This is a genomic window from Noviherbaspirillum sp. ST9 (genome assembly GCF_048799745.1).
In the GTDB taxonomy this organism is placed as follows: Bacteria; Pseudomonadota; Gammaproteobacteria; order Burkholderiales; family Burkholderiaceae_D; genus Noviherbaspirillum.
The window spans coordinates 1-57671 of sequence record NZ_JBLWFR010000010.1; the positions used below are offsets into that span (position 1 = coordinate 1).

51 protein-coding genes and 1 tRNA gene are annotated in these 57671 nt (G+C 61.2%); 31 read left to right on the forward strand and 21 right to left on the reverse strand.

What is annotated here, in order from left to right; translation table 11 throughout:
• The 7 genes from ACNOHI_RS21305 to ACNOHI_RS21335 form a co-directional block, all read right to left on the reverse strand.
• A partial coding sequence (locus ACNOHI_RS21305; RefSeq protein WP_420476719.1) for a tripartite tricarboxylate transporter permease occupies positions 1-595 on the reverse strand: 595 nt, incomplete at its 3' end.
• A gap of 12 nt (positions 596-607) precedes the next feature.
• The gene (locus tag ACNOHI_RS21310; RefSeq protein WP_420476720.1) at positions 608-1069 is read right to left on the reverse strand and encodes a tripartite tricarboxylate transporter TctB family protein; all 462 of its coding nucleotides are present in this window, start codon (positions 1067-1069) and stop codon (positions 608-610) included.
• Between the two features lie 194 nt (positions 1070-1263).
• Entirely contained in the window at positions 1264-2238 is a 975-nt protein-coding gene (locus ACNOHI_RS21315) for a tripartite tricarboxylate transporter substrate binding protein BugD (protein ID WP_420476721.1), read from the reverse strand.
• A 338-nt stretch (positions 2239-2576) separates the two neighbouring features.
• On the reverse strand, positions 2577-3002 hold the full coding sequence (locus ACNOHI_RS21320; protein WP_420476722.1) for a universal stress protein: 426 nt from the start codon (positions 3000-3002) through the stop codon (positions 2577-2579).
• A 48-nt stretch (positions 3003-3050) separates the two neighbouring features.
• Positions 3051-3788, reverse strand: a complete 738-nt coding sequence (locus ACNOHI_RS21325) for a TerC family protein (protein ID WP_420476723.1) — start codon at positions 3786-3788, stop codon at positions 3051-3053.
• 296 nt (positions 3789-4084) lie between these two features.
• Positions 4085-5059: a tripartite tricarboxylate transporter substrate binding protein BugE gene (locus ACNOHI_RS21330; RefSeq protein ID WP_420476724.1), complete on the reverse strand. Its 975-nt coding sequence runs from the start codon at positions 5057-5059 to the stop codon at positions 4085-4087.
• A 198-nt stretch (positions 5060-5257) separates the two neighbouring features.
• Positions 5258-6271, reverse strand: a complete 1014-nt coding sequence (locus ACNOHI_RS21335; RefSeq protein WP_420476725.1) for a TRAP transporter substrate-binding protein — start codon at positions 6269-6271, stop codon at positions 5258-5260.
• 186 nt (positions 6272-6457) lie between these two features.
• On the opposite strand from ACNOHI_RS21335, the gene ACNOHI_RS21340 reads away from it, so the two are divergent.
• From ACNOHI_RS21340 to ACNOHI_RS21350, 3 genes are all read left to right on the forward strand, one after another.
• Entirely contained in the window at positions 6458-8503 is a 2046-nt protein-coding gene (locus tag ACNOHI_RS21340) for a sensor histidine kinase (RefSeq protein WP_420476726.1), read from the forward strand.
• A gap of 98 nt (positions 8504-8601) precedes the next feature.
• On the forward strand, positions 8602-9192 hold the full coding sequence (locus ACNOHI_RS21345; RefSeq protein ID WP_420476727.1) for a response regulator transcription factor: 591 nt from the start codon (positions 8602-8604) through the stop codon (positions 9190-9192).
• An 82-nt stretch (positions 9193-9274) separates the two neighbouring features.
• Positions 9275-10165, forward strand: coding sequence for an AEC family transporter (locus tag ACNOHI_RS21350; RefSeq protein ID WP_420476728.1), 891 nt, complete (start codon positions 9275-9277; stop codon positions 10163-10165).
• Here the strand turns inward: ACNOHI_RS21350 and queG are convergent, their stop codons facing one another.
• The gene (gene queG, locus ACNOHI_RS21355) at positions 10166-11251 is read right to left on the reverse strand and encodes a tRNA epoxyqueuosine(34) reductase QueG (RefSeq protein ID WP_420476729.1); all 1086 of its coding nucleotides are present in this window, start codon (positions 11249-11251) and stop codon (positions 10166-10168) included.
• 68 nt (positions 11252-11319) lie between these two features.
• On the opposite strand from queG, the gene tsaE reads away from it, so the two are divergent.
• The 4 genes from tsaE to ACNOHI_RS21375 all read left to right on the forward strand — a co-directional run bounded on the left by tsaE (position 11320) and on the right by ACNOHI_RS21375 (position 15803).
• Complete coding sequence (tsaE, locus tag ACNOHI_RS21360; protein WP_420476730.1) at positions 11320-11805, forward strand: tRNA (adenosine(37)-N6)-threonylcarbamoyltransferase complex ATPase subunit type 1 TsaE; 486 nt, start codon at positions 11320-11322, stop codon at positions 11803-11805.
• Positions 11769-13094 carry an N-acetylmuramoyl-L-alanine amidase gene (locus tag ACNOHI_RS21365; protein WP_420476731.1) on the forward strand — a complete coding sequence of 442 codons (1326 nt, stop codon included), beginning with the start codon at positions 11769-11771 and terminating at the stop codon, positions 13092-13094. The genes tsaE and ACNOHI_RS21365 overlap by 37 nt, the downstream gene beginning before the upstream one ends.
• Before the next feature lie 311 nt (positions 13095-13405).
• A complete protein-coding gene (locus ACNOHI_RS21370; protein ID WP_420476732.1) occupies positions 13406-15115 on the forward strand; it encodes a methyl-accepting chemotaxis protein in 1710 nt (569 codons plus the stop codon).
• A gap of 187 nt (positions 15116-15302) precedes the next feature.
• Positions 15303-15803, forward strand: coding sequence for a chemotaxis protein CheW (locus tag ACNOHI_RS21375; RefSeq protein ID WP_420476733.1), 501 nt, complete (start codon positions 15303-15305; stop codon positions 15801-15803).
• Positions 15804-15855: 52 nt separating this feature from the next.
• Here ACNOHI_RS21375 and ACNOHI_RS21380 read toward each other — a convergent pair whose 3' ends face one another.
• Entirely contained in the window at positions 15856-16506 is a 651-nt protein-coding gene (locus ACNOHI_RS21380; RefSeq protein ID WP_420476734.1) for a VTT domain-containing protein, read from the reverse strand.
• Positions 16507-16621: 115 nt separating this feature from the next.
• On the opposite strand from ACNOHI_RS21380, the gene mutL reads away from it, so the two are divergent.
• From mutL to ACNOHI_RS21465, 17 genes are all read left to right on the forward strand, one after another.
• Positions 16622-18436, forward strand: coding sequence for a DNA mismatch repair endonuclease MutL (gene mutL / locus ACNOHI_RS21385; RefSeq protein WP_420476735.1), 1815 nt, complete (start codon positions 16622-16624; stop codon positions 18434-18436).
• A 40-nt stretch (positions 18437-18476) separates the two neighbouring features.
• Positions 18477-19394: a tRNA (adenosine(37)-N6)-dimethylallyltransferase MiaA gene (gene miaA / locus ACNOHI_RS21390; protein ID WP_420476881.1), complete on the forward strand. Its 918-nt coding sequence runs from the start codon at positions 18477-18479 to the stop codon at positions 19392-19394.
• Positions 19395-19467: 73 nt separating this feature from the next.
• Positions 19468-19544 (forward strand) — tRNA-Met (locus tag ACNOHI_RS21395).
• 200 nt (positions 19545-19744) lie between these two features.
• Positions 19745-20125: a hypothetical protein gene (locus tag ACNOHI_RS21400; protein ID WP_420476736.1), complete on the forward strand. Its 381-nt coding sequence runs from the start codon at positions 19745-19747 to the stop codon at positions 20123-20125.
• Positions 20126-20127: 2 nt separating this feature from the next.
• Positions 20128-21468 (forward strand): tRNA (N6-isopentenyl adenosine(37)-C2)-methylthiotransferase MiaB, encoded by a 1341-nt coding sequence (gene miaB, locus ACNOHI_RS21405; protein ID WP_420476737.1) that lies wholly within the window; start codon positions 20128-20130, stop codon positions 21466-21468.
• 24 nt (positions 21469-21492) lie between these two features.
• A complete protein-coding gene (locus ACNOHI_RS21410; RefSeq protein WP_420476738.1) occupies positions 21493-22512 on the forward strand; it encodes a PhoH family protein in 1020 nt (339 codons plus the stop codon).
• A complete protein-coding gene (gene ybeY / locus ACNOHI_RS21415; RefSeq protein ID WP_420476739.1) occupies positions 22496-22954 on the forward strand; it encodes an rRNA maturation RNase YbeY in 459 nt (152 codons plus the stop codon). Before ACNOHI_RS21410 ends, ybeY begins: the two co-directional genes overlap by 17 nt.
• Positions 22955-23042: 88 nt before the next feature.
• Entirely contained in the window at positions 23043-23927 is an 885-nt protein-coding gene (locus ACNOHI_RS21420; RefSeq protein ID WP_420476740.1) for an HlyC/CorC family transporter, read from the forward strand.
• A 35-nt stretch (positions 23928-23962) separates the two neighbouring features.
• Complete coding sequence (lnt, locus tag ACNOHI_RS21425) at positions 23963-25519, forward strand: apolipoprotein N-acyltransferase (protein ID WP_420476741.1); 1557 nt, start codon at positions 23963-23965, stop codon at positions 25517-25519.
• Between the two features lie 71 nt (positions 25520-25590).
• The gene (gene glyQ / locus ACNOHI_RS21430) at positions 25591-26502 is read left to right on the forward strand and encodes a glycine--tRNA ligase subunit alpha (protein ID WP_420476742.1); all 912 of its coding nucleotides are present in this window, start codon (positions 25591-25593) and stop codon (positions 26500-26502) included.
• 84 nt (positions 26503-26586) lie between these two features.
• Positions 26587-28671 carry a glycine--tRNA ligase subunit beta gene (gene glyS / locus ACNOHI_RS21435; protein WP_420476743.1) on the forward strand — a complete coding sequence of 695 codons (2085 nt, stop codon included), beginning with the start codon at positions 26587-26589 and terminating at the stop codon, positions 28669-28671.
• Positions 28672-28689: 18 nt separating this feature from the next.
• Positions 28690-29250: a D-glycero-beta-D-manno-heptose 1,7-bisphosphate 7-phosphatase gene (gene gmhB, locus ACNOHI_RS21440; protein ID WP_420476744.1), complete on the forward strand. Its 561-nt coding sequence runs from the start codon at positions 28690-28692 to the stop codon at positions 29248-29250.
• 43 nt (positions 29251-29293) lie between these two features.
• The gene (locus ACNOHI_RS21445; protein ID WP_420476745.1) at positions 29294-30079 is read left to right on the forward strand and encodes a lysophospholipid acyltransferase family protein; all 786 of its coding nucleotides are present in this window, start codon (positions 29294-29296) and stop codon (positions 30077-30079) included.
• Positions 30051-30962 carry a M48 family metallopeptidase gene (locus tag ACNOHI_RS21450; RefSeq protein WP_420476746.1) on the forward strand — a complete coding sequence of 304 codons (912 nt, stop codon included), beginning with the start codon at positions 30051-30053 and terminating at the stop codon, positions 30960-30962. The genes ACNOHI_RS21445 and ACNOHI_RS21450 overlap by 29 nt, the downstream gene beginning before the upstream one ends.
• 12 nt (positions 30963-30974) lie before the next feature.
• Positions 30975-31364, forward strand: a complete 390-nt coding sequence (gene gloA, locus ACNOHI_RS21455) for a lactoylglutathione lyase (RefSeq protein ID WP_420476747.1) — start codon at positions 30975-30977, stop codon at positions 31362-31364.
• 9 nt (positions 31365-31373) lie between these two features.
• Complete coding sequence (locus ACNOHI_RS21460) at positions 31374-31949, forward strand: chromate transporter (protein ID WP_420476748.1); 576 nt, start codon at positions 31374-31376, stop codon at positions 31947-31949.
• Positions 31946-32521, forward strand: a complete 576-nt coding sequence (locus ACNOHI_RS21465; RefSeq protein ID WP_420476749.1) for a chromate transporter — start codon at positions 31946-31948, stop codon at positions 32519-32521. Before ACNOHI_RS21460 ends, ACNOHI_RS21465 begins: the two co-directional genes overlap by 4 nt.
• Here the strand turns inward: ACNOHI_RS21465 and rsmA are convergent.
• From rsmA to ACNOHI_RS21485, 4 genes are read right to left on the reverse strand one after another with little or no spacing between them, the layout of a single operon-like run.
• Positions 32518-33285 (reverse strand): 16S rRNA (adenine(1518)-N(6)/adenine(1519)-N(6))-dimethyltransferase RsmA, encoded by a 768-nt coding sequence (gene rsmA, locus ACNOHI_RS21470; protein WP_420476750.1) that lies wholly within the window; start codon positions 33283-33285, stop codon positions 32518-32520. The two genes, ACNOHI_RS21465 and rsmA, sit on opposite strands and share 4 nt — an antisense overlap.
• A gap of 4 nt (positions 33286-33289) precedes the next feature.
• Positions 33290-34312, reverse strand: coding sequence for a 4-hydroxythreonine-4-phosphate dehydrogenase PdxA (gene pdxA, locus ACNOHI_RS21475; RefSeq protein WP_420476751.1), 1023 nt, complete (start codon positions 34310-34312; stop codon positions 33290-33292).
• Positions 34313-34320: 8 nt separating this feature from the next.
• Positions 34321-35706 carry a peptidylprolyl isomerase gene (locus ACNOHI_RS21480; protein ID WP_420476752.1) on the reverse strand — a complete coding sequence of 462 codons (1386 nt, stop codon included), beginning with the start codon at positions 35704-35706 and terminating at the stop codon, positions 34321-34323.
• 20 nt (positions 35707-35726) lie between these two features.
• Positions 35727-37808 (reverse strand): LPS-assembly protein LptD, encoded by a 2082-nt coding sequence (locus ACNOHI_RS21485; RefSeq protein ID WP_420476753.1) that lies wholly within the window; start codon positions 37806-37808, stop codon positions 35727-35729.
• Positions 37809-37996: 188 nt separating this feature from the next.
• Between ACNOHI_RS21485 and ACNOHI_RS21490 the strand changes: the two genes are divergently transcribed.
• Genes ACNOHI_RS21490 through ACNOHI_RS21505 form a run of 4 tightly spaced genes read left to right on the forward strand, consistent with a single transcriptional unit; the run spans position 37997 to position 42234 of the window.
• Positions 37997-39022, forward strand: a complete 1026-nt coding sequence (locus ACNOHI_RS21490) for an aminoglycoside phosphotransferase family protein (protein WP_420476754.1) — start codon at positions 37997-37999, stop codon at positions 39020-39022.
• A gap of 26 nt (positions 39023-39048) precedes the next feature.
• On the forward strand, positions 39049-39744 hold the full coding sequence (gene murU / locus ACNOHI_RS21495) for an N-acetylmuramate alpha-1-phosphate uridylyltransferase MurU (protein ID WP_420476755.1): 696 nt from the start codon (positions 39049-39051) through the stop codon (positions 39742-39744).
• A 19-nt stretch (positions 39745-39763) separates the two neighbouring features.
• The gene (locus ACNOHI_RS21500) at positions 39764-41095 is read left to right on the forward strand and encodes an aminopeptidase P N-terminal domain-containing protein (protein WP_420476756.1); all 1332 of its coding nucleotides are present in this window, start codon (positions 39764-39766) and stop codon (positions 41093-41095) included.
• Positions 41095-42234, forward strand: coding sequence for a UbiH/UbiF/VisC/COQ6 family ubiquinone biosynthesis hydroxylase (locus tag ACNOHI_RS21505; RefSeq protein ID WP_420476757.1), 1140 nt, complete (start codon positions 41095-41097; stop codon positions 42232-42234). Before ACNOHI_RS21500 ends, ACNOHI_RS21505 begins: the two co-directional genes overlap by 1 nt.
• A 52-nt stretch (positions 42235-42286) precedes the next feature.
• On the opposite strand, the gene pntB is transcribed toward ACNOHI_RS21505, so the two are convergent.
• Positions 42287-43711, reverse strand: coding sequence for a Re/Si-specific NAD(P)(+) transhydrogenase subunit beta (gene pntB, locus ACNOHI_RS21510; RefSeq protein ID WP_420476758.1), 1425 nt, complete (start codon positions 43709-43711; stop codon positions 42287-42289).
• Positions 43712-43725: 14 nt separating this feature from the next.
• Positions 43726-45315 carry a Re/Si-specific NAD(P)(+) transhydrogenase subunit alpha gene (locus ACNOHI_RS21515; RefSeq protein WP_420476759.1) on the reverse strand — a complete coding sequence of 530 codons (1590 nt, stop codon included), beginning with the start codon at positions 45313-45315 and terminating at the stop codon, positions 43726-43728.
• Positions 45316-45742: 427 nt separating this feature from the next.
• Here ACNOHI_RS21515 and ACNOHI_RS21520 point away from each other — a divergent pair, with 427 nt between their 5' ends.
• The 3 genes from ACNOHI_RS21520 (at position 45743) to ACNOHI_RS21530 (ending at position 49592) form a co-directional block, all read left to right on the forward strand.
• Complete coding sequence (locus tag ACNOHI_RS21520) at positions 45743-46228, forward strand: NUDIX hydrolase (RefSeq protein ID WP_420476760.1); 486 nt, start codon at positions 45743-45745, stop codon at positions 46226-46228.
• Positions 46221-47321 (forward strand): tRNA 2-thiouridine(34) synthase MnmA, encoded by a 1101-nt coding sequence (gene mnmA / locus ACNOHI_RS21525; RefSeq protein WP_420476761.1) that lies wholly within the window; start codon positions 46221-46223, stop codon positions 47319-47321. Before ACNOHI_RS21520 ends, mnmA begins: the two co-directional genes overlap by 8 nt.
• Positions 47322-47717: 396 nt before the next feature.
• A complete protein-coding gene (locus tag ACNOHI_RS21530) occupies positions 47718-49592 on the forward strand; it encodes a sigma-54-dependent Fis family transcriptional regulator (protein WP_420476882.1) in 1875 nt (624 codons plus the stop codon).
• A gap of 177 nt (positions 49593-49769) precedes the next feature.
• On the opposite strand, the gene ACNOHI_RS21535 is transcribed toward ACNOHI_RS21530, so the two are convergent.
• The 6 genes from ACNOHI_RS21535 to adh all read right to left on the reverse strand — a co-directional run bounded on the left by ACNOHI_RS21535 (position 49770) and on the right by adh (position 57509).
• On the reverse strand, positions 49770-50348 hold the full coding sequence (locus ACNOHI_RS21535) for a cytochrome b (RefSeq protein ID WP_420476762.1): 579 nt from the start codon (positions 50346-50348) through the stop codon (positions 49770-49772).
• On the reverse strand, positions 50327-51259 hold the full coding sequence (locus ACNOHI_RS21540; RefSeq protein WP_420476763.1) for a beta-propeller fold lactonase family protein: 933 nt from the start codon (positions 51257-51259) through the stop codon (positions 50327-50329). The genes ACNOHI_RS21535 and ACNOHI_RS21540 overlap by 22 nt, the downstream gene beginning before the upstream one ends.
• A 36-nt stretch (positions 51260-51295) precedes the next feature.
• A complete protein-coding gene (locus tag ACNOHI_RS21545) occupies positions 51296-53386 on the reverse strand; it encodes a TonB-dependent receptor family protein (protein ID WP_420476764.1) in 2091 nt (696 codons plus the stop codon).
• A gap of 249 nt (positions 53387-53635) precedes the next feature.
• A complete protein-coding gene (locus ACNOHI_RS21550; protein ID WP_420476883.1) occupies positions 53636-55369 on the reverse strand; it encodes a PQQ-dependent methanol/ethanol family dehydrogenase in 1734 nt (577 codons plus the stop codon).
• Between the two features lie 50 nt (positions 55370-55419).
• Positions 55420-55815 carry a DUF779 domain-containing protein gene (locus ACNOHI_RS21555; RefSeq protein ID WP_420476765.1) on the reverse strand — a complete coding sequence of 132 codons (396 nt, stop codon included), beginning with the start codon at positions 55813-55815 and terminating at the stop codon, positions 55420-55422.
• A 173-nt stretch (positions 55816-55988) separates the two neighbouring features.
• Positions 55989-57509, reverse strand: a complete 1521-nt coding sequence (gene adh, locus ACNOHI_RS21560; protein ID WP_420476766.1) for an aldehyde dehydrogenase — start codon at positions 57507-57509, stop codon at positions 55989-55991.
• Between the last annotated feature and the right edge of the window lie 162 nt (positions 57510-57671).

The following is a 57671-nucleotide window of genomic DNA, read 5'->3' on the forward strand; positions in this document are numbered from 1 at the left end:
GCGGCAGGTCGAAGGTGTAGCGCGGCGTGCCGGAGTTCACGTCGGTGCCGACCAGGCCCAGCAGCAGGCCGAGCACGATCATGCCGATGGCGCGCAGCAGCGATCCATGCGCCAGAACGACCGAGGCCACCAGGCCGAGGACCATCAGCGAGAAGTACTCAGCAGGACCGAAGGTCAGCGCCAGATCTGCCAGCGGCGGAGCAAACAGGGCCAGCAGGAAGGTTGCAACGGTACCCGCGAAGAAGGAACCGATGGCCGCCGTTGCCAGCGCCTTGCCGGCGTGGCCGTTACGCGCCATCTGGTAGCCGTCGATCGCGGTGACCACCGAGGAGGATTCGCCGGGCAGGTTGACGAGAATTGCGGTAGTGGAACCGCCGTACTGTGCGCCGTAATAGATACCGGCCAGCATGATCAGCGAAGAGACCGGCGGCAGAGAGAAGGTCGCCGGCAGCAGCATCGCGATTGTGGCGACGGGACCGAGGCCGGGCAGCACGCCGATCGCAGTTCCAAGGAACACGCCGATCAGGCAGTACATCAAATTAACCAAGGAGAAGGCGGTATCGAAGCCGAGCGCCAGGTTGCTGATAATTTCCATGACGTCTACCCCTTAGAAACCGAGCCAGGGCCCGAACATCGGCATCGGCAGGCCGAGCGCCTTGACGAAGACCAGTACGCAGAAAGCGGCCAGTCCAACTGCAACGGCCAGGAAAGGTCCGACCTTGAACTTCTTGCTTGCGTAGCCGCTCACCATCACTAGTGCGACGACGCTGATAGCCAGGCCTGCGCCACGGACCAGGACGCCGAACACGACGACTGCGACCATGATCAGGGCGATTTCACGAACAGCAAAGCGGCTGACTGGATCACCGGACTTGATCATGGAACGAACAATTCCGATCGAGCCAATCAAGGCGAGCAGCCCGCCGAGAATGGTGGGAAAGTATGCAGGCCCCATTCTCCCTGCCGTTCCCATCGAGTAATCGCGCCCGATGATGACGGCTGCGAGGCCGAATATGACGAATATGACCCCGGACCAGAAATCCTTGGGATCGCGAATGAACGATGGCAAAGCGAATCTCCTTCAACTTATTGAATCGATGGGAGTAGTGCCTTCCTTATCACCGCAGTAACCGCCCGGAGTGAGTGCTTGGCATCTTATCCCATTTTTGCAACCGCGGGATTTGGATCCCGTTGGGCTGCAACGCACCGGAAAACAGTTTTCCGGTGCGCCACTGCTACAGCATTACTTACTAAAAAATTGAATCAGTCAGCGTACACGCCGGCCTTCTTGATGATCGGGCTCCACTTGTCGATTTCAGCCTTCAGGAAGGTCCGATGTGCGTCCGGCGTTGCACGGGACTCTGCAACCGGCTCGGTACCCAGTTCAGCAAAGCGCTGCTTCACGTTCGCGTCCTTGAGCGCCGCCTGGAGTGCCTTGGAGAGGGAATCGACAACCGGTTTCGGGGTCCCCTTCGGGGCATACAGCCCGTGCCACACGGCCACTTCGAAATTCGGCAGGCCGGCTTCATGCAGGGTCGGCAGGTCGGAGAGCGAGGGTACGCGGGACTTGGTCGTCACGCCGTAGGCCTTGATCTTGCCGCTCTTGATCTGGCTGGTGGTGTTGGTGGTCTGGTCGCACATGAAGTCCACCTGGCCACCCAGCAGATCGTTCATTGCCGGGCCGGTGCCCTTGTACGGAACCGTGGTGATGTCCGTGTCGATGGCACTCATGAAGAGCATGCCGCACAGGTGCGAAGCGGAACCAACACCGGCGTTGGCATAGGTCACCTTGGTCTTGTTGGCCTTGACGTAGGCGAGCAGTTCCTTGAAGTCCTTCGCCGGGAAGTCCTTGCGTGCAACGAAGGTCATCGGCACATCGGTAATCAGGCCGACCGGTTCGAAGCTGTCGACTGCGTTATAGGTCAGCTTGCGATAAAGAGCCGGCGCGGTGGACTGGCCGATATGATGCAGCAACAAGGTGTAGCCATCCGGATCGGCCTTGGCGACGCGAGCAGCACCGATCGTGCCGCCTGCACCGCCGACGTTCTCGATGATCACCTGCTGGCCAAGGGTCTTGCTCATCGACTGGCCGACCAGTCGTGCAACCGTATCAGTAGGGCCGCCAGCCGCGAACGGAACGATCATGGTGATCGTTTTGGTGGGATAGGATTGTGCATATGCAGCAGTGCTGGCAACCAGCGCGAGACCTGCGACAAAGCGCAATGACTTGATATTCATGAGCGTCACTCCTCCAATAATTAATATTTGCCACACAAACATACAGCCGGCGAGCACCGGCTTGGAGATGCAATTGATGCGCACAGATTTACAGCAGCAAGTGTGCCTCCATGCACCATTATTGCCAGTGGCAATTCCACAAACAATTGTGGAAAGCCGCAGAAAAAATGCCATTAATGCAAGGGGAACTGCGCCTCGGCAGGAGAAGGGAAATGCTTACATTGCCAAACAGGCAAGAAGCAGGGCAAAAATGAATTGAGGCGCGGGCAACCGGAACGGTCAGACCGATTGCGGCAAGCAAAACCGGCCGCAACATATGCGGCCGAAAAAGCATCGACTTACTTGACGAGCAGTACCGGCACTTCGGCGAGGTGTATGATCTTGGTAGCGACGGAACCGACCAGCAAGCTTGAGATCCCCGAAAGCCCACGGGTGCCAATGACGATTTCATCGCACCCCTGCTCTTTCGCAAAGCGCGTGATGACTTCCGCTGGTTCGCCGACAAACAGGTGGACGTCACATGCCACTCCAGCCGCACTCAATTGCTCGCGGGCGGAAGCCAGGACCTTCATGCCCTCTTCCTGATGATATTGCTTGATCTGGTTCGCTTCGACAAACGCCGCGACACTTCCATGCAGCGGGTACTGTACATTCACGAGATGGACCTGATAGCCGTCCTTTGTTGCGCCGGCACGCTTGGCAACGTGCGCAACCGCATGCGCTGCGCTTTCGGATCCATCCACCGCCAGTAGTAGTTTCAGCATTATTCTTCCCCGAGATGAGATTGTTCAGTGTAGTTGCGCGGCGTCGAATTATCGTACGCCGCTGCCTTCGGATTTCTCACCCGCCAGATCTTCAAGCGGGGCCTTGTCCTTTGCCTCTGCCCTTGCCGCAAGCAGCTTGCCGACGACCACCACCAAAACGGCGCCAACGACCGGCCCAATCCATTTCGACGCGGGGAGCACCGACTCGAACCAGCTACCTACGGCGACGTCGCTGACGGCCATGCCACCGGCAATCCAGCCGAGCAATGCACCACCTGCAACAATCACGACCGGGAAGCGATCCATCAAACGGATCACGAGCTGGCTTCCGAGCATGATGATCGGGATGCTGAGGAGCAGGCCGAAAACGATCAGGAACTTGCTGTCCTTTGCGGCGCCGGCAATCGCGATCACATTGTCCAGGCTCATGACGGCATCCGCCACGATGATGGTCTTGATTGCCGCCGCAAGCGTTGCGCCGGCTTCGATGTTGTGCCCACCCTCGTCGCCTTCGGGCAGCAGCAGCTTGATGCCGATCCAGAGCAACAAAGCGGCGCCGACCAGCTTCAAGTAGGGGACTGCCAGCAGGGTGACGGCAAAGAGGATCAGGACGATACGCAGGCCGATCGCGCCGACCATGCCCCACAGGATGCCCAGCTTGCGCTGATGCTCGGGCAAACGGCGGCAGGCAAGTCCGATGACGACGGCATTGTCGCCGCCCAGCACGATGTCGATCGCGACAATCTGCATGAGCGCGACCCAGAACTGTGGATTAGAGAAGTCCATAATGATCCCAATAGGCAAGATTTGTTGAATACGGAAGGACAGGGAGCGCAGAAAATGCAGTGCGGCGCACGCATGCGCGACCCCTCAGGCCTGAAAAACGCGCCATCCCGAATATTGCCAACCGTACAAGCAGCTTTCAATCGGAAAAACCGAAGGAACACTGCGGTTCACATTTGAAATTATTGCCTGCTTGCTCATGATTCTCAAGGTCGGATATCGCATCGGCTCAAAAAACAAGGCCGCCGCCTCATGGGTGAGAGGCGGCGGCCAGGAGATCCGATGGAAACCGCGTTAAATCAAACGCCGTCGAACTTGATGCCTTGCTTGGTCACCACGTTTTTCATCTTGTCCAGTTCAGCCTTGATCTCCGCAGCATGTTCCGCGGGTGTATTGCCTACCGGCTCGGCTCCCTGCTGCTTCAGGCGCTCCTTGACCTCCGGCATGTTCAACACTTTTACAGCCGCCGTATTGAGCTTCTTGATGATGTCCTCAGGCGTCTTCGGCGGTGCGACGAGGCCGTACCAAGCGGGATCGTTCACCTGTTTCAGGCCGAGTTCGGCAAACGTCGGGACGTTCGGCAGCGCATCAAGCCGCTTGTTCCATGCGATGGCAAGGGGACGCAGCTTGCCTGACTGGATGTGCGACATCGACGAAGGCAGGTTGTCGAACATCATGTCAACCTGGCCACCGAGGAGGTCATTCAGCGCGGGACCGGCGCCACGGTAAGGAATGTGCAGAATGAACGTACCCGTCGATGCCTTGAACTGCTCACCCACCATATGCTGGATGCTGCAGGTACCCGAGGTGGCGTAGTTCAGCTTGCCTGGGTTCTTTTTCACCTGGTCGAGGAACTGTTTGAAATCCTGTGCGGCAAACTTGGAATTCACGGTCAGCACATTAGGCGTCCGCGCCATGTTGGTGATCGGCGCGAAACCGGAGATCGGGTCGTAGCCCAGCTTGGGATTGCATGCGGCATTGACAGCATGCGTCGAAACGGTCGAAACGCCGATGGTGTATCCGTCCGGCGCGGCTTTGGAAATGGCTGCTGCCCCGATACTGCCGCCGCCGCCACCGCGATTTTCCACGATGACTGCCTGGCCGAGTTCCTTGCCCAGTTTGTCCGCAACAATGCGCGCAACGATGTCAGTCGTACCGCCTGGGGCAAACGGAACAATCAGGGTAATGGGCTTGCTGGGAAAATTATCTGCGTGCGCCGAGGCAGCAAAGGCAAGACCCGATACGAGTGCGCACACCAGCTTGTTCAACTTCATGTTTTATCTCCTCAACCTATTGGATCAGGACGGCGTCGATACCGTCAGTTAGATGATGCACATCCCCTTTTGCATTCTCCGTGCCAATGGTACCAGCACATGCAAATTGTTGATTTTATGCAGATTTCTCTGGAAATTCTTGTCTTGAAATTGTGAAAAGCCAGAATCCGAAGTCCGGGGATTCCGGATATTCGCGCCCTACCTGCCGGAATACGCAGACGCTTCGCGGTACACCTCGGCGAGCAGGTCCTTGCCGATGCGGGGCTCCATCTCCTTGTGTACGCTCACCAGCGCACGCCGCCATTCTTCCCTTTCCTTTTCGGACAGGACGTAGATCGAGGTCTTGCCGGATTTACGGATCGCCTCCATCGCTTCCTCGTTTTCCTTCTGCGCGATCGCGTTTGCGTATTTGGTCGCCTCCTTCATCGCCCCCTCGAGCGCCGTTCGGACGCCGGACGGCAACCCATCCCAGAATTTCTTGTTGACGATGACGGCGTAGCCAAGGTACCCGTGATTGGAGACGGTGAGATGGCGCTGCAATTCATGCATGCGCTGTGTGTAGAAGTTGGACGGAGGATTTTCCGTCCCGTCGACGACGCCGCTTTGCAGCGCCTGGTACACCTCGTTGAAAGACAGCGCTTGGGGACTGGCCCCCAAGGCACGCATCTGGGCATCGAGGACTTTCGACGGCTGGATGCGCATCTTCATCCCCTTGAAATCGGCGGGCGTGCGGAGCGGCTTGTTCGATGACATGACCTTGAATCCGTTATCCCAGAACGCAAGACCGGTGATTCCCTTCGTCTCGAGCTTCTTGAGCAAGCTCTGCCCAACCGGTCCCTCCGTGACCCGGTAGAGCACCTCCTTGGTGGGGAAAATGTACGGAAGGTCGAACACCTCGAACTCGCGCACACCGAGAGGACCGAACTTGGCGAGCGACGGTGCGAGCATCTGGACGGCGCCCAGTTGCAGGGCCTCCAGCTCTTCCTTGTCCTTGTAGAGCTGGTTGTTGGGATAGACGTCAATGCGAACCCGGCCGCCGGTCGCCTTTTCAGCAAGCTGCTTGAACCGTTCTGCGGCCTTGCCCTTGGGCGTGTCGCTGGCGACAACGTGGCTGAACTTGATGACGATCGGCGCCTGTGCCGGTGCCTGCGCGTGTGCACAGTAACTTGCAAGAACGACAGGAACTGCGAGAAACCATGCGGCCAGTTTCATGGGGATTCCACGCTCAAGATAGGGATAGACTTCTGGTTGGAACATTGTCAATGTGCCGCTTGGCCGCTACAACTGTGGATAACCACAATCAAGAAGCATCAACGCCGGTTGACAGTGGGCTACACTGCAACCTTGGCGATGTACCCTCCAACCTTCCGGACGGCGCCTACGCTAACACGCCTGATCATGCTTAACAAACAACTTGCATCGCTATTCAGCCTCGGATTCCCTGGGCGCAGGCGCATCTGGCACTGGCTGGTTCCGATGCTGCTGGTACTGCTGTTCGTCTCGACCATGCTGTGGCTCCCATGGCAGGCGCAACAGATGGAGGCGAACGAGCGCCAGGAACAGCTGATCGCGGACACCCTGTGGGTGGAACAAACCATCCGCTTCCAGCTGGATCGCAACGAAGACAGTATCCGGCTGATCGGTAACGAAATCAGCACGGGCTACCTGTCGGGCAAGCGCCTGCAAGACCGCATGGCGATCCTGATTCGCAACAATCGGGAACTGAACCGCATCGTCTGGTTCGACCCGCACGGCAAGACGGTCGTATCCACAGACGATGCATCGGTGGCGTTGACGGACCTCTCATCGAGTTCGCGCATCACCGCCGAACGTGCGCGCGCCACCAAGACGCCGCAGTACAGCCAGCCTGCGCCGCCGCCTGGCCTGAACGGTCCGATGCTCATGGATTATCACGTGCCGCTCTACCTTGGCGAGCAGTACCTCGGCAGCCTGGTAGCTAGCTACTCGGTCACCAGTATCCTGGATGAAATGGTGCCCTGGTGGTTCGCGCAAGATAACGAGATCGTGCTTACCGACGGCGATGACAACGTCATCGCGCGGCGCGCGGCGGGCGGCCCGGGGCGAAACGTCTATACCCACAGCCGGGCACTGGAAGTGCCGTACGCCAGCCTCACCCTGCGCACCAACAGCGTCAAGAGCGCGCCGAAGCTGCTGCCCAACCTCCTGGTCGGCTCGGTCATCGCCCTTTCGGTGGGACTGATCTGGAGCCTGATCGCCCTATGGCGCGACATCAACCGCCGTCTCGCGGCGGAAGGCGCCCTGCGACAGCAGGTGGTGTTTCGAACCGCCATGGAAAACTCGCTGATGACAGGCCTGCGGGCACGCGACCTGGAGGGACGTATTACCTATGTCAATCCGGCGTTCTGCGACATGGTCGGCATCCCGGCGGAGGAACTGATCGGCAAGGCGCCGCCGATGCCTTACTGGGCGCCGGAAGCGATGGATGAGTACAAGCAGCGTTTCACCCAGGTGCTGGCCGGTACGGTGACGCCGCAGTTCGAGACCATTTTCCAGCGCTCGACCGGAGAGCGTTTTCCTGTCCTGATCTTTGAATCGCCGCTGGTGGACGACAGCGGCAAGCAGACCGGCTGGATGGGCTCCATCCTCGACATTTCCGATCGCAAGCGTGTGGAAGACCTGAACCGGCGCCAGCAGGAGAAGCTCCAGGCCAGCGCGCGCCTGGCCACGATGGGTGAAATCGCATCGACCCTGGCGCACGAACTCAACCAGCCCCTGGCGGCGATCTCGAGCTATACGACCGGAGCGCTGAACCTGATCGAAAACAGCGTGGCGAAGGGAATCCGGTTCGACCCCGAAGTCCTGAAACCGGCACTGGAACGCGCCAGTACCCAGGCGCAGCGGGCCGGGCATATTATCCGCAGCGTCCACACCTTCGTGAAACGGCGCGAACCGAGCCGCGAACCAATCGCCGTGCAATCGCTGATCGACAGCGTGATTCCTCTCGTGGAGTTGCAGGCCCGCCAGTTCTTCGTGGCGATACAAGTGAACGTTGTTCCGCACCTGCCCGCTGTCCTGGCCGATCGCGTCATGCTCGAGCAAGTGCTGCTCAACCTGACCCGCAATGCAATCGAGGCAATGCAGGACGTGGAACCCGAACGGCGCATCCTGCGCATCACCGCAGAGCAGGACGTCGATTCCGGCGCGCAAGGCAGCGTGGTGATCTCCGTGATCGACCAGGGTCACGGCATTCCCCAGGAAGTCGCGGAGCGGCTGTTCTCGCCCTTCTTCTCCACCAAAGCAGAGGGGATGGGGATGGGCCTGAACATTTGCAGGACGACCGTGGAGTTCCACGGCGGGACCCTGGTACACGCGAATAATCCCGGCGGCGGAACCATCTTCCGGTTTTCGCTGCCAGTTCTGACAGACACTGTGGCTGAAGTCGCACCTGCGGAACTCAAATAGATTCAACTAAGCTGCTCGAAACTGGCTTTGCCGCGCGACAACTCACTATAATGCAAACAAAACGGGCGGCTGAACACGTCCGCGGACGAGGAGACAGCATGCTGCACATCGTTGATGACGAAGAGGTAATACGCGATTCGCTGACGTGGCTCGCGCGCTCACGCGCCATCGAAACCAGTATTTACGAGAGCGGTACCGCCTTCCTTGCCGCCCTGGAAGCGCAGAAGGAATTTGACCCGCAAGGCGAATGCATCCTGCTCGATGTCCGCATGCCGGACATGAGCGGCGCCGCCCTGTTTGACGTCCTTTCCACGCGCGGCCTGACGCGCCGCCTGCCCGTCATTTTCCTGACCGGGCATGGCGACGTGCCCATGGCAGTGGATACCCTCAAACGCGGGGCGTTCGACTTCTTCGAGAAGCCGTTCAACGACAACAAGCTGATGGATCGCGTCGAGGAAGCCTTGGCGGCGTCGCGTGACGCCGGCGCAGCGGCTGAAGTGCATACGCGCCTTGCGACGCTTTCCATCCGCGAGCGTGAAGTGCTCGACCTCATTCTTGCCGGAAAAATGAACAAGGTAATCGCCGACGAGCTCGGTATCAGCATGCGTACGGTGGAAGTGCACCGCGCGCACATCTTCGACAAGATGAATGTGAAGACCGCAGTCGAACTGGCCCGGCTCCTCAAGTAACGCATCAGCAACATTCCGGACGGCGCAAAGGCGGAATACTCGGTAAGATTGCCTGTTTTTCACCGAAAACCTGCCTTGTTCCATGTCGATCGCCACCATCCTCTTTCCCGACTTTGCGCTGATTCTGCTCGGCTTCCTGCTGATGCGCTTCACGGACTGGGGACAGCAATTCTGGAGCGGGCTGGAAAAGCTGATCTACTACTTCCTTTTCCCGGCGCTCCTGTTTTACACCACGTCGCGCACGCCTTTTGACTTTGGCACGACGGGAAAAATGCTGCAGGTGGCGCTGATCGGCGTCGCATGCGGCATCGCTCTTGGCTGGTTGGCCAAGCCGCTTTTCCGAAGCCCGCACATGATGTTCGAATCGGGCGTCCAGACGGCCTTCCGTTTCAACTCCTACATCGCGCTTGCCATCGCATCGCGGCTTGCGGGAGAGGAAGGCACCTCCCTGATGGCGCTGATCATCGGCTTCGCCGTCCCGATCTGCAATATGGCCGCGGTCCATGCGCTCGTCCATCGCGGCGGTGGCTTGTTGCAGGAGCTGGCGAAGAATCCGCTTTTAATGGCAACCGCGGCAGGTATGACCTTCAACCTGCTTGGCTTGCAAGTGCCGGAAGTGATTGGCGCCACGCTGTCGCGGATGTCGAATGCCTCTATCGCCGTCGGCCTGCTGACGGTCGGAGCCGGGCTACGCCTCTCCGGGTTGCATGAGGCGAAGGGACTGGCGATCTACTTCCTCGCGGTAAAGCTCCTGGCTCTGCCAGCGATCGGATACGTTCTCGGCCGCTGGATGAATTTGCCACCGATGCAGCTGCAGATCGCCGTCGCTTTTTGCGCCCTTCCCACTGCGTCCAGCGCGTATGTGCTGGCCGCGCGCATGGGGGGAAATGGCCCGTTCGTGGCATTCCTGATTTCGGCGGGAACCGTGCTTTCCGTATTTACCATCCCGGTATGGCTGGCGCTCGCGCGTTGATCAACGGTGCTGCGCGAGCGCCCATTCGACATGCTCGCGCACCATTTCCGATGGATGCGTTAATCGCGCAGACAATCCCGCAACGATCGCCGCGTCGCCGGGACACTGCACGGCCGCGTTGCCCAGGCCGACCGCCAGGTTGCGCAACCAGCGCTCATGCCCGATGCGGCGGATCGGACTTCCCTCCAGCCTCTGGTTGAAGTCGCCCTCTTCCCAGGCGAACAGTTCAACCATCGTCGCGTTGTCCAAACCGTTTCGGACATCGAAATCCGGCACCGTTGAACGCTGCGCAAACTTGTTCCACGGACAAACAACCTGGCAATCGTCGCAGCCGTACACGCGATTGCCGATCAGCGGACGCAGCTCAAGAGGGATCGCGCCCTTCAGCTCGATGGTCAGGTAGGAAATGCAGCGTCGTGCGTCGAGCTTGAACGGCGCAAGTATCGCCTGCGTCGGGCAAATGTCAATGCAAGCCCGGCATTGACCGCAGTGCGGCTCGCTCGGCTGATCGACGGGCAGGGGCAGGTCGGTGAACAATTCGCCGAGGAAGAACATCGACCCCGCTTCGCGGTTGAGCAACAGGGTGTGCTTGCCGCGCCAGCCGATACCGGATTTTTCCGCGATGGCCTCCTCCATCACCGGTGCCGAATCCGTGAATACGCGATAGCCGAATTCGCCAATCTCCAGCCGGATCTTGTCCGCCAGCTGCTGCAGCCGGGCACGCAACACCTTGTGATAGTCGCGTCCGCGCGCATAGATCGAAATCATCGCCTGCCGCGGATCACGCGCACGGCGCTCTTCGGCTTCGCGCCAGTCGGCGGCCCCTTCCCGCGGAAGATAATTCATGCGCGCGGTGATGACACGGACGGTCCCCGGAACCAGTTCCGCCGGGCGAGCGCGCTTCATCCCGTGCGCTGCCATATAATCCATCTCGCCGTGGAAACCGGCATCCAGCCATGCCCGCAGGCCGGCTTCGGCGTGCCGCAGGTCGACATCGGCGATACCGATCTCGGCAAAACCGAGCTCTCGCCCCCATGCCTTGATGGCCAGCGCGAGCGTGGACAGGTTGTTATCAGAAACAGTCATGACAGGCGGGATTTCCCGGTATTTCGGGAAACGGTCGCGAAAAAACACCAAAGAAGCCATTTTACGAGATGCAGCACTTCCAGACTCACTTGCATGACGAAGCCGGGACGGCGGCGCTCGGCGCGTCACTTGCGCGCGCCCTGGCGCCTGGCCTGACAATTTACCTGCACGGCGACCTCGGCGCTGGCAAAACCGCGCTTACCCGCGCCATGCTGCACGCCGCCGGCCACGAAGGACACGTGAAGAGTCCGACTTATACCCTGGCGGAGCCTTACACGGTCCGGGTGGGTGGGCATCCGGTAGAAATCATTCATTTCGACCTCTATCGCCTTGCCAGTCCGGAGGAATTCCTCGACGCCGGCTTTCGTGAGCATTTCAATGAAACCACGATTTGCATCGTCGAATGGCCGGAAAAAGCCGCCGGGGTGTTGCCCGCGCCAGACATAAAAGTGCTTTTAAGCATCTCCGGGGACGGTCGTGATATAGAATTGCAAGGGTTGACCGACCAGGGTAGTCAATGCCTCGACCGTCTGAAATTCGCGCCAAATCTGTGACCTCAGGAACCCGCCGTACCATTATCAAAGCCGGCGGCACCCTCCTTCTCTCCGTTTTTGCCCCCTTGCCTTCCCACGCGGCCCAGATTTTGGCCGTGCGCGTCTGGCCGGCCGAAGACTACACCCGCGTCACGCTGGAGAACGACACCAACCTGAAAACCAGCCACTTCATCGTCAAGGACCCGGAACGGCTGGTGGTCGATATCGAGGGCCTCGAGCTCAACCCGACCCTGAAGGAGCTGGTCGCGAAGATCCAGCCGAACGACCCCTACATCAAGCAGGTCCGCGTCGGGCAGAACCGTCCGAACGTGGTGCGCCTGGTGTTCGACCTCAAGGAAGAGGTCAACCCGCAGGTTTTCACGCTCGTTCCTGTCGGCGAGTACCGTCACCGCCTGATTTTCGACCTCTACCCAGTCAATCCGCCCGACCCGATCCTGGCAATGATCCAGAAGGGCGAATGGAACAAGCCCGCGGAGATCAAGCCCCCTGTAGCGGAAGCCAAGCCAGAACCGCCGCCCGCCCAGCCGGAAGTGCAACCCGCAAAGGTCGAGGTAAGGGAAGACAAGGCGCCGACGCTCACGCGCATGATCACCATCGCGCTCGACCCTGGGCACGGCGGCGAAGATCCGGGTGCCGTCGGCCGCGCGGGCAGCCGCGAGAAGGACGTCGTCCTCGCGATTGCGAAACGCCTCAAGGGCAAGATCGAAAACCAGCCCAACATGCGCGTGATGCTCACCCGCGACGGAGATTATTTCGTGCCGCTCCATGTGCGCGTGCAGAAGGCGCGCAAGGTCCAGGCCGACCTGTTCGTTTCCATCCATGCGGACGCATGGGTCGAGACGACTGCACGCGGCTCTTCCGTGTTCGTCCTGTCCGAAAAAGGCGCCTCGTCCACGGCCGCCCGCTGGCTCGCCAACAAGGAAAACGCCGCTGACCTGATCGGCGGCGTCAACATCAAGTCGCACGACCGCCAACTGGCGCACGTGCTGCTCGACCTGTCGACCACGGCACAGATCAATGACAGCCTGAAGGTTGGCAAAGCCGTCCTCAATGAAATCGGCGGCATCAACCGCCTTCACAAGAATGCGGTCGAACAGGCCGGCTTTGCCGTTCTCAAGGCTCCGGATATTCCCAGCATCCTGATCGAAACCGCATTCATCTCCAATCCCGAAGAAGAAGCCAAACTGACCGACGATGCCTACCAGGAACAGATGGCTGATGCCGTCCTCAAGGGCATCAGGAAGTACTTCGCAAAGAATCCCCCCCTTGCGAAGAACCGCATGACCTGAGTGTTTGCCGGCGTATTGCGACCGCGTTGCGCGCTTGCCGCACGTGCAAGAGGACGATTGAAGTGGCAACTCAATAAGTATTAATACGAAGGTGTTCCAGTCCGCGAACTGCGTTTAATATAGATTCAAAGCAACAAAGTACCGTCAGAGTACGAACTGCGCGCCGACGTATTGCACGTGCGCGCCAGAGGGCACCAGGTTCCGGATTGCACAAGGTTGATCGTGTATATCCCCGCGAGCCTGCTTGTCAGTCTTATCCCGCAGCGCATCAGAAGCATTTGCAGCACATTCCCGTTAATCGGGGGGGACACATGAAAATTCGCAATCTCAACATCGGCACGCGCCTGGGCTTCGGTTTCGGCCTGGTGCTGGTACTCCTGGTCGTCCTGGCCATCGCCAGCCTTTCGCGCATGTCGACCATCCATCGCAGCCTGGAAAAGGTCATCAACGAGAACAATGTAGTCATCAAGGAATTGAACGACATGCGGCAGGCCGTCATGCTGGTTGCCGTCGCAGTGCGCAATGTCTCGGTGATGACCAACGAGGACGAAGTCACTGCCGAAATCAAGCAGATCAGCAGTGCCAATGCCGAGTATCAGGACAGCGCGGCGGCGCTTGGAAAACTCATGACCGACGGCGCAGGCAAGGCTGCGCTGGCGAAAATCGCAGCCGCGCAAGCGGCAACCGCACCCGGCGTGGAGAAGGCGACGATGCTCGCGAAAAAACAGGGGGACGTAATTCCCGTCCTGCTCAGCAGCGTGGTTCCGCACCAGCGCGCCTGGCTTGAAGCCATCGATGAGATGATCGCGCAACAACAGAAGCTGGCCATGGCGACCTCGGCCGAAGCGGACAGCATTTACGACAACGCCCGTCTGCTCACAATCGCACTGGCTGGCGTCGCGCTTGCAGTCGGCGCATTTGTCGCCTGGTTTGTCACCCGCAGTATCGTCGCGCCCTTGCAGGCCGCGGTGCATGTTGCCCGTCGCGTGGCGGACGGCGACCTGACGACAAGAGTGGTGGCCGAATCGCAGGATGAAACCGGCCAGTTGCTGGCGGCCTTGCGCGACATGAATGAAAGCCTTGTCCGCATCGTCGGCGAAGTCCGTGCGGGCACTGACACGATCACGATTGCCTCGAATGAAATCGCGCACGGCAACATGGACCTTTCCTCGCGCACCGAGGACCAGGCGAGCTCGCTGCAGATGACCGCCTCCTCCATGGAGGAACTGACCTCCACCGTGAAGCACAATGCGGACAACGCGGCACAAGCAAACAAGCTCGCCACGACAGCGTCGGAAGTTGCCGTCAAGGGCGGCACCGTGGTGTCGCAGGTCGTCGAAACCATGGGTTCGATCAATGAATCGGCGAAGAAGATCGTTGACATCATCGGCGTCATTGACGGCATCGCCTTCCAGACCAATATCCTTGCATTGAATGCGGCCGTCGAAGCGGCCCGCGCCGGCGAACAGGGACGCGGGTTTGCCGTGGTGGCATCGGAAGTACGCAGCCTCGCCCAGCGTTCCGCCGCCGCGGCAAAGGAAATCAAGGCCCTCATCAGCGACTCTGTCGAGAAGGTAGGCGTCGGCGCCAAGCTGGTCGATCAGGCCGGGACAACAATGGACGAGGTGGTCTCCAGCGTTCGCCACGTAACCGACATCATCAGCGAGATCGCCGCCGCCAGCAGCGAGCAAACCGCGGGCATTGAACAGATCAACCAGGCCATCATTCAGATGGACAACGTTACCCAGCAAAATGCCGCCCTGGTGGAGGAAGCCGCCGCAGCAGCAGGTTCCATGCAGGAACAGGCTCGCAACCTGTCGACAGTGGTCAGTGTGTTCAAACTTCATGACAGCCAGGCACCAATGATGCAGGCGCCCCTGAGGCAGGTGGTCCCGCCAAAGCCGGCCCCCATGCAGAAAGAAACGAAGCCCGGGCTACCTGCCCGCGCCCCGCGCGCCAAAATCCTGCCGTCCCATTCTGTCAAAGCAGGACCGGATAGCGCCGACTGGGAAGAGTTCTAACTGGCCGGCGCCGCAACCGGCGCGTGGTTCGCGCCACGCTTTCCTGATACCGGTCACCTTTTACCGCAATGCGGTATCGCAAACTGCGCGAGAGTCTGCTAATCTCTTTATTGCAGTAGGGAAATCTCCTGCTTTACCCGGCGCTAAATTCGACATGCCGGGCCGCTCGATGAAAGGGACAAGGATCATGATGCAGACAACTGCCGCCACGGCATCGGAAACAGCCGACGATATTGCAGCACGTGAATTTCTGGCCTTCACACTGGGCAAGGAAGAGTACGGGATCCACATCCTGAAGGTGCAGGAACTGCGCGGATACGAAGAGCCGACACGCATCGCGAATGCGCCCGACTTCATCAAAGGTGTCGTCAACCTGCGCGGCATCATCGTGCCCATCGTCGACATGCGTATCAAGTTCAATCTTGGCACGCCGACCTACGACCAATTCACGGTCGTCATCATTCTCAACATCAATGGCCGGGTTGTGGGCATGGTCGTGGACAGCGTCTCGGACGTGATCACACTTTCTCCCGACCAGGTCAAGCCAGCGCCCGAAATGGGAACCGCACTCAACACCGACTACCTGATCGGCCTCGGCACAGTCGACCAGCGCATGCTGATCCTTGTCGATATCGACAAGCTGATGTCGAGCGCGGAAATGGGCCTGATCGAGAATATCGCCAGGTAAGCAGCGGGAATTGCACAAAAAAGAAGCCGCTGACACGCGGCTTCTTTTGTTTCTAGCGCCGGCTACCCGCCAATCGCTGATACACCTTCCACAAACCGCCCAGTGCTACGGGAATCACCGCCGCCCCGACCCCGACAATGACAATCGTGTTGAGGTGATCACGGATGATGGGAATGTTGCCGAAGAAGTACCCTGCCACAACCAGTCCGACCACCCAAAGCAGCGCACCGACGATGTTGAAGAACTGGAATTTGGCGAACGTCATCGCCGACACACCGGCGACAAACGGCGCAAACGTGCGCACGACGGGGACGAAACGCGCGAGGATGATCGTCTTGCCGCCATGGTTTTCGTAGAACGCGTGCGTCTTGCGCAAGGCATCCTTGTCCAGCCAGCGGTAATCATGGGTAAAGACCTTCTGCCCGATCGCCCGCCCGATCCAGTAGTTGACGGTATTTCCCGTCACTGCGGCGATCACGAGCAAGCTCATCAGCAGCCACTCGTTCATCGCACCCGTCGCGCAGAACGCACCGGCAATGAACAGCAGGGAGTCACCTGGCAGGAACGGCAGCACGACCAGCCCGGTTTCGCAAAACACGATCGCAAACAATACGACGTACACCATCGTGCCGTACTCGGCGATGAAGGTGCCGAGGTATTTGTCGACATGCAGGATCATGTCGAAGAATTGCAGGAAATCCATACGTGCTCCACTTTCTGACCGGCGAATCATACACCACGGTTTTTCCCCGGATTAAGAGATGGAACAAACATTTACAGCGTCCGGGCGCCTCCTTCCGCAGCGTTATAATTCCCGCATGAATGCTCCACACATCCCGCCCCGCCCGATCCAGGCACTTCCCGACCACCTGATTTCCCAGATCGCCGCCGGCGAAGTCGTCGACCGGCCCTCCGCCGTCGTCAAGGAATTGTTGGAAAACGCACTAGATGCAGGCGCGACGCAGGTCACGGTCCGTCTGGAGGAAGGCGGAGTCAAACGCATTGCCATTACTGACAATGGACGCGGCATTCCGCCTGTGCAAATGCCGTTGGCGCTGGCACGCCACGCGACCTCCAAGATCGCGTCGCTCGACGATCTTGAAAATGTGGGGACGCTCGGATTTCGCGGGGAAGCCCTCGCCTCCATCGCCTCGGTGGCGCAACTGACCTTGACCTCGCGCACAGCGCAGGAACCGCACGCCTGGGAAATTTCCGGCAACCATGAAGCGCAAGTCATGCCCTCGTCCGGCGCACTGGGAACGACCATCGACGTGCGTGATTTGTATTTCAATACCCCGGCACGGCGAAAGTTTCTCAAGTCCGAACAGACCGAATTCGGCCACTGCGCGGAAGTGGTCCGCCGCATCGCGCTATCGCGTCCCGATGTCGCCTTCTCTCTGTCGCACAACGGCAAGACGATCGACCACTGGAACGTCAGCGCGGTGGACAAGCGCAGCGCGCATATCCTCGGCAATGAATTTGCAGGCGCCCGACTGCAACTGGACGAGTCCGCCGGCCCGTTGCGGCTGCACGGCTTTGTCGGCCTGCCAACGGCAGCACGCGCCCGGGCGGATTCACAGTATTTTTATGTCAACGGCCGCTTCGTCCGCGACAAGCTGTTGACGCATGCGGTACGTGCGGCCTACCAGGACGTGCTGCACGGTGACCGCTACCCGTCGTATGTGCTCGGCCTCGACCTCGATCCTGCACTGGTGGATGTAAACGTGCACCCTTCGAAGATCGAGGTGCGCTTCCGCGACAGCCGCGCCGTGCACCAGTTTGTCTTCCATGCCATCAGCCGCACGCTGGCACAGACGGCGCCGGGCACCGTGGACGAAAGCGCAGCACCGGTCGTATCGTCTTCCGCCGCATTGCCATGGATCCGCGAGCAGCGGCAGACATCGTTCGGCATGCAGTTCTCGTCAGGTTTAGGTGTCGCCCAGACGACGGCGGATTACGGCGCGCTGTTTTCAGCGTCCGCGCCGTCACAGCCGGCAGCACCGCAGCCGCAGTTTTCGACGCCATCGATACAAGCCTTGCCCGATGAAGAATTCCCGCTCGGCTTCGCTCTCGCGCAATTGCACGGAATTTACGTACTCGCCCAGAACGTAAAAGGGCTGGTGCTGGTCGACATGCATGCGGCGCACGAGCGCATCCTGTATGAGCAGCTCAAGAACGCACTTGATGCCGATGCATTGCAGGTACAACCGCTGCTGATCCCTGTCACCTTCCATGCCGATCCGGTCGAAGTCGGTACCGCCGAAGAAAACCCCGACGCACTGAAATCGCTTGGCTTCGACGTTAGTGCCCTGTCGCCAACCACGCTGGCCGTGCGCGCCATTCCGGCTTTGCTAAAGAACGCGGATGCGCAAAGCCTCGCCCGCGATGTGCTGCGTGATCTGCGTGAATTCGGCGGCTCGCGCGTGCTGCTTGAGCGGCGCAATGAAATGTTGGGAACACTGGCCTGCCATACTGCGGTTCGCGCCAACCGCGCGCTGACCTTACCCGAAATGAATGCCCTGCTCCGCCAGATGGAAGCGACCGAACGCGCCGACCAGTGCAATCACGGCCGCCCGACCTGGGTGCAGCTCGCACTTGGCGACCTCGACAAGTTGTTCCTGCGCGGGCAATAACACAGTGAGCACGCCTGCAAAGCCGCTTGCCGTGGCGATCATGGGCCCGACCGCGTCGGGCAAGACGGCCGCCGCACTGGAGATCGCGCGCCACATCCCCTCCGAGATCATTTCGGTCGATTCTGCTCTGGTCTACCGTGGCATGGACATCGGCACGGCCAAGCCAACGCCGGAAGAGCGTGCAGCCGTGCCGCATCACCTGATCGACATCCTCGACCCGCTCGAGGCCTATTCGGCCATGCAGTTCCGGCAGGATGCGCTGCGGCTGGTGGATGACATCGCGCGGCGCGGCCGATTGCCGCTGCTGGTCGGCGGGACCATGCTATATTTCAAGGTGCTGCGTGACGGGCTGGATGCGCTACCGGAAGCGGATCCGGAGATTCGCGCTCGCTTGGACGCTGAAGCCGCAGTAATCGGTGTGCCGGGCCTGCACGCCCGCTTGGCGACAGTGGATCCCGAAACCGCATCGCGCCTCAAGCCCAACGATTCGCAGCGCATCCAGCGCGCACTCGAAATCCACGAACTGACTGGACAACCCATGTCGCAATTGCTGTCCGGCGCATCGAAGGAACCACTGCCCTTCGAACTGCTGGCCATCTCGCTGGAGCCATCGGACCGTAGCGTATTGCATGCGCGGATTGCTGCTCGCTTTGACGCCATGCTGGCCGGAGGCGGCTTGCTTGATGAAGTAACAAGACTGCGTTCACGCGGCGACCTGCACCTCGGCTTGCCCTCGATGCGCTGCGTAGGCTACCGACAGGCGTGGGAATTCCTTGACGGCACGGTGGATCACGCAACCATGCGCGACAAGGGAATCGCCGCGACAAGGCAGCTCGCAAAGCGGCAGCTGACCTGGTTACGTGGCATGCCGGACCGGCATGTCGTCGATTGCCTCGCCCAAGATGCTGCCGCACAGGTACTGCAGCTTGTAAAAACGGCCAGGGGCCTCCTCGGTTAAATTTTTTCTGCCGGCAACGCTCACGGATGTTGACAAGCGTTACGGGCCACGACATAATCTAGGGCTCTTTTCTGGTGATATAGCTCAGCTGGTTAGAGCACAGCACTCATAATGCTGGGGTCGGTGGTTCAAGTCCACCTATCACCACCAAATACCGATGGGTTACGGGTCCGCTCGTAACCCATTTTGTTTTGGGCGACATGAAAAGGCCTTTCCCCCGCCATGGGGAGAAAACAGGCCGAGTGGTATAATTCGCGCGCCCCCGATGCACTATTTTCAATGGTCGCGGGCCCCGCGCCTGCGGGACGTGCCGGAACCTGTTCCACCATGCGTCCCGGCGGATTCCAATCTTGTTCGCTGCCGCGCAGCGTTTCGACGAAACGGGGTATGAGATGTGGCGTCGACCCTTCTTCACCATCTGCCTTTCCGCCGTTCTTTCCATGCCTGCATTGGCGTTCGAGCGCCCGTTCCCGGCGCCGACGAAACGCGGACAGATGACGCCCGGCGCGTACCCGGAAATCGCCATTGACGGCAAGCTGCGCAGGCTCGCTCCAGGCGCGCGCGTCTGGAACGAGAACAACCTGATCGAAATGCCTGCTGCATTGCGCGGCTCGGACCTGATCGTGAATTACACCGAAGACAGCCACAGCGAAATCGACCGCATCTGGATCCTGACGCCTGAAGAGGCGCGCCAGCCGGTCGCAAAGCAAATCAATCCCTTGCAACAATAGCCATGCCGAAAAAAGTATTCATCAAGACCTTCGGCTGCCAGATGAACGAGTACGACTCGGACAAGATGGCAGATGTCCTCAACATCTCCGAAGGCCTGGTCAAGACCGATACGCCGGAAGATGCCGACGTCATCCTGCTCAACACCTGCTCCGTGCGCGAGAAGGCGCAGGAGAAGGTTTTCTCCGACCTCGGCCGCCTGCGCGAGCTGAAGCTGTCCCGCCCGGACCTCGTGATCGGCGTCGGCGGTTGCGTAGCTTCGCAGGAAGGCGAAGCCATCATCAAGCGCGCGCCCTACGTCGACGTCGTGTTCGGCCCGCAAACACTGCATCGCCTGCCCGACCTCATCAGCAAACGCCGCGAAAGCGGCCGCTCGCAGGTCGACATCAGCTTCCCCGAGATCGAGAAGTTCGACCACCTGCCTCCGGCCAAGGTGGAAGGCGGCGTCGCCAACGTCTCGATCATGGAAGGCTGCAGCAAATACTGCAGCTATTGCGTCGTGCCCTACACGCGTGGCGAGGAAGTGTCGCGCCGCTTTGAAGACGTGCTGGCCGAAGTTGCGCTCATCGCCGAACAGGGCGTGAAAGAAGTCACGCTGCTCGGCCAGAACGTGAACGCGTATCGCGGGGCGATGGCTGACGGCGAGATCGCGGATTTCGCGCTGCTGATCGAATACATCGCGGAGATCCCCGGCATCGAGCGCATCCGCTTCGTAACCAGCCATCCGAAAGAATTCACGCAACGCCTGATCGACACCTATGCCAAGGTGCCGAAGCTGGCGAACCACCTCTACCTTCCGGCCCAGCACGGCTCCGACCGCATCCTGATGGCGATGAAGCGCGGCTATACCGCGCTTGAGTACAAGTCGGTGATCCGGCGCGTGCGCGAGGTCCGTCCCGACATCACGATCTCCAGCGATTTCATCGTCGGATTCCCGGGCGAGACGGAAGCGGATTTTGAAGCGATGATGAAATTCATCCAGGATGTCGGCTTCGACCGCAGCTTCAGTTTCCTGTTCAGCCCGCGTCCCGGCACGCCGGCCGCCAACCTGCACGACGACACGCCGCACGATGTGAAGCTGAAGCGCCTGCTGCGCCTGCAATCGACCATCGAGGAAAACGTGCGCCGCATCAACGACAGCATGGTCGGCAGCGTTCAGCGCATCATCGTGGAAGGGCCGACCACGAAGAATCCGAACGAGCTCCAGGGACGCACGGAAAACAACCGCGTGGTGAATTTCGACGGCGGCCCCAATGGCACCCGTCTCGTCGGGCAGATGCTTGACGTCAACATCGTGCACGCCTACCCGCATTCCCTGCGTGGAGAACTTGTCATCAAACAGTGAATCTCAGCGAGACCACAACCCATTTTGAAAACAAAAATTCCTGCTCAACCGCAACATTTCATCCCTGACCCGCTGGACAACAAGCGGCTCGCTCACCTGTGCGGGCCGATGGATGAAAACCTCCGCCAGATTTCCGCCGCACTCGACGTCACCATCTTCCGCCGTGGCGAGAAGTTCGTGATCAGCGGCGCCAACGCGCCGCGCGCGGTCGAACTGCTGGAAAATTTCTACCAGATCGCCGAAAAGGCGATCTCCATCGAGGACATCCAGCTCGCTCTGGTCGAGCAACGCGCCGTCACACAGGTCAATGGCGAGGCGAAGGAAGAAATCGTTGAAGACGCCGAAGAAGCCATTCCTGCCCTGAAGACGCGCCGCCATGATTTGCGCGGACGCACGCCTCACCAGAGCCAGTACATCAAGGCCATCCTCGAACACGACGTCACTTTCGGTGTCGGGCCCGCCGGCACAGGCAAGACCTACCTCGCCGTCGCTTGCGCCGTCGACGCGCTGGAGCGCGACGCGGTCAAACGTATCGTTCTCACCCGCCCTGCCGTCGAAGCAGGCGAACGCCTCGGCTTTCTGCCCGGCGACCTGGCGCAGAAGGTCGATCCCTACCTGCGTCCGCTGTACGACGCGCTGTACGACCTGCTCGGCTTTGACAAGGTACAGAAGCTGTTCGAGAAACAGGTGATCGAAATCGCGCCGCTGGCCTACATGCGCGGACGGACGCTGAATCATTCCTTCATCATCCTCGACGAAGCGCAGAACACGACGCCGGAACAGATGAAGATGTTCCTGACGCGCATCGGTTTCGGCAGCAAGGCCGTCGTCACCGGCGACGTGACGCAGATCGACCTGCAGCGCACGCAGAAGAGCGGTCTGGTCGATGCCGTCCAGATCCTGCGCAATGTGCGCGGCATCGCCTTCACCCACTTCACCAGTGCCGACGTCGTGCGCCATCCCCTGGTCGCACGCATCGTCGATGCCTACGACGCCTCCGGATCCGCCAAGAGCGCAGCCGCACGACATGCCGCAAAAAAATAAACTATCCCTGTCCGTCCAGTATCCCGATCCCCGCCTGAAAGAATCCATTACCCGCAGCAAGCTGCAGCAATGGATCCAGGCGGCCCTGTTCGCTCCGGCGGAACTGACGATTCGCTTTGTCGATGCAGAAGAAGGCAGGACGCTCAACCGCGAGTACCGCGGCAAGGACTACGCGACCAATGTGCTGACGTTCGCCTATACCGAAGACGAAGACAGCGAAACCACCCAGGCGGACATCATCCTCTGCACGGATGTGCTGCAGCGCGAGGCTGAGGAGCAGAAGAAAACCGTGGAGGCGCATACCGCCCACCTCGTAGTGCACGGCGTGCTGCATGCGCAGGGATACGACCACGAAACCGACGAGGAAGCCACCGAAATGGAAGCGCTGGAAGTTGAAATTCTTGCAAGCCTCGGTGAGGCGAACCCGTACGCTGATCGTTAAATTTTGAGCAAGTTGCCGGTTGGACTTCTGGGTTCGAACCGGCATTTGTTGTATGCTTATATCCACCCCAACAACGGCTTCCCGCCATATGCAAGATCACCCTAGTGGTGCCAAATTCCTTGACACCAAGCCGCAGCGTTCCCTTTTCGAGCGCCTGACCGCACTGATTTCCCCTGAGCCTGAAAATCGCGAAGAACTCCTGAAGATCCTGCAGGAGGCGCATGAGCGCAACCTGATCGACGCCGATGCGCTGTCGATGATCGAAGGCGTGTTCCAGGTGTCCGACCTGTCCGCGCGCGACATCATGGTGCCTCGTCCGCAAATGGACGTGATCGACATCAACAAGCCGATCGAGGAATGGTTGCCGCTCGTGCTGCAGACCGCGCACTCCCGCTTTCCGGCAGTGGACGGCGATCGCGACAAGGTGGTCGGCATCCTGTTGGCGAAGGACTTGCTGCGCTATTACGCGGAGGAGTCGTTCGACGTGCGCGACATGCTGCGCCCGGCCGTGTTCATTCCCGAATCCAAACAGCTCAATGTGCTGCTGCGCGACTTCCGCGCCAACCGCAATCACATGGCGATCGTCGTCGACGAGTATGGCGGCGTCGCCGGCCTGCTCACCATCGAAGATGTGCTGGAGCAGATCGTCGGCGACATCGAGGACGAATACGATTACGACGAGGAAGAGGACAACATTCTGCCGGTGAACGACGGCGCGCGCGGCCTGCGCTGGCGCGTGAAGGCGCTGACCGAGATCGAGCAGTTCAACGAAGCACTGGGCACAAGCTTCTCTGATGAGGATGTCGATACCATCGGCGGCCTCGTCGCCAATCATCTCGGTCGCGTTCCACGCAAGGGCGACGTCTTCGATATCGACAACGTGCGCTTCGAGGTCCTGCGTGCGGATGCGCGCCAGGTCCATGTGCTGCTGGTCCAGAAACTGCAGGAGCCGAGCCTCGTCGTGGCGTCCTGAGAGACTGCGAACCCCTCAACAAAAACAACCACTGCGTGAACTTCAGCCTCCCGACGACTTCCCGATCGCCGCTGGTCTACCTTGTCGCCCTCATCGCGGGGGCGCTCAACGTATTCGCATTCGCGCCGTTCGGCCTGTGGCCAATCCAGATTGGCACGCTTGCACTGCTGTTCTGGCTGATGATGCGGGAGACCGGCTTCGCCCACGGCGCACTCCTTGGCTGGGCGTACGGGACAGGCTGGATTGTGGCCGGCGTGCACTGGCTGTATATCAGCATGCATCGCTATGGCGGCCTGCCGGGGTGGATGGCGGTCGTCGCCGTCATCCTGCTTGGTGTCGGGCTGTCTGTTTTTACTGCGCTTGGGACCGGGGCAGTCGCCGAAGCAAAAAAGCGTTGGGCAATTGCACCACCGGCTTTCCTGCTGCTGGTCATGCCGGGTGCCTGGACATTGGTTGAATGGACACGCGGCTGGATTTTCACCGGCTTCCCCTGGGTCAGCTCTGGCTATGCGCACACCGCTAGTCCGCTCGTAGGGTACGCACCCGTGATCGGGGTGTACGGCATCGCCCTGGTGTCGGCTGTCATTGCCGGCTGCCTTGCGCTGCTGCCATCCCGGAAAATCGCCATTGCGCTTGCAGTGCTCCTGTTCGCGGGCGGACTGGGCTTGCGAGGAATTGACTGGACGAAGCCGCACGGCAATCCGGTCACGGTCCGTCTCCTTCAGGGGAACGTCCCGCAGGAAATGAAGTTCATGCCGGGCCAGATTGAAGCCGCACTCTCCCTTTATCACGGGATGATCGTGGAAAAGCCGGCCGACCTGATCGCGACGCCCGAGACGGCGATCCCCCTTCTATCGACGCAATTGCCGCCGGATTACCTGCAACTCCTCGGCGATTTCTCCATGCGGTCGAAAAGCCATCTCGTCCTCGGCATTCCTGTAAGCGACGGTCCGCGGCTCTATGCCAACAGCGTACTCGGCATCGCACCAGACACTACAGCGATGTACCGCTACGACAAGCATCACCTTGTCCCCTTCGGCGAATTCATCCCACCGGGATTTCGCTGGTTCGTCGAGATGATGAAGATTCCGCTCGGCGATTTCAGCCGGGGTGCGCTGTTGCAGCCGCCGTTCGCGGTACGCGACCAATGGGTGCTGCCGAACATCTGCTACGAAGATCTGTTTGGCGAGGAAATCGCAGCGCAGCTTGCCGGCAGCCGCGAGGGCAAGATTCCGCAGGCGACAATCCTGCTCAATGTGTCCAATATCGCCTGGTTCGGCGATTCCATCGCGCTGCCCCAGCACCTGCAGATCTCGCAGATGCGTTCGATCGAGACCGGTCGGCCGATGCTGCGATCCACCAATACCGGCGTCACTGCGGTCATTGGGCCGAAGGGCGACGTGCTAAGCCAGTTGCCGCCTTTCGAGAAGGGCGTTTTGGCGGCTTCCGTCCAGGGATTCAAAGGGTTCACGCCGTATAGCCTGTATGGCAACTTCCCTGCCATCGGACTCGCCGTCCTGCTGCTATTTGCCGCGGGGATTTTGGTTTTAACCAAGCGCAACATTCCGCATAACCCCCTCGAAACCCGCTAAAATCTAGGGTTTTAGCGATTTTCCGTCATTCATCCTTATCCCGCCCGCGAGGCGGCGAAGGCACTCTTACGATGCTCACATTTCAACAAGTCATCCTGAAGCTGCAAGAGTACTGGGACGCGCAAGGCTGCGCCCTGCTCCAGCCCTACGACATGGAAGTCGGCGCCGGCACGTCGCACACCGCGACCTTCCTGCGCGCAATCGGCCCGGAGCCGTGGCGCGCTGCCTACGTCCAACCGTCGCGCCGCCCGAAAGACGGCCGCTATGGCGAGAATCCGAACCGCATGCAGCATTACTACCAGTATCAGGTGGTGCTCAAGCCCGCGCCGGAAAATATCCTTGACCTCTACCTCGGCTCGCTGGAAGCGCTGGGCCTGAACCTGAAGCAGAACGACGTGCGCTTCGTCGAGGACGACTGGGAAAACCCGACCTTGGGCGCCTGGGGCCTCGGCTGGGAAGTGTGGCTCAACGGTATGGAAGTGACGCAGTTCACCTACTTCCAGCAAGTCGGCGGCCTCGACTGCAAGCCGGTGCTGGGTGAGATCACCTATGGCATCGAGCGTCTGGCGATGTATCTGCAGGGAGTGGAAAACGTCTACGACCTCGTCTGGACCGAATGGGAAGAACATGGCGTGACCAAGCGCCTGACCTACGGCGACGTGTTCCACCAGAATGAAGTCGAGCAGTCGACGTTCAACTTCGAGCACTCGAACACGGAATTCCTGTTCTCGCTGTTCGGCAACTATGAAGCCGAAGCGAAGCGCCTGATGGAAGTGCCGCTGGCCCTGCCGGCCTACGAAATGATCCTGAAGGCGGCGCACACCTTCAACCTGCTCGACGCACGTGGCGCCATTTCCGTGACCGAACGCGCCGCTTATATCGGCCGCATCCGCAACCTGTCGCGCGCGGTAGCGCAGGCGTTCTACGAATCGCGCGAGAAGCTGGGCTTCCCGATGTGCGGCGATTCCCGCCAAGCCGCCTGAACACGTTGAACTGACCGAAACCCATCCCCACCCCGGCCCTCCCCTTGAAGGGGAGGGTGAGAACGGGAAAAGCGCAGAATAAATATGAACCAGACACTGCTAGTCGAACTGCTCACTGAAGAACTGCCGCCGAAGGCGCTGGCCAAACTGGGCGAAGCATTTGCCGCCGGCATTTTCAATGGCCTGAAGTCCCGCGACTTCGTCGAGGCCGATTCCGTCGCCACCGCGTTTGCCACGCCGCGCCGTCTCGCCGTTTCGATCACGAAGGTGCGCGCCACTTCGCCGGACAAATCAATCCGTGAAAAAGTGCTGCCGGTCACGGTCGCACTCGACAAGGAAGGCAATCCGACGCCGCCGCTGGCCAAGAAGCTCGCCGCGCTCGGTTTCCCCGACCTGAAGCTGGGCGACCTGGAGCGCGCGTCCGACGGCAAGGCCGAAAGCTTCTTCTACACCTACACCGCGCCCGGCTCGACGCTGCACACCGGACTGCAAGCGGCACTCGAAGAGACGATCACCAAGCTGCCGATTCCGAAGGTCATGAGCTACCAGCGTCCTGACGGATCGACGGTGCAGTTCGTGCGTCCGGCCCACAAGCTGATCGCGCTGCATGGCGCGGATGTCGTGCCGGTTGCGCTGCTCGGCCTGTCCGCAGGCCGCAGCACCCTCGGCCATCGCTTCCTGTCCACCGGTGAGCTCGCGGTATCCAATGCCGAAAGCTATGCGACGACGCTGGAAGTGCAAGGCAAGGTCATCCCGTCCGTCACCGCCCGCAAGGAGCGCATCCGCGCATCCCTGCTTGAGAAGGCACACCACGACAAGGTGCTGATGCCGGAAAGCCTGCTCGACGAAGTGACCGCGCTCGTCGAATGGCCCGTGGTCTATGAATGCAAGTTCGAGGATTCCTTCCTGACGGTTCCGCAGGAATGCCTGATCCTCACCATGCAGACCAACCAGAAATACTTTGCGCTGACCGATGCCAACGACAAGCTGCGCTCGCGCTTCCTGATCGTATCGAACCTGGAAACCACCGACCCGCAGCACATCATCGGCGGCAACGAGCGTGTCGTGCGTCCGCGCCTGTCCGATGCGAAGTTCTTCTTCGAGCAGGACAAGAAAAAGAAGCTGGCCGACCGCCTCCCGGGCCTGGCCAATGTCGTGTACCACAACAAGCTGGGCACACAGGGACAGCGCACCGAACGCATCAAGACGCTCGCAGGCAAGATCGCGGGCGCACTGAACGCCGACGTCGCCTTGGCAGAACGCGGCGCGCTGCTGGCGAAGGCCGACCTGCTGACCGACATGGTCGGCGAGTTCCCGGAACTGCAGGGCATCATGGGCACCTATTATGCGCGCCACGACGGCGAACACGACGAGGTCGCCCGTGCCGCGTCCGAACACTACCAGCCGCGCTTCGCCGGCGATGCCCTGCCGGAAACGCAGACCGGTACCGCCGTCGCCCTCGCCGACAAGCTCGAAACCCTGGTCGGCATCTGGGGCATCGGACTGCAGCCGACCGGCGACAAGGACCCGTTCGCGCTGCGCCGCCATGCACTGGGTGTGCTGCGCATGCTGGTCGAGAAGCGCCTGCCGCTGTCGCTCACGGCCGTCCTGGGCGACACGGCGCAACTGTTCGCCGGCAATGCCAACTTCAAGGATTCCACCGCGGAAGTCACCGAGTTCATGCTCGACCGCCTGCGCGGCCTGCTGCGTGATCGTGGTTATGCGCAAGGCGCGATCGAAGCCGTTGTTGCACAAAACCCGGACCGCCTCGACAACATCATCGAGCGCCTGGATGCGGTGAAGGCTTTCGCCGACCTGCCCGAGGCCGAATCGCTGGCCGCCGCCAACAAGCGCATCACCAATATCCTGAAGAAGACTGAAGTCGGCACCGCAAAGGTCAGCAAGGAGCTGCTGAAGGAGCAGGCAGAAGAAAGCCTGTACACCGCGATGACGGAACTCAAGCCCAAGGTCGACGCGGCATTTGCCAACGGTGACTTCACCGGCACGCTGAAGACGCTGGCGCACATCCGCGACAGCGTGGACGCCTTCTTCAACGACGTGATGGTCATGGCCGAGGACGAGCAGCTGCGCAACAACCGTCTCGCCCTGCTGTCCGACCTGCACGGCATGATGAACCGCGTGGCGGACATTTCGAAACTGGCGGCGTAAGCAGGGAAGCAGGCGCGCATGAAACTGATCATCCTCGACCGCGACGGCGTCATCAATCACGACTCCGACCAATTCATCAAGTCGCCGGACGAATGGGTTCCCATTCCCGGCTCGCTCGAGGCGATCGCCCGCCTGCACCAGGCTGGCTACCGCGTCATCGTCTGTACCAACCAGTCCGGCATCGCACGTGGCCTGTTCAACATCGTCACGCTCAATGCAATTCACCAGAAATTGCATTCCGCAGTGAGGATGGTCGGCGGTGAAATCGATGCGATCTTTTTCTGCCCGCATTCCGCCGACGACAACTGTGACTGCCGCAAGCCGAAGCCGGGCATGCTGCAGGAAATTTCGAATCGCTTCGATGTCAGCCTCAAGGGTGTGCCGACCGTGGGCGATTCGCTGCGCGACCTGCAGGCGGGTTTCGTGGTCGGTTGCACGCCTTATCTAGTCCTGACCGGCAAGGGCGAGAAGACGCATGCCAAGGGCGGACTGCCGCCGGGGACAACCGTATATCCGAATCTGGCCGCCGTCGTCGACCAGCTATTGAAGTCAACGGCGGACGTACCCGCCGCCGCATAACACATACATCCGCCGGACCTCCTCCGGCGCTCCTGGAGATCTGATGTCTAGTCTTAATCTGTTCCTGCGTTCGCTCGTGTTCACGCTCCTCATGATCCTTGCAACGCTGATCTGGGCGCCCATGTGTTTCCTGTTCGCGCCCCTGCCCTACAACCAGCGCTATCACCTGACGTCGTACTGGAACCGTTTCGTGATCTGGGCGGGCAAGGTCATCTGCGGCATGCGCTACGAGTTCAAGGGTTACGAGAACCTGCCCGATGCGCCGGTGATCCTCCTGTCCAAGCACCAGTCCGCATGGGAAACGATCTTCTATCTCTATGCAATGCCGCGTCCGCTGGTCTACGTGTTCAAGAAGGAACTGCTCTACATCCCGTTCTTCGGCTGGGGCATCGCACTGCTGCGCATGATCCCGATCGACCGTCAGAAGGGCAAGGACGCTTTCGCGCAAGTGGTGGAGCATGGACGCCGCCGGCTGGCGGACGGGCAGTGGGTCATCATGTTCCCCGAAGGGACGCGCTCATTTGTCGGCAAGAAGGGCAAGTACAAGGCCGGCGGCACCCGTCTCGCTGTCGAGACAAACACAGTTGTCGTGCCAATCGCGATGAATGCAGGCGAATGCTGGCCGAAGAATTCCTTCATCAAGAAGCCGGGCCTCATCACGGTCTCCATCGGCAAGCCGATTTCCCCCGAGGGCAAGACTTCCGCCGAGTTACTGCAACAAGTTGAAAATTGGATAGAATCTGAGATGCGAGTCATTTCCTCGCCCGGCATTTATTCAAAAGACAACCTCCCCGAATCCCTTGAAGCTGCTACGCCAGACTCCGCCTGACCCCTCTCAGCTCTCGCTGCAGCTCGACTTTTTTACTCCGGATTTTTCGGCACAGCCTGTCATTGACCAACCCGCTCCGGCACAAACGCCGGGAGCGGCTGGGACGCCGCAGGAAGCCTTGCCCTCTCCGACACCTTCAATCCGCAGCGTACTTCCAACGGGACGCCGCCGCGTGCAGGTACGGGACCATCTCCTCGAATACCGCCTGGTGCGTTCGAAGCGCCGCTCGATCGGCTTCCTGATCGATGAGGACGGCCTGCGCATCACCGCGCCGAAATGGGTCACGATCGCCGAAATCGAAAACGCGATTCGAGAGAAACAACGCTGGATCTTCACGAAGCTGTCGGAACGCCGTGAACGCTCGGCGCGCCGCCTGCAACCGCACATGCAATGGTGCGACGGGGCAACGCTTCCCTATCTGGGCAACGACGTCACCCTGCGCATCCTGGCGAGCCAGGCGGCGGGAATCAACTATGACACGGAAACCCGCGAGCTGACCGTCAGCCTGCCGCCCGACGCCGGCGAACAACAGCTCAAGGACCGTGTCCAAGGATGGCTGCAACTGGAAGCCAAACGCATCTTTGCGGAACGTCTCCCGGTCTATGCGGAAAAACTTGGCGTGACTTATCAATCCTTCTCCCTGTCATCGGCCACAACCCAATGGGGCGCGTGTACGGTGGAGGGCAGGATCAGGCTCAACTGGCGGCTGATCCATTTCGCGCTGCCGATGATCGACTATGTGATCGCGCATGAGCTGTCCCACTTGCGCGAGATGAACCACAGCCCGCGCTTCTGGGCCACGGTGCAGTCGATCTTCCCGGAATTCGAAATGGCCAAGCGCGTGCTGCGTCAAAGCGGTCCGGATACGCTGCCAATCTTCTGAACAGGAATATACATGCGCATTCTCCACACCATGCTGCGGGTCGGCGACCTGCAGCGTTCCATCGACTTTTACACCAAGGTGCTCGGCATGAACCTGCTGCGCACGACCGATCGTCCAGAGCAGAAGTACACCCTGGCTTTCGTCGGCTACGGCACCAATCCCGATCACGCCGAACTCGAACTGACCTACAACTACGGCGTCGACAAGTACGACATGGGTTCGGCCTATGGCCATATCGCCATTGGCGTCGACGATGCGTATAAAACCTGCGACCAGGTCAAGGCGGCCGGCGGCAACGTGACGCGTGAAGCTGGCCCCGTCAAGGGGGGCTCGACGGTCATTGCCTTTGTGCAGGACCCGGACGGCTACAAGATCGAACTGATCGAGCGAAAAGGCGCGTAACGCAGCAGGATGGATTCACACGTTACGCAAGACCGGCCGCAACCGCAGTCCCTGTCCGACCTCTACATTTCATTCACGCTGCTGGCGCTCCAGGGTTTCGGCGGCGTGCTCGCCATCGTGCAGCATGAGCTGGTCGAGAAGAAGCGCTGGATGACGCGCGAGGAATTCGTCGAGGAATGGGCCGTCGCGCAGATCATGCCCGGCCCGAATGTCGTGAACCTCTCGCTGATGATCGGGGCGCGTTACTTCGGACTCCCCGGCGCCTTGGCTGCATTGGGCGGCATGCTGACGCTGCCGCTGGTGATCGTGCTGCTGCTGACGTTCTGCTACGCGCAATTCGCCGACCACCCCGGTCTGGCGGGTGCCTTGCGCGGAATGGGCGCGGTCGCCGCGGGCCTCATTACGGCGGCGGGCCTGCGGCTGCTTTCCACACTGAAGACCTACCCTCTCGGCCGGCCGCTTGGCATCGCCTTCGCCGTCGCCTGCTTCATCGCCATCGCCCTGCTGCGCTGGCCGCTCTTCTACGTGCTGCCCACTCTCGGCGTGGTGGCCTGCTTCCTCACCTACCGAAAGCTGAAGCCATGAGCGGTATTACCCTGCAATGGGGCGACTGGCTGCAGCTCTTCATGCAGTATCTGTCGTTGTCGCTGCTTTCCGTCGGCGGCGCCATCACGACCGCGCCCGAGATGCATCGCTACCTTGTGGATCAGACGCGTTGGCTGAGCGAACAGCAGTTCACAGCGTCCATCGCCATCGCGCAGGCCGCGCCCGGGCCGAATATCCTCTTTGTCGCCTTGATGGGCTGGCATGTGGGCATTAATACCGGCAGCATCGCGATGGGCTTGTTCGGCGTGATGGTCACGATGGTAGGCATCATGCTACCCAGTACTACGCTTACTTATCTTGCGGCGCAGTGGGGCCACCGCAATCGTAATCTGCGCGGCGTGCGCGCCTTCAAGCAAGGCATGGGGCCGATTGTGATTGCGCTGCTGGTTGCGACGGGTTGGGTGCTGACGAGCGCGCATAACGATGCGGCGAAAGACTGGCCGCTCTGGCTGCTGACCGCCGTCTCTGCGCTGGTCATCTGGCGCACGCGCCTGCATCTGCTGTGGATGCTGGGCGCCGGCGCGCTGCTCGGGTGGTTCGGACTCGTCTAGAGGCGATTGGCGAGCGCGACGAACTGCTCCATCGGTACCGCTTCAGGACGCGCCTGCGGATCGATGCCCGCATCCACGAGATCGTTCTCGGTGAACATCCCGGCCAGGCAATTCCGGATCACCTTGCGCCGCTGGGAAAACGCCTTCGTCACCACCTGCTCCAGCTTTGCCACATCGCATGCGAGCGGTTGCGGCAGCGGTATCATGCGCACGATTGCCGAATCCACCTGCGGCGGCGGATCGAAGGCAGTCGGCGGCACCACGAACAGCAATTCCATGTAGTAGCGCCATTGCAGCATCACGGACAGGCGGCCGTAGGCCTTGCTTCCGGGTTCGGCGACCATGCGCTCGACGACTTCCTTCTGCAGCATGAAATGCTGGTCGTGCACCTTCGGTGCGATCTCGGCAAGATGGAACAGCAAAGGGCTGGAGATGTTGTACGGCAGGTTACCGACCACGCGCAGCTTCTTCCCCTCCGGCACGGGAATCGATGCGAAGTCGAACTGCAGCGCATCGCCTTCATGAATCGTCAGCCGAGCCGGGTCGAAGTTTTTCTTGAGGCGCGCAACGAGATCGCGGTCGAGCTCAACGACATGGAGCCGGTCCAGCGATTCGAGCAACAGGCTGGTCATTGCCGCGAGGCCGGGGCCGATCTCGACCATGGCGTCGTCCTTGCGGGGATCGATGGCACGGATGATGTCGTGCAATACCGTCTGGTCGGTCAGGAAGTTCTGGCCGAAGCGCTTGCGTGGAATGTGTTTCATGGGACTAGTTCTGTTGAGAGGCGGCCGCCATTTGCGCGGCAACCCTGACCGCCTCGATCATGCTTCCGTGGTCTGCCTTGCCGATGCCGGCAGCGGCGAGGTCGAGGGCGGTTCCATGGTCGACCGAGGTACGGATGATCGGCAAGCCGAGCGTGATATTGACGCCCCGGCCGAAGCTGGAGTGCTTCAGCACCGGCAATCCCTGGTCGTGGTACATCGCCAGCACGCAGTCGGCGTTCTCAAGGTATTTAGGCTGGAACAGCGTATCGGCCGGATAGGGCCCGGTCGCATCGATGCCCTTGGCCTGCGCCGCCTGCAGCGCGGGCGTGATCACGTCGATTTCTTCCCGCCCGAGGTAACCGCCCTCCCCGGCATGCGGATTCAGCCCGGTAACAAGGATGCGCGGTTTTGGCAGGCCGAACTTGCGTTGCAGGTCGGCATGGATGATGTCGATGGTGCGCGACAGGCTGTCATCGGTGATTGCCGCCGGAACATCCTTCAACGGCAGGTGCGTCGTCGCCAGCGCCACGCGCATCATCGGTTGCCCGCCCGCCAGCATCATCACGACCTGCGCGGTCTGCGTCTTCTCGGCGAGGTATTCGGTGTGGCCGGTGAATGGCACGCCGGCATCATTGATCGTGCTTTTCTGCAGCGGCGCCGTGACGATCGCATCGAACTGCTTCTGCATTGCGTAACGGATTGCCACGTCGAGCGTCTGCAGCACGGCTCGCCCGTTGCGCGAATCCAGCTTGCCGGGGACGGCCGGCTCGGCCAGCGGGCAATCGATGACGGGAATCTGTCCCACCGGCAGATGCGGCAATCCGCTGTTGCGGAAGGCGAGCGTGGAAATCGCTACGAGACGGATCTGCGGGTCAATATCGGATGCCGTCATCGAGAGCAGCGCGGCGTCCCCGATCAGGACGGCACGCACCTCGCTGCGCAACTCCCATGCGGCGCGGATCGAAATCTCGGGGCCGATGCCTGCGGGCTCGCCGCAGGTAATGGCAATGGTCGGCCGCTTGTCCATGCGCGATCTCAGCGTGCGTCCGCGTTTTCGAAACGGTACTCGACGTAGGCGCGGTCGCGCATCTGGCGCAACCAGTCCTGCGTCGCTTCGTCCAGCTTGCGCTCGCGGATCGCCTGGCGAGCGATCAGGCGCTGGCGTTCCTGGGACACATCATCCTTCTTGCGCTCAAGCACCTGGATCAGGTGATAGCCGAACGGCGACTCGATCGGCTCGCTGATTTCGCCCGGTTTCAGGGCATCCATCGCACGCTCGAATTCCGGCACCGTATCGCCCGGATAAATCCAGCCGAGGTCACCGCCGCGCGAAGCGGACAGGTCGTTGGAGAACAGTTTGGCCAGGTCCTCGAACTTGGCGGCGTTGTTGTCGAGGCGCTGCTTCAGTTCGACCAGCTTGCGCTTCGCATCGGCCGGCGAGACGATCTGGTTTACCTTGATCAGGATGTGGCGCGCGCGCGTCTGCTGCACCGAATTGCCGGTGGCCTTGACGACGCTGGCGCTGCGCTTGCCGTTGAGCTTGAGGATGTGGAAGCCGTTCGGGCTCTTGATGATCTGCGACACCTCGCCCTGCTTGAGGCCTTCGGTCGCGCTGACGAACAATTGCGGCAGGCGGTCCTGGTTGCGCCAGCCGAGGTCGCCACCTGTCAGGGCGTCGGTGGCATCGGAATAGGTTGCGGCCAGTTTGGCGAAGTCGCCACCCGACTTCACCTGCTGCAGCACCTCTTCGGCGCGCTTGCGGCGCTCGGCGATTTGCTCTGCGGTCGCGTTTTCCGGCGTACGAACCAGGATGTGGGACAGCAGGAATTCCTGGCCCTGCGGCGCGCCCTGCTCGGCGAGGTAATTGTCGACTTCGGATTCGGTGATCTGGATCTTGTTGTCTACCTCGCGCTCGCGCAGGCGCTGCATCATGATCTCTTCGCGAATCTCTTCCCGGAAGCGCGTGAAAGGCGTGCCTTCACGTTCCAGCGTGGTGCGGAATTCCTGCAATGACATGCGGTTCTGCTCGGCGATACGCGCCACGGCGCGGTCGAGCATGAGGTCGTCGACGCGGATGCCGTATTCCTTCGCCAGTTGCAGTTGCGCGCGGTCGATGATCATGCGCTCCAGCAGCTGGCGCTGGAACTCGGCAGGCGGCGGCAGTGCGATGCCCTGGTTCTTCATGCGGCGCTCCACGAGGCGCAGGCGTTCGACCAGCTCCTGGCGCGTGATGACTTCGTTGTTGACCACGGCGATGATCGAGTCGGCGAGATAGACGCGCGGCGCGGCTTGGGCGCTTCCCGGCGCCGCCTGCGCGGAGGCATCTTGCTGCAGGCCTGCACCGAGGCACAGGGCCACGGCGGCAAGCGCGACGCTGCGCGCGGGGTGTGTGGCGAATCGCATGATCTGAAGAGTCTTCATGGAACGTTCTTCGTTAAGAGTTAGGGTTGGTTCACCAGCTGATAGCCGGGAATGTTGGCGCGCAGCGCGTCGATCGGGTTCGATCCGAGGCGCGTCAGGCCGTTGAGTTCGAGCTGGAAGAAGATGGCCGAGTTCGTCAGGCCGGTCGCCGTCGGCGTACGCTGGCCGACGATGCGGAACACCCAGCAATCCGCCTTGTATTCCATGCCCAGCAAGCCTTCCGCCACCTTGCTGTCGGGCAGCGAGTAGTTGACGCGCGCGACGCCGTACCAGCGGTCCGCGAGCGGCCACTGTCCGGACACATCGACCTGTTCCAGATTGTTCACGCGGGCACGGCGGTATTGCAGGTTGAGCACGCGCTTGGGCGCGGGCTGCCAGCGTACGCCGTAATTCGCCCGGCTCATGGCGTGGAGCGTCTGGCTGTACTGCACATTGCCTTCGACGCTGAACGTCCGGGTGAGTTGGCCGTAAGCAGAGACAAGGAGGTCGGAGCGACTCTCGTTGCGCGCGCCGCCCAGCGTCACGCGCTGCTCCGTGAAATAGAAGCGCTGGCCGAGCGCGAAGCGCATGCGTTCCGCGCCGGTCGGTTCGATGTAACGGGAGATGATCGCGGCCGTGACCTGGTTGGCATCACTGATACGATCGCTTCCGACGAAACGGTTCTCGCTGAACAGCTGCGCGAAGCTCAGGTCGGCTTCCGCAGTATCGAAATTCGGGAAGGCCGACTGGTCCTTGTACGGCGTGTAGACATAAAACAGGCGCGGCTCCAGCGTCTGCGTCATGGCGTTGCCGAAGAACTGCGACTCCCGCTCGAACACCAGTCCGCTATCGAGCGACAGCGTCGGGAGCGTGCGCGACAGGTTGCTGGCGACGACCGGGACATTGTTGTCCAGGTTGTATTTCGTCGAATGCAGGGACAGCCGCGGCGTGATGAAATAGCCCGGCTTGATGATCGGATAAGCGATGCGCGGATTGACCAGGAAACGGTCGCCGCGCACGAAACTCGGGTGCCAGAACCGCGTGAGTTCCGAATCCACATCCCAGTCGAAACCGTTGACGTCCTGCTTGCCCGCATGGAAGGAAACTTGCGGCAGACGGTCATAGGGTCGAACGATCGGCACCACCGGATCCTGCAGCACCTGGAAGTTCGACGCCCGTGCCGTGGCCTGCCAGAGCGGGTTGCCGTAGCTGAGCGCCATGTCACGCAGGAGGAGGCGCTGCTTCGCTTCGGTGATCGTGCGCGAGAAATCGGTCGGGTAATCGTCGTCCGATGCGCTGTTGATGTTCCAGGAATAAACCAGGCCGGGTCCGAAGACTTGCGTGTGCGTGGACGAGATCGCGTATCGATCGGTTTTCGTCTGCTGGTCGCCAGGCAAAGCTTCCAGGCGCGTCCGGCCCGAGTAGCTCTCGCCCAGGTAGCGCCCCTCCGCGCCGAGTTGCAGGCCGCGGCGTGCATAGATCTTGGGATACAGGGTCAGGTCGCGGTTCGGGGCGATGTTGAAGTAGTAAGGAACAGTGACTTCGAGACCGCCGCGATTGGTCGTGCCGATGGTCGGCGGGAGAGCGCCTGTCTTGCGCGCGTCCGAAAGCGGAAAGGACATCGCTGGCGCGGCGAGGATGGGCACGCCCTTGAAATAGACGAGTGTGCGATGTGCAATGCCCTCGTCGCGCGCATTGTCCAGGTCCAGTCTGCCCGACTTCAGGTACCAGTCCGGATCGGGTCCTTCGCAGGTACTGTACGAGCCCTCATGCACGGCGGCGCGGTCTTCGCCGAGGAAGTCGATGCGGTCCGCCTGCCCCTGGGCGTTATTGCGCTCCAGATGATAGGTCGGCTTGAGGACGAAACCTTCGCTCGCCTCGACTTTCAGGCGCAGTTCGTCCCCCGTGTACGTGTCACCGAAACGGCGCACGCGGATATTGCCATGGGCCTCGACCTCATCTTCCACAATCCGGTACGTCGCCTTGTCGGCATTGATGGTGGTCGGGCCGCGGATGATTTCGACGTCGCGCTCGAGGACGATTTCACGGTCAGGCCTGCCGCTCATCTGCTCGGCGCTGATGGTTGCGGGAAGATCCTTTTCGTCGACGTTTCCGTCCCTCATTGCCTGAGCCGAAACGGCCGGCGGCAGTGCCATGACGGCAATGGCGGCAAGGATGCGGAGGCGAAGTTGTGAAGGGGGAAATGCGGGAAACCGGGTCATGAAAAGAAAGGGTCGGCTGGCGCTTTTTTAGGTTTAATCCCTTATTATATGGGAACTCACCTCCCGCAAACCTTACCCCAGGTAGTTTCATGTCTTTTAATACCGGTTCCGATCTTCGTCTCGCACAGTTGAAAGAATGGCTGGCCACCCTGTCGGCCGAAAAAGTATTGCCCGAATCCATCAGGCCGGCATCGGCCGACGCCAGCTTCCGCCGCTATTTCCGCGTCGATGCGCCGGACGGCACCACGTACATCGCCATGGACGCCCCGCCGCCGCAGGAGGACGTGGGCCCTTTCATCCATGTTGCAGAAGTCTTCGGCGAGACCGGCGTGTCCGTGCCCAAGGTGCTGGAGCGGGACGTCGAGCGTGGCTTCCTGCTGCTGACCGACCTCGGCTCGACGACCTACCTGCACCAGTTGAACCATGACACCGCGCACAAGCTCTATCTCGATGCGATCGACGCGCTGGTGCTGATCCAGGCGCAGAGCAAGCCCGGCGTGTTCCCGGAATACGACCGCGCGCTGCTGCACAGGGAACTGATGCTGTTCCCGGATTGGTACATCGGCAAGCATCTCGGCATCACGATGACGGAGAAGCAGACCGCGCTGCTGAACAGTGTATTCGACACGCTGCTGGCGAATAACCTCGCCCAGCCGCAGGTGTACGTGCATCGCGACTACCACTCGCGCAACCTGATGGTGACCGAGCGCGGCAATCCCGGCATCCTCGACTTCCAGGACGCGGTGTACGGCCCGATCACCTATGACCTCGTGTCCCTGCTGCGCGATGCTTACATCCAGTGGGACGAGGAAATGGTGCTTGACTGGGCGATCCGTTACTGGGAACGCGCGCGCCGCGCCGGCCTGCCGGTCTCGCATGATGTTGACGCGTTCTACCGCGACTTCGAATTCATGGGCCTGCAGCGCCACCTGAAAGTGCTCGGCATCTTCGCGCGCCTGTATCACCGCGATGGCAAGGATGGCTACCTGAAGGACCTGCCGCTGGTGATGGAATACACGCGCAAGGCCGCCGGCCGCTACAAGGCGCTTGCGCCGCTGATCGTCCTGCTGGACGAGCTGGATGCCAAGGGTCCGTCGGTCGGCTTTACCTTCTGAGTGAAGCGAAAAGGGATATTTGCAGCATGAAAGCCATGATTTTTGCCGCCGGACGCGGCGAGCGGATGCGCCCCCTCACCGACAACTGCCCCAAGCCGTTGCTGAAGGTGCGCGGCCGGCCGCTGATCGTGTGGCACATCCTGAACCTGGTGCGCGCCGGTATCAAGGAAATCGTGATCAACCACGCCCACCTCGGTCATATGATCGAGGAAGCGCTTGGCGACGGTTCGCAGTTCGGCGCGAAGATCGCGTATTCCGCCGAAGGAACCGCACTGGAAACCGCGGGTGGCGTTGCCAAGGCGCGTCACTTGCTGGGCGAGGAGCCGTTCGTCGCGATTGCAGCGGACGTCTATTGCCCGCATTTCGATTTCGAGCAGGTCAAGGACGCGCTCAAGGACAACGACATGTGGGGCAATCCGCATCCGCACGACAAGCGCGACGTGGCATGGCTCTACCTGGTGAAGAATCCGCCGCATCATCCGAAAGGCGACTTTGCCCTGCACAGCTTTTCAATCGCGAACGATGGCGAGCCGCGTTACACCTTCTCCGGCATCGGCGTCTACCGCACCGAGATCTTCGACGCAGTCAAGCCCGGCGAGTCGGCACAGATTGCCCCCATCCTGCGCAAGTATGCGTCGCGCGGGCAGGTAGGCGGCGAAGTATTTCGCGGCGACTGGACGGACGTTGGCACACCGGAGCGACTCGCGCAACTGAACGGATAAGAACGGACAAGGAGTGTCGATGAAGTCTTATGCAGCCCGGCGCGCCGCCCTGATGGCGCAGATGAAGGCAAAAGGCGGCGGCGTAGCGATCATCCCCACCGCGCCCGAAGTCATGCGCAACCGTGATGCCGACTATCCATACCGGCATGACAGCTATTTCTACTATCTGTCCGGCTTTACCGAACCGGAATCGGTGATCGTGCTGGTTGCAGGAAAAACCGACCAGGCCATCCTTTTCTGCCGCGAAAAAAATCTCGAACGCGAAATCTGGGACGGCTATCGCTACGGCCCGGAAGCGGCGCGCGAAACCTTCGGCTTCGACCTTGCCCATCCAGTCTCTACCCTCGATGCCGAGATGCCGAAGCTGCTGGCGGATGCACCGGCGCTGTTCTATGCGCTGGGCAGCGACAGCAAGCTCGACAACCAGGTAAAGGAGTGGCTGCACAGTGTGCGCATGCAGGCGCGCGCGGGGGTGACGGCGCCGTCCATCGTGCACGACGTGCATGTGCTGCTCGACGAGATGCGTCTCTACAAGGATGCCGAGGAAGTGGCTGTCATGAAGCGCGCCGCGGCGATCTCCGCCGGCGCGCACCGTCGTGCGATGCAGACGGCCCGCCCCGGTCTGCGCGAATACCACGTCGAGGCCGAACTGCTGCATGAATTCCGCCGCCACGGCTCGCAATTTCCGGCCTACGGCTCCATCGTCGCGACCGGCGCAAATGCCTGCGTGCTGCACTATCGCGCCAGCGACGCCGAGATCAAGGACGGCGACCTGATCCTGATCGATGCCGGCTGCGAGCTCGACAGCTACGCGTCCGACATCACTCGCACCTTCCCTGCCAACGGTAAGTTCAGCGGGCCGCAGAAAGCCCTGTATGAAATCGTGCTGGCCGCACAGTACGCGGCTATCGCCGAAACAAAGCCGGGCAAGCGCTTCATCGACGGCCACGACGCGGCAGTGCGGGTGCTGGCGCAGGGCATGCTCGACACCAGGCTGCTCGACAAGAACAAGGTCGGCCTGCTGGACGACGTGATCGAGAAAGGTGCCTTCCGCCAGTTCTACATGCACCGCACCGGCCACTGGCTGGGCATGGACGTGCACGACGTCGGCGAATACCGCGAACTGAACGGCGCGAGCGATGAAAAGCCATGGCGCACGCTGCAGCCCGGCATGATGCTCACCATCGAACCCGGCATCTATGTCCGCCCGGAACCTGGCGTGCCGGAAGAATTCTGGAACATCGGCATTCGCATCGAAGACGATGCCCTGGTGACGGAAAGCGGCTGCGAGATCATCACCGAGGCAGCGCCCAAGACTGTTGCCGATATCGAAGCTGTCATGAAGCAGTGATGACCCGCCCCGATTTCGACATCGCCATCTGCGGCGCCGGGCCAGTCGGCCTGGCGCTGGCGCTGCTGCTCGTCAAACGCGGCGCCGAGGCAGCACGCGTTGCGCTCATCGATGCCAAGTCCCTTGAGCAGGTCAACAAGGACCCGCGATCGCTGGCGCTGTCCTATGGCAGCACCCAAGTCCTGGAAGAGATCGGTGCGTGGCCGGTTGCTTCGGATCCGATTCACGATATCCACGTGTCGCGGCGCGGCCATTTCGGCCGTACCATCATCGATCGCGAGGAATACGGCGTGCCGGCGCTCGGCTACGTCACCCGTTACGGCGCCATCGTGACGGCACTTGCGGCGGCGGCACGGCAGACCGCAATCACGATGCTCCGTCCGGCTCATGTCACTTCCTCCATGGAACGCGACGATGCGGTCGAGATCCGGTTCGGCGATGGAAAATCCATCACTGCCGGCATCATGGTGCAGGCCGAAGGCGGTGTTTTTTCCGAGCAGGATGCCAAGACCGTGCGCCGTGATTACGAACAGACGGCGATCATTGCACATGTCACTGCCAGCGCGCCCGTTCCCTACCGTGCCTTCGAACGGTTTACGGAAGAAGGCCCGCTCGCGCTGCTGCCGCAGGACGACGGTTATGCACTGGTCTGGTGTGCGCGGCCAGCCACGGCTTCACGGCTGTTCGCGCTTTCCGATGCGGACTTTCTCACCGAACTCGGCACGACCTTTGGCACGCGCGTTGGACGCTTTACCGGCGTGACGCCCCGCATTACCTACCCGCTTGGGCTGAATGCCCATGCCGCGGCTTCTCTGCGCACGGTCGCCATTGGCAACGCCGCGCAAACGTTGCATCCGGTGGCGGGCCAGGGGCTCAACCTCGGATTGCGGGACGCCGCCGTACTGGCGCGCATGCTGGCACGCGAACCGGTACCCGATAACCTGTTGCACTTCGTGCAGGAACGGCAGACAGACCGCAAGGTCACGATCTCCCTCACCGACACGCTGGCGCGCGTCTTTGCGAGCGCGCCGGACGGCACATTGACGCAATCGGCGCTCGGCTTCTCCCTCGCCCTCGTCGACACCATACCAGGCGCCAAACGGTTGCTGGCCGAGCAGTTCATGTTCGGCGTGCGATAGAAAAGAAAAAGCCGCGCAATGCGCGGCTTTTTCCTTCCTGCGTGCCTTCCAATCAGGCCGTCTTCAACGCCACCAGCACTTCGTCCAGCATCTTCTTTGCATCACCGAACAGCATGCGGTTGTTGTCCTTGTAGAACAGCGGATTGTCCACGCCCGCATAGCCGGACGCCATGCTGCGCTTCATGACGATGGAGGTCTTCGCCTTCCAGACTTCGAGCACCGGCATGCCGGCGATCGGGCTGGTCGGGTCTTCCATCGCCGCCGGGTTCACGATGTCGTTGGCGCCGATGACCATGGCGACGTCGGTGTCACCGAAGTCATCGTTGATCTCGTCCATTTCCATCACGATGTCGTACGGCACCTTGGCTTCCGCCAACAGCACGTTCATGTGACCCGGCATGCGGCCCGCAACCGGGTGGATGCCGAAGCGTACGTTGACGCCCTTTTCACGCAGGTGCTTGGTGATTTCATACACCGTGTGCTGTGCCTGCGCCACCGCCATGCCGTAGCCCGGAACGATGATCACGTTCTTGGCTTCGCGCAGCAGTTCGCCGGTTTCCAGTGCGGACACCGGAACGACTTCGCCTTGCGGTTCCGTGGAACCGCCACCGGCTGCCGCCGGCTTGCCGCCTTCGGAACCGAAGCCACCCGCGATCACGCTGATGAAGTTGCGGTTCATCGCGCGGCACATGATGTACGAGAGGATCGCACCGCTCGAACCCACCAGTGCGCCGGTCACGATCAGCAGGTCGTTCGACAGCATGAAGCCGGTTGCCGCCGCCGCCCAGCCCGAGTAGCTGTTGAGCATGGACACCACCACCGGCATATCCGCGCCGCCGATCGCCATCACCATGTGAATGCCGAACAGCAGGGCGATCACGGTCATCACGATCAAGGGGGTCATGCCCTCGTTGACCGAATGCGCCTTCAGGAACTGTGCGCCGAAGTAAATGACGATCAGCAGGCCGGCAAGATTGAGGAAGTGACGCGCCGGGAGCAGCAGCGGTTTGCCGCCGATACGCCCGGACAGCTTGCCGAAGGCGATGATCGAACCGGAGAAGGTCACCGCGCCGATCAGGATGCCGATGTAGATTTCCACTTCATGGATCGCCTTTTCGGCGCCGGAGAAGTTGGCCGAAGCCGCCGGATCGATGTAGCTTGCGTAACCGACCAGTGTTGCCGCGAGACCGACCAGGCTGTGCATCAAGGCAACCAGTTCCGGCATCTGCGTCATCTGCACGACGCGTGCGGCGTACAGGCCGATCGCGCCGCCAACGACCATCGCCCCGATGATCCACGGGATGCCGATCGTGGTCACATGCGGCCCGAAAATGGTGGCCAGCACGGCAATTCCCATACCGATCATGCCGTAGAGGTTGCCGCGGCGCGCCGACTCAGGATGCGACAGCCCGCCCAGGCTCAGGATGAAGAGGATGGTCGCACCGATGTAGGCGACGATTGTGAGACTTTCTGACATTATTATCGCCTCCCTTATTTGCGGAACATCGCCAGCATGCGGCGGGTCACGGCGAATCCGCCGAACATGTTGATCGTGGTGAGCACGATGCCGGCAACAGCCAGCCAGCGGATCAGGTCACCCGGGCGCTCGATGCCTGCGGAGAGCGGCGGCGCGATCTGCACCAATGCGCCGATGGCGATGATGCTCGAGATCGCGTTCGTCACGCTCATGAGCGGCGTATGCAGCGACGGCGTCACGTTCCACACGACCATGTAGCCGACGAAACACGCCAGCACGAAGACCGTGAAGTGGCCGAGGAAGGCCGCCGGGGCATAAGCACCGATGACCCAGAACACCGCGGCCGCGACGCCGAACAGGATTGCGGTCTTTGTGCCGGAAGCCGGCGCTCCGCCTCCGCCATGGCCGTGTCCCTTCGCCGGCGCAGCAACCGCTGGCTTGGCTGCGGGTTTGGGCGGTGCCGCCGGCAGCTTGGGCGCCGGCGCCGGCCAGGTGACTTCACCGTCCTTGACGACCGTCAGGCCGCGGATGGCGTCGTCTTCCATGTTGACGTTGATGACGCCGTCCTTGGTCTTGCACAGTTCCTCGGTCAGGCGCAGCAGGTTGGTCGAATACAGCGTCGACGACTGCTTGGACAGGCGGCTGACAAGATCGGTATAGCCGACGATGGTCACGCCATGCTTCACGACGGACTGGCCGGGTTCGGTCAGTTCGCAGTTGCCGCCCTGCTCGGCCGCCATGTCGACGATGACGCTGCCCGGCTTCATGCTCTTCACCATCTCGGCGGTGATCAGCTTGGGGGCCGGCTTGCCCGGAATCAGGGCGGTCGTGATGATGACGTCCACTTCCCTGGCCTGCTTCGCGTACATCTCGCGCTGGGCCTGCTGGAAGCCTTCACTCATGACCTTGGCATAGCCGCCACCGCCGGAGCCTTCTTCCTCGTAATCGACCTTGACGAATTCGCCGCCCAGCGACACGACCTGGTCAGCCACTTCGGCGCGTGTGTCGTTGGCGCGCACGATCGCACCTAGTCCTGCTGCGGTGCCGATGGCCGCCAAACCGGCCACCCCTGCGCCGGCAATGAAGACCTTGGCCGGCGGAATCTTGCCGGCGGCCGTCACCTGGCCATTGAAGAAGCGGCCGAAGGCATTCGCCGCCTCGATGACTGCGCGATAACCGGCGACACCGGCTTGGGACGTCAACGCATCCATCTTCTGTGCGCGGCTCAGCGTGCGCGGCAGCGAGTCGATGGCCAGCACGGTCGCCTTTTTGGCCGCGAGCTGTTTCATCAGGTCCGGGTTCTGTGCCGGCCAGATGAAGGAAATCAGCGTGCCGCCTTCGCGCATCAGGCCGACTTCCTCGGGGCTCGGCGGGCGGACCTTGAAGACGATGTCAGACCCGGCCCACAATTGAGCTGCATTGTCGACGATGCCAGCGCCGGCGGCGCGATAGGTGTCATCGCTGAAATTGGCGGCATCGCCCGCGCCGGTTTCGACCTGGACCGAAAAACCCACCTTGATGAGCTTTTCGACCACATCGGGCACCGTCGCGACGCGCTTTTCGCCCGGGAAGACTTCCCGTGGTACTCCTATCATTAGAGGCATACGTTGTTCCCCTTGCTTATGGTTGTAGATTGGGTTGGACAGCTCACGGGACAGCCTCACCTGCCCCATTCCTGATTCATTTTTGGCAACAAACCATCCCGCAGCCGCATAACGGCCAGCCGCGCGCGATTGTCGCTCGTTGGTATTCTTACACCGATCTTACACGCAAAAGAAAAATTAGCACAACCGTTCTTTTTTGTTTCTTCTCGACGCGGCACTCTAAACACCCTCAATCCTCCGCTTTTCGGCATCATTCCAGTTAGCAAAATGACGAAAAATAAATGTAGCGGCTTTTTGAGATGGAACGAAGATTACGCTTAGCAAGAGTTGTGCGAAATCAAGATTTTTTCCCTCCGGCAGCCGATCATTCGTCTTTTCGCTAGCGGTTGCCATGCGCGGTACAATGGCGGCCTCTTCAAGGAAACATATGTCAGAAGTCTGGAAACCCTCAGTGACTGTCGCGGCCATCATCGAGCGCGACGGCCGTTTCTTGCTGGTCGAGGAAGAGACCAGCGACGGCATCCGTTTCAACCAGCCGGCAGGGCATCTCGACCCGAACGAATCGCTGGCAGAAGCTGTCGCGCGCGAAACGCTTGAGGAAGCTGCCTACGAATTCACCCCGACCGCACTGGTTGGCGTCTACATGTCGCGCTACGTTTCGTCCCGCACCTTGAAGGAAGTGACCTACCTGCGCTTCGCTTTCTGCGGCAATCTTGGCGCCCAGCAAGACCGCGAGCTCGACGAAGGCATTTTGCGTGCCATCTGGATGACGCGCGACGAACTGCTCGCCTGCCAGGAAAAGCACCGCAGCCCCCTCGTGCTCCAGTGCATCGACGATTACCTTGCCGGCCGGCGCATGCCGCTGTCGGTGATCTATACCCATCCCAGTGTCATCGGTGCAGTGAATGTCTAAGAAGCGGGTTGTCATTGGCATGTCGGGCGGCGTGGACTCCTCCGTGTCGGCATGGCTGTTGAAGGAACAGGGCTACGAAGTCATCGGCCTGTTCATGAAGAACTGGGAAGACGACGACGATTCCGAATACTGCTCCACGCGCCAGGACTGGATCGACGCGGCGAGCGTGGCCGACGTGGTCGGCGTGGACATCGAGGCGGTGAACTTCGCCGCCGAATACAAGGACCGCGTCTTCGCCGAATTCCTGCGCGAATACCAGGCCGGCCGCACGCCGAACCCGGACGTGCTGTGCAATGCCGAAATCAAGTTCAAGGCCTTCCTCGACCATGCGATGAAGCTGGGCGCGGACCTGATCGCGACCGGCCACTATGCCCGCGTGCGCCAGGCGGCAACCGGGAAGTTCGAACTGCTGAAGGCGCTGGACCATACCAAGGACCAGAGCTACTTCCTCCATCGCCTGAACCAGGCCCAGCTGTCGAAGACGCTGTTTCCACTCGGGGAAATCCCGAAGACGGAAGTGCGTGTCATCGCCGAGAAGATCGGCCTGCCCAACGCGAAGAAGAAGGATTCGACGGGCATTTGCTTCATCGGCGAGCGCCCTTTCCGCGAATTCCTGAACCGCTACCTGTCCTACCAGCCCGGCCCGATGAAGACGCCGGACGGCAAGACGGTGGGCGAGCATGTCGGCCTCAGCTTCTACACCCTCGGCCAGCGCAAGGGCATCGGCCTCGGCGGAATGAAGTCCTACCAGAACGCCGATGGCAACAGCGACGCCTGGTACGTGGCAAAGAAGGATGTGGAAAACAATACCTTGTACGTGGTGCAAGGACATGACCACCCCTGGCTGCTGTCCTCGTCGCTTGCGGCGGGGCAGGCAAGCTGGATTGCCGGCGAACCGCCGTCCCTGGCCTCGCTCTCGGCAAAAACGCGCTACCGCCAGGCGGATGTTCCCTGCGCGTTCACGGCTGACGGCGCTGACCGTTTCTCCCTCGCTTTCCCCGATGCGCAGTGGGCGGTGACGCCAGGCCAATCCGCCGTGCTGTACGACGGCGAAGTGTGCCTGGGGGGCGGAATCATCGACGCCAATATGTAACAGTTAGCGCACACTCCTCCGCTTTCCCTCCACAACTATCCTTGCGTCACAAAAGTCGTTTCCTTCGCAAGGGAAGGAACGACTTTTGCACGCGGATTGCTCCACAAATATAAACAGGACAGTGCTGTTCCCCAAGTAAACCGTGTGCAAGAAGCATCGCCGCACGAGTCAAACGGGGTATGATGGGTCACATCCGCGAACAACTACAAAAGCGTGCGGATTGCGGTCCTGTGACACAGTCGCTCTGCCCCAGAACGACACAGGTGTCACAAAATGACACAGCCCTGCGAGCAAACCAGATAACTTGCCGCAAAGGAGACGACGGTGGTACACGGAAAAGCAGACTTCCCGGCTGCAGCCGGCACGGGCGTTGCGCCCGGCGCTTTGCAATTTGGCATGCTTCATGCTGACGAGCGCGGGACCATGGTAGAAAAATCCCGCCAGCGCTCGGCCGCCTACGGCCTCGCCACCGCCGACAACCCCGACTTCGCCCCGCTCAACCGGACCGACCTCTCGCTCGTCATCGAGCAGAACCAGGCGCTGCACAAGTACGCGCTCCCGGTGATGGAGACGCTGTACGAGCAGATCGTCAACACGCACAACATGGTCATCCTGACCGATGCGCAGGGCGTCATCATGCATACGCTCGGGGATGACGATTTCCTGGAGAAGGCCAACCGCGTCGCGCTGACCCCCGGCGTCGCGTGGTCGGAACAGCGGCGCGGCACCAATGCGATCGGCACCGCCATCGTCGAAGGCACGCCGACGCTGGTGCATGCCAACGAGCATTACCTGCACGCCAACCACATCCTCACCTGCTCCGCCGCGCCCATCTTCGATCCGCGCGGTGCGGTGATCGGCGTGCTGGACGTCACCGGCGACTGCAACAGCTTCCACCGACACACCATGGCCCTGGTGCGCATGTCGGCGCAGATGATCGAGAACCAGCTGTTTGCCGCTGCCTACCAGGATGGCATCACCCTGCATTTCCACAGCCGGCCGGAATTCATCGGCACGCTGATGGAAGGCATCGTCTCTTTCACGCCGGGCGGCCGTTTCATTGCGGCCAATCGCAGCGCGATGTTCCAGCTCGGCCTGGCGCCGAACGCGTTGAGCACGCACACCCTGAATTCACTCTTCGGACTGGGCGTCTCCGCCCTCTTCGACCACTACCGCACGGCCACCCCGGAACTGCTGCACATGTGCCTGCCCAGCGGCGTGCGCGTCTATGCGCGCGCGTCGGTGCGCCTCTCCAACAGCATGATCTGCGGCGCAGATATTGCACCGTCGCCCCGGCCGGCGCCCGACAGCGAGGCAAACCATCGGCTGTCCAGCCTGCGGTACCTCAACACCGGCGACCCGCAGGTCGCGGCCCTCATTACCAAGGTCAGCAAGGTCAACGGCAAAGACATTCCCATCCTGATCAACGGGGAAACCGGCACCGGCAAGGAACTGCTGGCACAAGCGATCCATAACGATTCCCCGCGCGCGGGCAGCCCCTTCGTCGCCGTCAACTGCGCATCGATCCCGGAAACCCTGATCGAATCCGAACTCTTCGGTTACGAAGACGGCGCCTTTACCGGCGCGCGCAAAAAGGGCAGCATCGGCCGCATCCTGCAGGCCAATGGCGGCACCCTCTTCCTCGACGAAATCGGCGACATGCCGCTGAACCTGCAGGCACGCCTGCTGCGCGTGCTGCAAGAGCGCATGGTGACGCCGCTCGGCAGCGCCAAGTCGATCCCGGTCAACGTGAACGTGATCTGCGCCACGCACCGCAACCTGCGCGACATGATCGCCAAGGGAGAATTCCGCGAAGACCTCTACTACCGCCTCAACGGCCTGGTTGTGAAGCTTCCGCCGCTGCGTGAACGCAGCGACTTCGAAATTGTGGTGAACAAGCTGCTTTCATGCGAAGGCAAGGGCACGCGCTATACCGTCGCGCCGGAAGTCATGCAGATGTTCAAGCAGCACAACTGGCCGGGCAATTTCCGGCAGTTGACCAACCTGCTGCGCACGGCGATGGTCATGACCGGGGACGATGGAGAGATCCGCATGGAACATCTGCCGGATGACTTCCTCGATGATGTGAAGAACATGAGCAGCAGGGACGAGGCGCCGGTCGCTGTCGATACCGTGCCGGCGAATGCGACGCTGGAAGATGTGGAGCTCAACATGATCCAGAAGGCCTTGCAGGCGCATGGCGGGAATGTGTCAGCGGCTGCAAGGGCGCTGGGGATTTCGCGGAATACGATTTACAGGAAGATTGGCTGAGTCATTTCGAGCGCGGGCGCAGTCTTTGCCACTCCCCCCTCCTCTTCCCCGTCGTTCCCGCGAAGGCGGAAACCCATAGTGAGGTCATCGATGCAACCTCAGCATGGATCCCCGCCTTCGCGGGGATGACGGGGGGAGAGAGATGAGTATTCATTCCTCCCTGCCCGCATTCAACCATCACGGCAGCATGCGCCTCAGTGATGCCACCCCCGACGTCGCCAAATGCAGCACCACTGCCAGCAAGTGCACCGCCACGAGCACGCACAGCAACCACACAAACGCCGCGTGCGTGACTCTGAAGAAGGCCTGCACTGCCGGATTTTCCCACCCCAGCTGTGGCAACGCGTAGCCAAAGAACTTCACCGGATATTTCCCAAAGTTTGATCCGATGAACCCCGACAGCGGGATCATCACCATGCACGCATACAGCAGCCGGTGAACCATCGCCGCCGCCCTTTCCTGCATCGCCGAGGAATGGAGCGCGGCCGGCGGCTGCGTTCGCAGACGCCACCACAGCCGCACCGCAATCAGCATCAACGCAATCAATCCAAAGGACTTGTGCAGCCCGTAGAAGTACGCCACCTCGGGTGTCTTCTTGGGCAGCTCGACCATGTACAGGCCGACCGTGACCTGCGCGACGAGCAGGACGGCCACTGCCCAGTGCAGCACGATCGCCGGCATGGAATAGCGTGCCGGTTTTGCAGCCTCCCCGCGTGACGCCAGCGCGTCCAGGCTTATTGAATGACTACGCCCCATGGCAGTTCTCCCACAGTGATTTCCTTGATGACCTGGCGTGCCGCGGTGTCGATCACCGAGACGGAGCCGGACCGGCCGTTGGCGACGTAGAGCTTCTTGCCATCAGGCGTGATCGCCATATTCCAGGGGCGCTTGCCCACCGGGACTTTCGCCGTCACCTTGTTCTCGGCGACATCGATCACGCTTACCGTCGCATCCTTGCCGTTGGTGACATAGACCGTGCTGCCGTCGGGATGGACGGTGACGCCGTTGGAGAAATTGCCCGAGGGGATGCTCGCAATCACCTTCTGCGTCTTCGTGTCGATTGCATAGACCGTACCGGCGATCTCGGATGCGACATAGGCACGGCTGCCGTCGGGAAGGAAGCCGATGCCGCGCGGACGCATGCCGACCTTGACCGCGTTCACCTGCTTGCGCTGTTCGACATTGACGATGTCGACCATGTCCGCGTCTTCCGCGCTGACGTACACCCATTTGCCGTCGGGACTGAAGTTGGCGTGTTCCGGGTTCTTGCCCTTGGTCGTCACGTTGAAGACGATCTTGTGCGTGGACGGGGACACGAAGTTGATGCTGTTGCTGACTTCGCTGGCAACCGCGACCCAATCGCCCTTCGGTGAAATGCCCACGCCTTCCGGCGACTCCTGCAATTTGACGCGCTCGGCGACCTTGCGCTGTACGAGGTCGACCACCAGGAGGGAATTGGTGGACTCGTCGCTCACGTAGAGCGATTTTCCGCCGTGGCCAACGACAATGCCACGCGGACGTCCCCCGGTCTCGATGGAGGCGACGACGCTGTCGGTTTCCACGTCGATCACGGACACGGTGCCGGATTTTTCATTCGGCACATACGCATAGGGCGAAGCCCAGGCCGTTCCGGCGCCCATCAGGGCTGCGAGAAATAAGGGTTTCATCTTGTCTCCTTGTTTGTTATGAGGCGAAGCGACGTGCTACAGGGCCGCACGCAAGCCGACGAACAGACGCCGGCCGGCCGCGGGTTCGAAGAAGCGCCGGTTGCCGTCGTTGACGATCACGGAACCGGCGTAATTGCGGTCGAAGATGTTGTCCAGGCGTGCGAAGAGGTACCATTTCGCCGCACCGGTTTTGAACTCCTGACCGGCGCGCAAGTTGAACACGGCATAGCCGGGCGCAGCGTCGCTGTTCAGATCGTCTGCGTAGATCTTGCTCTCGGTGCGCATTTCCACCGCCGTGGTCAGTCCCGGCGCGGCGCGGTACTCGACTTGTGCGAACAGGCTGTGCCGGGGAGCGCCAGGCAGGCGATTGCCCGCTGCCACCACGGCGCCCGTGCCGGTCGTGAACGGCTCGCGGAAACGTGCGTCCAGCAGCGTGTAGGCAAGTTGTGTCGCGAACGCTCCCGCCGTCATCCGCCAGCTCGCTTCGACACCGCGGCGTTCGACCTTGTCGACGTTCTGGAAGATCGAACGTCCATTCTCCGTCGTCAGCTGCGCGATCTCGTCGCGGCTGCGGGCATTGAACAGCGCGAGATCCAGCGTGTGGCCGCCGTGCTTCCACTTCATGCCGATCTCTCCCTGCAGGCTGCGCGAGGGCTGCAGGCCGAGGTTGGGGCCGGTACCGCCGGCACGGTAGGCGGACTCGTTGATTGTCGGCGTTTCAAAGCCGCGGCCGAGATTGCCGTAGATATTCAGGTCCTCATTGGCGAACCAGACGAGGCCGAGGACCGGGCTCGTGTTGTGGTATTCCACGCTGCCACTGTCATTCGGGCTCGCCGCAGTGATGTGGCGATCGTCCACCGAGAGCCGCACGCGGCTGGCGCGCAGGCCGGCGGTTGCCTTCCACTGCGGCGCAAACATCCAGTCGACCTGTCCGAACACATCCACATTGCGCGCGGTGTCCGTTTCGTCACGCCGCACTGCGCCTGCCGTACCATTGTTGTTGACGAAGCCGCGACGCAGCTGTTCCACTTCATCCGCTTCGACGCCGACCGTCCAATTGACCGGCATGCCGTTCAACCTGGTCGCATGCGTCCAGTTCACGCCGACGCCGTAGAAATCGTTGTCGAGATCCACCACACCGCCCGCGGAATTCGCTGCAGCGCCGGTGAACGACAGCGTCTGCATCACCTTGCGCACACCGGCATAGGCACGTGCATTGATCGTATTGCTGCTGTCGACCTTGTGTTCGACCACCAGCCCTCCCTGGCGCTGCTCGATGGTCTTGCGCGTGTCGAAGGTCAGCGCCACCGGCGCGACCTGGCGGGGATTCTGCTCGAACTGCGCGTGCGTCAACCCGAGCGGATCCTGCGACAGCGGCTGATCAAAGAGATTGACCAGACCGGTGACCGTTGTCGATGAGGATGGCCGCCACTTCAACTTGCCGTTGAGCTGCGTGCGTTCCGCGGCACTGTGGTCGCGATAGCCGTCGGTACGGAAGTGGGATACGTCCAGCAAGCCGCCGAAATCATCGGCGCCCCTGGCTACCGTGAAGCCGAGCTGACGCTGCCCGTAGCTGCCTGCTCCAAGCGAAGCGCTGGCATATGACGCCTCCGGCGACAGCGGCGGATCGGCGGTGAAAACGTTGACGACGCCGCCAGCGGCATTACCGTAAAGCTGCGCCAGCGGGCCGCGCAGGACTTCGATGCGGCGAGCCGATTGCAGCGTTGCCGTCGCTGCCTGCCCCTGCCCGTCCGGCATGGTGGCGGGAATGCCGTCGATCAGGATACGCACGCCGCGCACGCCGAAGGTTGAACGCGTACCGAAACCGCGCACCGAGAGCTGGAGGTCTTGCGCGAAGTTCTGCCGGTCGCGAATCTGGATGCCGGGTGCGGAATTCAACAGCTCCGACATGTTGACCAAGGGCGAAGGGGTATTCAGCGGATCGACCTGGACGGCGTCGATGGAGGCCGCTGCATCGAAGCGCTTCTGCTCCGTACGGTTCGCCGAGACGACGACGGGATCGAGCTGTTTTTCCTGCTGCGCGAAGGCATCGTGACAAAGCATCAGGAGCGAATTCGCCGATATCGCGGCGGCGATCGTGCGGCGGATGAAAATCGGTTTATGCATGGTGTGCCTCGAGTGGAGTGGTCGTTGATGCCCTTGCTTTCGGTTCTGCAAGTAGCGTGCCACTGATCCTGACTATGCCACGCGCCCAAATTGCTGCATTTAGCAACATCATTGTTGCGTTTTGTGACGCTCCAGCGAGGGACAGCGTGGCGCAATAAAAAAGGCCGGCGGTTTTCACCGCCGGCCAACACATCTCACCGGGTACAGGACAGGAGGCGTACAGGTTAGTGAGAATGAGGAGACATCAGATTAGATCGAAGAGAGTTTGAAGACCCACACGGAACCGCCCTGCTCGAGGAAGTTCACGCGCTTGGCGACTTCACCGCCCCACAGTGGTACCGCGCCGCCCCAGCCGGAGACCACGGCGACGTATTGCACGCCGTTCTCCTGCCACGTGACCGGAGGTGCCACCACGCCCGACCCGGTCTGGAACTTCCACAGTTCCTTGCCGGTCTTGGCATCCATCGCCTTCAGGAAGCCTTCAGGCGTGCCATAGAACACCAGGTCGCCGGCGGTGGACATCACGCCACCCCACAAGGGCGCGTTGTTCTTTGCTTCCCACACGATCTTGCCGCTCTTCGGATCGATCGCGCGCAGCACGCCGATGTAGTCCTCGTTCAGCGGCTTGATGGTGAAGCCGGCGCCGAGATAGGCCGCGCCCTTCTTGTAGCTGATCGGCTCATTCCAGATATCCATGCCCCATTCATTGGCCGGCACGTAGAACAGGCCGGTCTTCGGGCTGTAGGCCATTGGCATCTGGTTCTTGCCGCCGAGGAAGGACGGTGCGGAGAAGATGGTTTCACCCTTCTTGCCGTCCGCGCCCTTGGTCGGGTCGCCCGGGCGGCCCTTCGGCGTGTAGTTGGGACGGCCGGTCTTCAGGTCGATGCTGGTCGCCCAGGTGATCTTCTTGACGAAGGGGAAGGCATTTTCCAGCTTGCCGTTCTTCGCATCGATCACATAGAAGAAGCCGTTGCGGTCAGCCTTGCCGCCGAGGCGCTTGCCGCCCTGGTCGAAGGTGACGAACTCGTTGACGCCGTCAAAATCCCAGCCATCGTTCGGCGTGGTCTGGTAATGCCACTTGATCTGGCCGGTCGTCACATCGACGGCCACGGTCGAAGCCGAGTAAAGGTTGTCGCCGGGACGCAGGTGGCTGTTCCAGGGAGCCGGATTGCCCGTGCCAAAATAGGCGAGACCCGTCGTCGGATCGTAGGTGCCACCGAGCCATGTCGCGGCGCCGCCGGTCTTCCACAGCTCGCCCGGCCAGGTCTTGTTGGTCGTACCGGAGATGCCGTTTTCGTGCGCCTTGCCCTCGGTGTCGTACTTGTAGCCCATGTGGCCTTCGACCGTCGGGCGCGTCCATACCAGTTGGCCGGTGCGTGGATCGCGTGCCTCGATGCGGCCGACGATACCGAACTCGCCGCCCGACACACCCGTCAGGAGCAGACCTTTGGCAATCAGCGGTGCGGCGGTGTTGGAATAGCCGGCGGCATAGTCGTCGATCTTTTCCTTCCACACTACGTCGCCGGTCTTCTGGTCGAGGGCGACCAGTTGCGCGTCGAGCGTGGCGTAGATGACCAGGTTTTCAAACAGCGCGGCGCCGCGGTTCACCACGTCGCAGCAAGGCATGATGGCGTCGGGCAGGCGGTGTTCATACTTCCAGAGCTTTTCGCCCGTCTTCGCGTCCAGCGCATAGATGCGCGAATACGATGCGGTGACGAACATGCGTCCTTCGTGGATCAGCGGCTGCGACTCCTGGCCGCGCTGCTTTTCGCCGCCGAAGGAGAACGACCACGCCGGCACCAGCTTCGACACCGTCTTGCTGTTGATCTGCGTCAGCGGGGAAAAGCGCTGGCCCTGCTGGCCCATGCCCCAGGACAGCACGTCGTTGGTGGACTTGGCATCGGCTTCGATCATGGCGTCGGTGACGCCCGCCGCATGCGCGCCGGCAGCACCGGCCATGGCTGCCAGCAGCGACAGCCTCATCAGGTTGGTTTTCATTGCTCCTCCGTTTTTTCTTGAATGAATGGTTGCGGTCAGGCTTTTGCCGACTCCCGCGCGGCGTGCCGCGCAAGCTGGTCGCATTCCTCGTCGGTGAACAGGCGTGAGCGTGTCAGGAAACGCTTTCCGGTGCCGTTCTCCAGCGAGAACATGCCGCCCATGCCGTCCACCACATCAATGATCAATTGCGTGTGCTGCCAGTACTCGAACTGGTCGCGTCCGATGTAGAACGGCGCACCGTGCAGCGCCCCGAGCCAGACGTCGGTCGCACTGATACTGAAATCGCCCATCGGGTAACACATCGGCGAGCTGCCGTCGCAGCAGCCGCCGGACTGGAAAAACATCAGCGGACCGTAACGCTGCGTGAGGGTATCGATCAGTTCCGTCGCGGCCTCGGTGGCGACCACTCGTGGTGGAAGCGTGTATGCCATGTCTGTTCCTTTGTTTCTGCGGCGGTGCGGATGCACCGCCGCTTTACTTCGATCTGAGCGGTTTGAATGTCAGTGCAAGGGAAGTCAGGTCGTGTCGAGAAGCGCAACCGTACGTGAGTACGGTGAGCATCGCAGGCACGAGATGGCCCCCTTTCACTGACAGGCAATCCGCTCTAGAAGAAGCCGAGTGCCTTGGGGCTGTAGCTGACCAGGAGGTTCTTGGTCTGCTGGTAGTGCTCGAGCATCATCTTGTGGGTTTCGCGGCCGATGCCCGACTGCTTGTAGCCACCGAATGCGGCGTGCGCCGGATACAGGTGGTAGCAGTTGGTCCACACGCGGCCGGCCTGGATGTTGCGGCCCATGCGGAAGGCACGGGAGCCGTCGCGCGTCCACACGCCGGCGCCGAGGCCGTACAGCGTGTCGTTGGCGATGGAGAGCGCTTCGTCTTCATCCTTGAAGGTCGTCACCGACACGACCGGGCCGAAGATTTCTTCCTGGAAGATGCGCATCTTGTTGTGGCCGGCGAAGATGGTCGGCTTGACATAGAAGCCGGTGGAGAGATCGCCGCCGAGGTTGTTGCGCTCGCCACCGATCAGCACCTTCGCGCCTTCCTGGCGGCCGATGTCGAGGTAGGACAGGATCTTTTCCATCTGTTCCTGCGAAGCCTGGGCGCCGATCATGGTGCTGCTGTCGAGCGGGCTGCCCTGCTTGATCGCGGCCACGCGCTTGACGGCGCGCTCCATGAACTTGTCGTAGATCGATTCTTGCACCAGCACGCGCGACGGGCAGGTACACACTTCGCCCTGGTTCAGCGCAAACATCGCGAAACCTTCCAGGCACTTGTCGAAGTAGTCGTCGTCCGCTTCCATCACGTCCGCGAAGAAGATGTTGGGCGACTTGCCGCCGAGTTCCAGCGTGACGGGAATGATGTTCTGCGCGGCGTATTGCATGATCAGGCGGCCGGTGCCGGTTTCGCCGGTGAAGGCGATCTTGGCGATGCGCTTGCTGGTGGCGAGCGGCTTGCCTGCCTCGAGGCCGAAGCCGTTGACGACGTTGATCACGCCAGGCGGCAGCAGGTCGCCGATCAGTTCCATCAGGACCATGATCGATGCCGGGGTTTGCTCGGCGGGCTTGAGGACCACGCAGTTGCCTGCGGCCAGTGCCGGGGCCAGCTTCCACACGGCCATCAGGATCGGGAAGTTCCAGGGGATGATCTGGCCGACGACGCCCAGCGGCTCATGGAAGTGGTAGGCGTAGGTTTCGGAGTCGATCGGCGCGATGGAACCTTCCTGTGCGCGGATGCAGCCGGCGAAGTAGCGGAAGTGGTCGATGGCGAGCGGGATGTCGGCGGCCATGGTTTCGCGGATCGGCTTGCCGTTGTCGATAGTTTCTGCGGTCGCCAGCAGCTGCAGGTTGGCTTCCATGCGATCGGCGATCTTGTTCAGGATGTTCGCGCGGTCGGTCGGGGATGTCTTGCCCCATGCCTTCTTCGCGGCGTGGGCCGCGTCGAGGGCGAGGTCGATATCTTCTTCGGTGGAGCGTGCCACTTCGCAGAAGGCCTGGCCGATGACCGGGCTGATGTTCTGGAAGTATTCACCCTTGGTCGGCGCAACGAATTTGCCGCCGATGAAATTGTCATAGCGCTGCTTGAAAGGATTCTTGATGCCGAGCTTGGTGATGTCTGCGAGATTCATGCCGTCCTCCGATTGTGATTGTGGAAGTTGTGTGATCCGGCGTTCTTTGCCGGGACACATGACACTTCGCAAGTGGCGTGCCATGCGTCGAAAAGCCTGAATACCCGTAAAAACATAAGGATTTCGACTTCGGAGACACAAACACCTGTCACGTTTTTGAGC

Bases quoted from the DNA above. Each gene is read 5' to 3' on its own strand.
- ACNOHI_RS21485 (WP_420476753.1), bottom strand. From the start codon at position 37,808: ATGAGGGACGGAAACGTCGACGAAAAGGATCTTCCCGCAACCATCAGC.
- adh (WP_420476766.1), bottom strand. From the start codon at position 57,509: ATGAATCTCGCAGACATCACCAAGCTCGGCATCAAGAATCCTTTCAAG.
- ybeY (WP_420476739.1), top strand. From the start codon at position 22,496: ATGCCGCAAAAAAATAAACTATCCCTGTCCGTCCAGTATCCCGATCCC.
- tsaE (WP_420476730.1), top strand. From the start codon at position 11,320: ATGCAGCACTTCCAGACTCACTTGCATGACGAAGCCGGGACGGCGGCG.
- ACNOHI_RS21335 (WP_420476725.1), bottom strand. From the start codon at position 6,271: ATGAAACTGGCCGCATGGTTTCTCGCAGTTCCTGTCGTTCTTGCAAGT.
- ACNOHI_RS21540 (WP_420476763.1), bottom strand. From the start codon at position 51,259: ATGAAACCCTTATTTCTCGCAGCCCTGATGGGCGCCGGAACGGCCTGG.
- glyQ (WP_420476742.1), top strand. From the start codon at position 25,591: ATGCTCACATTTCAACAAGTCATCCTGAAGCTGCAAGAGTACTGGGAC.
- ACNOHI_RS21505 (WP_420476757.1), top strand. From the start codon at position 41,095: ATGACCCGCCCCGATTTCGACATCGCCATCTGCGGCGCCGGGCCAGTC.
- ACNOHI_RS21340 (WP_420476726.1), top strand. From the start codon at position 6,458: ATGCTTAACAAACAACTTGCATCGCTATTCAGCCTCGGATTCCCTGGG.
- ACNOHI_RS21500 (WP_420476756.1), top strand. From the start codon at position 39,764: ATGAAGTCTTATGCAGCCCGGCGCGCCGCCCTGATGGCGCAGATGAAG.
- ACNOHI_RS21350 (WP_420476728.1), top strand. From the start codon at position 9,275: ATGTCGATCGCCACCATCCTCTTTCCCGACTTTGCGCTGATTCTGCTC.
- ACNOHI_RS21520 (WP_420476760.1), top strand. From the start codon at position 45,743: ATGTCAGAAGTCTGGAAACCCTCAGTGACTGTCGCGGCCATCATCGAG.
- rsmA (WP_420476750.1), bottom strand. From the start codon at position 33,285: ATGAAACACATTCCACGCAAGCGCTTCGGCCAGAACTTCCTGACCGAC.
- ACNOHI_RS21320 (WP_420476722.1), bottom strand. From the start codon at position 3,002: ATGCTGAAACTACTACTGGCGGTGGATGGATCCGAAAGCGCAGCGCAT.
- gmhB (WP_420476744.1), top strand. From the start codon at position 28,690: ATGAAACTGATCATCCTCGACCGCGACGGCGTCATCAATCACGACTCC.
- mutL (WP_420476735.1), top strand. From the start codon at position 16,622: ATGAATGCTCCACACATCCCGCCCCGCCCGATCCAGGCACTTCCCGAC.
- ACNOHI_RS21330 (WP_420476724.1), bottom strand. From the start codon at position 5,059: ATGAAGTTGAACAAGCTGGTGTGCGCACTCGTATCGGGTCTTGCCTTT.
- ACNOHI_RS21515 (WP_420476759.1), bottom strand. From the start codon at position 45,315: ATGCCTCTAATGATAGGAGTACCACGGGAAGTCTTCCCGGGCGAAAAG.
- ACNOHI_RS21445 (WP_420476745.1), top strand. From the start codon at position 29,294: ATGTCTAGTCTTAATCTGTTCCTGCGTTCGCTCGTGTTCACGCTCCTC.
- ACNOHI_RS21375 (WP_420476733.1), top strand. From the start codon at position 15,303: ATGATGCAGACAACTGCCGCCACGGCATCGGAAACAGCCGACGATATT.
- ACNOHI_RS21325 (WP_420476723.1), bottom strand. From the start codon at position 3,788: ATGGACTTCTCTAATCCACAGTTCTGGGTCGCGCTCATGCAGATTGTC.
- ACNOHI_RS21420 (WP_420476740.1), top strand. From the start codon at position 23,043: ATGCAAGATCACCCTAGTGGTGCCAAATTCCTTGACACCAAGCCGCAG.
- ACNOHI_RS21460 (WP_420476748.1), top strand. From the start codon at position 31,374: ATGGATTCACACGTTACGCAAGACCGGCCGCAACCGCAGTCCCTGTCC.
- ACNOHI_RS21380 (WP_420476734.1), bottom strand. From the start codon at position 16,506: ATGGATTTCCTGCAATTCTTCGACATGATCCTGCATGTCGACAAATAC.
- ACNOHI_RS21370 (WP_420476732.1), top strand. From the start codon at position 13,406: ATGAAAATTCGCAATCTCAACATCGGCACGCGCCTGGGCTTCGGTTTC.
- queG (WP_420476729.1), bottom strand. From the start codon at position 11,251: ATGACTGTTTCTGATAACAACCTGTCCACGCTCGCGCTGGCCATCAAG.
- glyS (WP_420476743.1), top strand. From the start codon at position 26,587: ATGAACCAGACACTGCTAGTCGAACTGCTCACTGAAGAACTGCCGCCG.
- gloA (WP_420476747.1), top strand. From the start codon at position 30,975: ATGCGCATTCTCCACACCATGCTGCGGGTCGGCGACCTGCAGCGTTCC.
- ACNOHI_RS21530 (WP_420476882.1), top strand. From the start codon at position 47,718: ATGCTTCATGCTGACGAGCGCGGGACCATGGTAGAAAAATCCCGCCAG.
- ACNOHI_RS21345 (WP_420476727.1), top strand. From the start codon at position 8,602: ATGCTGCACATCGTTGATGACGAAGAGGTAATACGCGATTCGCTGACG.
- ACNOHI_RS21315 (WP_420476721.1), bottom strand. From the start codon at position 2,238: ATGAATATCAAGTCATTGCGCTTTGTCGCAGGTCTCGCGCTGGTTGCC.
- pntB (WP_420476758.1), bottom strand. From the start codon at position 43,711: ATGTCAGAAAGTCTCACAATCGTCGCCTACATCGGTGCGACCATCCTC.
- ACNOHI_RS21550 (WP_420476883.1), bottom strand. From the start codon at position 55,369: ATGAGGCTGTCGCTGCTGGCAGCCATGGCCGGTGCTGCCGGCGCGCAT.
- ACNOHI_RS21535 (WP_420476762.1), bottom strand. From the start codon at position 50,348: ATGGGGCGTAGTCATTCAATAAGCCTGGACGCGCTGGCGTCACGCGGG.
- miaA (WP_420476881.1), top strand. From the start codon at position 18,477: ATGGGCCCGACCGCGTCGGGCAAGACGGCCGCCGCACTGGAGATCGCG.
- mnmA (WP_420476761.1), top strand. From the start codon at position 46,221: ATGTCTAAGAAGCGGGTTGTCATTGGCATGTCGGGCGGCGTGGACTCC.
- ACNOHI_RS21465 (WP_420476749.1), top strand. From the start codon at position 31,946: ATGAGCGGTATTACCCTGCAATGGGGCGACTGGCTGCAGCTCTTCATG.
- murU (WP_420476755.1), top strand. From the start codon at position 39,049: ATGAAAGCCATGATTTTTGCCGCCGGACGCGGCGAGCGGATGCGCCCC.
- pdxA (WP_420476751.1), bottom strand. From the start codon at position 34,312: ATGGACAAGCGGCCGACCATTGCCATTACCTGCGGCGAGCCCGCAGGC.
- ACNOHI_RS21545 (WP_420476764.1), bottom strand. From the start codon at position 53,386: ATGCATAAACCGATTTTCATCCGCCGCACGATCGCCGCCGCGATATCG.
- ACNOHI_RS21555 (WP_420476765.1), bottom strand. From the start codon at position 55,815: ATGGCATACACGCTTCCACCACGAGTGGTCGCCACCGAGGCCGCGACG.
- miaB (WP_420476737.1), top strand. From the start codon at position 20,128: ATGCCGAAAAAAGTATTCATCAAGACCTTCGGCTGCCAGATGAACGAG.
- ACNOHI_RS21490 (WP_420476754.1), top strand. From the start codon at position 37,997: ATGTCTTTTAATACCGGTTCCGATCTTCGTCTCGCACAGTTGAAAGAA.
- ACNOHI_RS21365 (WP_420476731.1), top strand. From the start codon at position 11,769: ATGCCTCGACCGTCTGAAATTCGCGCCAAATCTGTGACCTCAGGAACC.
- ACNOHI_RS21480 (WP_420476752.1), bottom strand. From the start codon at position 35,706: ATGAAGACTCTTCAGATCATGCGATTCGCCACACACCCCGCGCGCAGC.